The following is a 57671-nucleotide window of genomic DNA, read 5'->3' on the forward strand; positions in this document are numbered from 1 at the left end:
CAATCAACTGGTTGCGTATATCATCCAGCGTCTTGTAAGTCCCGTCCGCCAATATCTTCAATTCCAGATTCCCCGCGCGCTTCTCCCCGGTATTAATCAAAGAATTCTGGGATTTTATCGTCTGTATCAAAGAATTCAAGTCAACCCCGGAATTCGCCAACTTCGACATCGTGATAAACACATTCACCACCTCCGTCTGCTCCCCGTACAAAGCGACTTTCTGAACCCCGTCGACCGACACCAATTGAGTTTTCAACTTCTGTCCCCATTCCCTCAAATCGTGATACGAGAACCCCTCCGCGGCAGTCAAACCGTAATAAATACCGAACACGTCACCGAAGTCGTCCGACACGCTGATCGTCGAAGCCCCTTGCGGCAAGGCAGGTTGAATATTCAGTACCTTCCGGCGCAACTCGTCCCACATCTGCGGCATCTCTTCCGGTGGGGTTGCCGGGCTCAACTCGATTTGGATCTTGGACATCCCGTAATAAGAGTCCGACTTGATCTTCTGTACCCGCCGCATAGACTGTATTTCCCGCTCTATCGGCTCCGTGATTAACTGTTCCACCTCGGCAGGCGTCGCCCCCGGGTACTTCGTGATAAGAACTGCCGTTTTAATCACGAAAGGCGAATCTTCCTTTTTACCCAACAAGTCAAAGGAAAGCACACCCCCGACCAACAAAATAGCCAAAAAGAAATAAATCACTTTCGTGTTATCCAGCGAATATCTTGCTATATTCATAACCTCTCCTTATTTTAACAACTTCACTTTCTGTCCTTCCGTGATATAATTCACCCCGGCAACAACAATAATATCATCATTCGTGAGTCCCTTCTGCACCATAATCTTATCGCTCCCGAACAATTGCCCGATCTCCACGGCTTTACCGTGCACCGTTTCGGTCTTCGGGTTATACACCCACACCGAAGTTTCGTTCGTCGTCGGATTCTTGAACAAAGCACTCATCGGCACGATATAACTATTCTCCTCCGTTGTCTCTATTTTCAAATTCACCTTACAAGAAAAACCGGGATAAATATTATGGACATCACGGGAGAAACGGCTATCGTCAATAACCAGTTTCACGGGTATTCCCGTCCCGTCGGGCGAAGCATCGATAAATTCCTTCACTCTCGCCTTAAACCAGATGCCCTTGTACGTATCAAACTCCACGGTCACCGTCATCGGCGTGCGAGTCAGATCGACACTCGTTTCCGGCAGAGTAAAACCTACCGCCAGTTTATCGGGATTCACCAACTTGATGATAGACTCTCCCGGCATCACCTTCTGGTAATTCTCCACGAACTTCTTCTCCACGAACCCGTCGAAAGGCGCTCTCAGTTTCGTATCCTCCAACGTGTTGGCAGAAGTCTCGTAAGCCGATTTACCTTTTATATAATTTGCCTCCGCAATCTCGTACTCCTGCTTAGAAATAGCCTGCATCGACAACAATCTTTTATTCCTCTCCAACTGGGATTTAGCCGTCAGATAAGCCGCCTTATTCGCCTCGTACTGCAACTTGTAATCCAACGGGTCTACCGCCGCAATCACCTGTCCCTTCTTCACCTTCTGTCCCTCGTCCACGTTCATCGCCACGAGCGGTCCCGACAACTTAAAGGCAAGATTACTATATTCCTCTGCCTCCACTATCCCCGTGTACACCTTATTGATCGCCCCCAACGCCTCCACGTTAACCACTCTCACGGGACGCACGACATCCTGGTACGTTTCCTTTTTTCCTTTACAACCCACCCATAAAAAAGCAGGTATCATGCAAACCATCCATGTAAATCTCATAAATCTATTTTTTTACACGTATACGGGAAAATACAAGTAAGGTTTGCCACATAAAATAAATAAGAAAAAAAACGCACGGATGGAACTCTGCCTATCTCCCGATAAAAATATTTATACCCCTCTTTCTTGGAATATTAGCCCAAAACAAACAGTATTCGAGTTAACACCGAACGCAAAACTCTTTATACCGGTAACGACAATTCTACTCGCAGGATTATATTTTAACCTTAAAACTCACATCATGTATAACTATACATTCCGATTCCTGGACAAAAAAGAGTGCTTCCGAACACCTTTTTCACCCGAAGATAACACACGATACACATATATGTTACATAACAAAACATACTTGTACCGTCTTAGTGAACAATTAATTAGGAGTAACCAACCGGAACATGCCCTCACGGTAAAACGGCATTTGGCTCGTTTAGCACCGACCTCTTCCCTACTATGCGATATCGGCATATTACATCTAGAAAACGGGGAAATCCATGTAGCCGACAGCCTCTTCTCCAAGGCTCATCAAATGACACCCAATCACATCACTCCCGTGTACAACCGTTTTCTTGTTACCAAGCAAACAAACGATACTCTCCACGGGCTTCGTTTAGCTAAAAAAATCCTCCACATGCCTGTCCGTAAGATAAATAATATCGTATTAAGAGCCCGCCATGAAGCAAAGGAATATATTAAAGCACAGTCATAATCAATATACAAACATGAGAACCACTTTCATTTATATCATTTTTACGCTAATCTCTTCTTGTTCAACAGATGAAACAAAATTAGAAAAAGCATTGCGTCTAGCTGGGAACAATCGTCACGAATTAGAAAAAGTCCTTCATCACTATTCCCAAAAACCGGCAGATTCCCTTCAACTCCATGCCGCACGATTCATTATTGAAAACATGCCCGGACACTACACTCTGGCGGGAAAAGAAATTGAACAATTTAAAGAAAAAATACACGCCGATACTTCCGTCTCCTATTTTGCTAAAAAACTTCTTGAAATATCAATAAGCAATATAGAATCAATTCAAAAAAACGCACAAAAAACTGAAGATGTAGAAAACATTAAATCTGAATTTCTTATTCGCCATATAGATCGTTCCATCGAGCGTTTCATCACTTGCCCTTGGCTACGTGATATTCCTATTGATATATTCATGGAATATGTCCTTCCGTATCGCTTTGAGCACGAACAACCCGAACTTTGGATTGATTCTCTACGCATTACCCCGGATGCATGGAAAGAGATAAATGCATCCGGAATAGCAAAATACGCCGCATGGAATAATATTGAAAAACTGGATTTGACCCGATCAGAACCCCTTTTCCACAAAGACCAAATCATCCAGTGGTTACAACAAGATATTTACGATATGTGCCAACATTCTGCTCTCAAGGATTTATTCAAAAGCAGAGCTTCCGCCCTGCCCGCAACCATAGACTTTATTCCCAACTTTGCCAACCGAAACGGTTTCCATTATTGGAATCGAATCATCTCACCCGAAATAAAAAAGATATCCATGCGGGGAACTCTCGAACGTAAAGCCGCAAAAATATACCGAAAAACATATTCTCTTCAAAATGAGATAATTCCTCTTAAAGGAGAATACATCCCTGAATTTTTTCAAAAATCATTTTACAAAGACGTCAGCGATGGATTAGGGAGCCCTTTATTGGTTGCATAATTGGACCTCCGGCATGGAAGAACGCATATTCACAATTAATGAAAATGACGAAATCCAATTCTGGTGACATGTATCCACCATCACAACTTCAAAATAATGTATCATGCAAACCATCCATGTAAATCTCATAAATCTATTTTATAGCCCTTGTGCAAGCCTCGCAAGCTGTTCCTTCAACAATTCGCCATACTTTTCCTTTAATTTTGCACTTAGGAAAGAGTTTTGAATGACAGTCTCAAACTTGGGCAATAGTTTGATATACTTATTTATCAGTCGTTCTACAATCACATTCTCTATACCCAGAGTAGCTGCTGACCTAATAAAATCTTCTCTTTGAAACTTTTTCTTCCGACCATTCAAAGTTAACGCCAACTCTTCATTATCCTTGGGATTGATGATAGCCGCATTTAGCAAATCGTAAGCAGGGGTCAAACGTATCATATCCTCCACCTCATACAAAGAGAAGTTTTTCAAGTGCATATCGTTATTACCTGTCAACCAAGAGAAAAGTACCAGCTCGAAGAAGTTGGTAACATCCATTTTAGGTAAAGACGAGTATTTCAAAATAGCCTTGCCGATACGTTCATAACTACTTTTGTATTTATGCTCTGTTTGCCTTTCTGTCAATTGGCACATATCTTCCATCGCGATCTTCTCTCCGGCTGGAGTCCTGTCAATCCGGCGGGTAAGATAGCATAGCGTATCATCTGCCATCCGCATCAGCGTATGAGGAACTACCTCAATACGTGCCACCTCTGCAAGGTGCATGGTTAAATCCTCGACCTCTGGCATCATTTCATATTGCGAGGTCTGTGGTTTACAAATATAACCGCCCCATAGCCCGACAATAGTCAATCGTTTGCTGCCCTCATGCTCATTCAAATGCAAGGATAATTTCGGCTGAACACCGGTCAAAGAGGTTTGGTCTCGAATGATTTGCAGAGCAAGCTGGTCAAGTTGTTCTATCGTATAATCAAGAACGGGCAATGTTGCTGTTCCGAAGAACTTCTTTATGCAAGCCGTGTGCATATCCTTTTCCCCCTTTAAAAGCGGACGATAACAGTATAAGCAATTACACATGTTTTCCCTCCTTTTCTTCCAAAGGAATGACGCTTACCGCTCCGATACAATCCTTGCAGCATGTCAGCAACAACGACATCCGGTCAAGAATACTGATATCTGTATTCCGCAATGCAACATCCAACAGCCATCCTTCTGGAATCAAACCGTCGAAAAATGGAAACAGCACAGGACTTGTATATGCTTCGTCTTGTAAAGGCAATGTCATGCTAACTGCCTTCGCCTTTTCAAGAGAGAGATATTCCGGTAAATAGCAGAACTCATACCCTGCATCGTTTTCTGTCAGAATACCAGCTAATTGGTCTTTGTAAAATATATGGGCTTGTCTCATTGATTATTCTTTTTTTGAGTGGCAACCATTTCATAATTGAAAAAGTCAAGGAGCTGATTCACTTTATCGAGGCGTAGCGTTTCCTTTCCTTGTTCAAGGTCTCGCACAAAACGCAATCCTACTCCCGACTTCAACGATAGTTCTTCTTGCGTCAGATTATATTGCTTTCGCAACATTTTGACCGTAGTAGAAAGATTATTCATATCATCATACTTTATACCTTTTCGGGTACAAAGCTAACACAAATATTTGATATTATACCATAAGGGGTATAATTTATTATTTCACCACTGCAATTATATCAGACTGGGTATAATATATCCTACAAAAGTTTTCTGGTCTTATGACCAATTTTCTACCATCTAAGACCCTTCAAGAAATAAAAATGCTCAAAGTAATCCTCGTTCAGGAACGTACCGTTCTCCATACGTTTCTTATCAACAATATATCCTCTAATTGCAAACTGACGTAATACAACACTTGTTGCCCATTGGCGAAATTGTGTTGCACGAGTAGAACTATCTTTTTGAACTACCGAGAATTCCTCGGTAGTTGCCTCTTTAGATAATTCTCCATTAGCATATATATTCTTTAAGTGCAATCCTACATTATCCGTGCTGCAATCAAAGAGCACTCCCATAGCCTTTTGAGTCATCCATAAAGTTTCATCTTTATAGTAAACTTCAATTCCTTGTTCCTTATTATCTAACTGAAATATTAGAAATTCAGCCGTACTGTTTCGTATAAACTTACGCTTATTGTTATTTTTATTCTCTTCCATAAACGAGAACTAAGCAGTGTAAATTATTAATTTTCAGTCTATCAAGTATTACTTTAAAACAATATATCTTATGATTTTACTATTTTCAAGAAGAGGGACTAAATGAATAGCCCCTCTTCTCTATAATGTTACAAAATCACTTACTTCACCAACCCCGCCGTCCGCAAACGAATCTCCGTCAATATCTTTTTCGTGTACAGCGGGAATTCCCCATTGAGCATCCAGGCAAAATAACCGGGTTGCTCTTTTAATACTTGTACCACGGGCACGCCCTTGTTCTTCCCGAAATTAAAGACTTCTACCCCGTCCTCGTTATACACGATAAACCCGGCAAAATCCGCCGTGTTATTCTGTGTCGAAAACTTACTCAAGAAAGCGATATTGTTCTCCAGCGTATCGCTATAACGATCCAATTGGGCTTTCAGCACCTCATAGGTAGCCGTCGTGTCGGCAGCGGCAGTATGGGCGTCTTCCAAATTCTTGTTGCAATAGAAACGGTACGCGGCACTCAACGTGCGTTGTTCCATCTTGTGGAAAATCGTCTGCACGTCCACGAACTTCCGTTTCCGCATATCGAAATCCACCTCCGCACGCAGGAACTCCTCCGCCAACAAAGGGATATCGAAACGATTCGAGTTATATCCGCCCAGATCGCATCCTTCGATATAGCGAGCCAGATCTTTGGCTATCTCCTTGAACGTCGGGCAATCCTTCACGTCCTCGTCATATATTCCGTGAATAGCCGACGACTGCTCGGGAATATGCATCCCCGGGTTCACACGGATCGTCTTCTGTTCCTCTTTCCCGTTCGGCATCACTTTCAGAACAGAGATTTCCACGATCTTATCCTTCGCGATATTAATACCCGTCGTTTCCAAATCAAAGAATACAATCGGGTTACTTAACTTTAATTCCAAACTAATTAATTTTATATCTAATTTATCCGGTGATTCTAAGATTGCCGATTCAAAGATTACAAATGATTTCCATACTCGCGCACGGGTAATCACAGAATCGCTCAATCGGCAATCACAGAATTATCAAACCATCATTGGCATCAACAACATCAACAGATCCTCGTTCTCGTTGTCGCTCTCGTAAGGCAAGAACAAACCGGGACGACTCGGGTCTGACAACTCTAATACCAAGGACTCCGTGTTCATATTCGACAGAATTTCCTGCACGAAAGGAGATTTGAAGCCGATAGCCATCTCGTCGCCCTCGTACTGGCAAGTGATCGTCTCGTGTCCGGACATGGCGTAATCCACGTCTTGCGCAGAAATCACGATCGTACCGCTGCTCAAATCAAATTTCACGAGATTGCTCGCTTGATTCGCCATCACGGACACCCGTCTTAATGAATTATACAGTTCCTTTTTCTCGATAATCACCTTCTTCGGGTTACTCTGCGGGATCACGGAATTGTAGTTCGGGAAACGTCCCTCTACCAGCGTGCACACCATCTTGTAATTCCCGAACGTGAAGCAAGCCATTTTCTCGTTGAACTGCAATTGCAACTCGCTCTCGTCCTTCGGCAGAATATTCTTCAACAACAAAGACGGTTTTTTCGGTAAAATCAAAGAGAACTGATCGCCGTCAGTCTTGGCGTCGAAACGTTTGTAACGCACTAATTTATGAGCATCCGATGCCACGAAGGTAAAGTTTTCCCCGTTCATCTCGATCAGAATACAATTCATCACCGGGCGCAGATCATCGTTTGCCGTGGCGAAAACCGTACGGGTAATCCCTTCCAGCAACATACCGCAGTTCGTGTTGATCGTGGTCACACTCTCGCCCATAGCCGATTGCACCGGGTAATCCTCGGCACTCTCGCCCGGAACGGAAAACTCTCCCTTGTCCGAGATGATCTTCACCTCGTTCGTTCCGGTATTAATATCGAACGTCAGAGGTTGCTCCGGGAACTCCTTCAATATATCCAACAACAACTTGGCGGGAATCGTGATGCTCCCGGGGGTTTCCAGGTTCTCCAACTCCACCTTTGCCTCCATCGTGGTTTCCTTGTCGGAAGCTGTTGCGTACAACATATCATCCTTGGCAACCAATAAAATATTATCCAGAATCGGTTGTGCCGGCTTCCCGCTAATCACCTTGCTCACGGCCTGCAACCGCATTAAAAAACTACTACTTGATACAACAAATCTCATATCTTCCTTTTATTTATCATTTACCCATTTATCGTGTTTTCCACTTCTTCTACCGTGATCGGGGCACGACGGTCGCCCATGCACTTGCACCCGTCTTTCGTGATCAATATATCATCTTCCAAGCGAATGCCGCCAAAATCCTTGTATGTCTCGATCTTGTCATACACGAGAAATTCCGTGTGCAAACCCTGTTCCTTCCATTGGTCGATCAAAGCGGGGATAAAATAACAACCCGGCTCGTCCGTTACCACGAATCCCGGCTGCAACTCCCGTCCCATGCGCAAAGAAGAAGTACCGAACTGGTTGATCGGGCGGGTCACGTCGTCATACCCGACGTAAATTTGTCCCAAATCCTCCATATCGTGCACGTCCAATCCCATCATATGTCCCAAACCGTGAGGCATAAACAAAGCGTGAGCCCCCGCGGCGACAGCCGCATTCACGTCACCCTTCATTAAGCCTAAATCCTTCAATCCCTGTGCCAACACCTTGCAAACTTCAAGATGCACGTACTGGTAGGTCACTCCCGGACGGGCGATTTCCATTGCTTTATTATTACAAGCCAATACTATATTATACACGTCTTTCTGCCGTTGGTCGAATCTTCCGCCCACGGGAACCGTACGCGTGAAATCGGAACAATAATTCATCGTGTTCTCCGCCCCGGCGTCCGTCAACATCATGCGTCCCACGGTCAGTGTCTTGCTGTGGTCGTGATTGTGCAACGTTTCGCCATTCTGGGAAAGGATCACAGGGAAAGAAACCATGCTCCCGTAAGAAGCGGCAATTCCCTCGATCAACCCGGCGATATATTGTTCTTTCTGTCCCGGTAAAGCGTGTTTCATGGCAGCCACGTGCATCTCGTAACCGATGTTACAAGCAAGGTTGATCTGCTCGATCTCGCAATCCTCCTTCACGGAACGCAAAGCCACTACCGCCTTGATTAATTCCAACGACGCGTAACTTTTCAACAGAGAATGATGAATGCCAAGCAAATCTTCGAGCAATAACATATTGCGGAAACGATAAGGCGGCAAGAAATGAATCTTGCGTCCCCGGCTGATCGCCTCCTTCAAAACGTCCGCCAACTTGGCAAAAGGAGCCGATTGGGTAACTCCTACCCCGGCAGCCATATCCTTCACGCTCGGCTGCGGTCCCATCCAAATGATGTCGTCCATGTCCACGTCATTCCCGAACAGGCAGGTTTCCCCGGAATCAACATCCATCAATCCGGCAAATCCCGGGTGATTCAGCCCGAAGAAATACAGGAAGGAACTATCCTGACGGAATTTATACGTGTTGTCCGTGTAGTTTGCCGGAGCTTCCCCGTTGCCAAGGATTAACACTAGACCACCGCCCATCTTCTCGACAAGCCTCTTTCTTCTATTGATATACACGTTCTTATCAAACATATTATATATTATTTAATGATTAATTTTATCGTGCAAAATGAGTTGACAAGGTAGAAATTTTTTTTCAATGTCACAACTTACTAATTTTAGATTTTCAAATTTAAAATTTCAGTTTCCAACGACACAGGTATTTAATATTTATCAATTTCCAATTCTCACACTTCCCCTCATCTCGTTTTATCACGAATAAACCTCTCGTATTCTCGGGGTGGACAATAAGTACTCCTATATAATATTGTTATTATACAGGAATATAATAGTAATTTCAAATGTAACAAATTATATTCAAATACTAAAATAATACTATTCTAAATCTATAAAAATAGGAGATGAATAGGAAATGAATAGGAGATGAATGGGAGATGATAGCAATAAAATACCAATCATATAGGTTAAAAATAACTATTTAATACATTATTACACTATTATCTCGACAAAAACAGACCATGTTCAATCCTCTCCACGGGGGGCTACTTTCAAACGCTCGCGCCGATTTTCAACACATGTCACCGGATTTTCAGCAACACGTGTTGAAAATAACATCTAACGAGACACTTTTCTATTCCGGAACAAGAATGCCCCGAACGGCAAACAAATCCCGGCGATAAGCACCTGATACGCCCCGTAAAGCACACGGGTTTGTTGTGCCATCATATTTCCAACAACCGTCATCTGCGCTCCTTCCTTGTTCAAACCGATAGCGATTAATTGCCACATCACCGCGAAAGCGGCAAGCAAAGAAAATATAGAAGCGAGATAAAGCAAGCCCCCGGTCATATCGTTTTTCTGTTTTCCACGCAGCCCAAACAAGAACGTCAAAGCGAACATAATAAACGTAAACCAACCGGATGTCCGGTAGCCCATAACCATACCCAAATTTCCCATTTCATACCAAGGTAAAAAAGTAGCGACCATGCCGATAATCGCGATGATGAAAATAACTAATTTCTGCTTACTCATAACTTTAATATTTTAGATTTATCCTTTATATTCACCCAAAAACACCAAGGTTTACGTAATTCTGCCACATGAGGTTATCCCCTCTTTATTTAAAACAAATATAAACTCCTTTTTTTTGAAAATATTTACCGCTTTTACTTGAAAATCGCAAGAACAATGAGTAGTTTCGCGTTTCAAATATTTAGCGAGGATAATCCTCGTGAAAGTTGCGTCAATTATATGCTAAATGATTAAAATATAATATCTAACTTTAATGTTTTTTTGTTATGAAACCGACACATATTGAACACATCGGCATCGCAGTTGCCAGTTTGGATGAAGCAATCCCGTACTATGAAAACGTTTTAGGATTGAAATGTTACGCTATTGAAGAAGTGAAAGATCAAAAAGTAAAAACCGCTTTCTTCAAAGTAGGGCAAACCAAAATCGAATTACTTGAATCCACAGACCCGGAAGGACCTATTGGAAAATTCGTGGAAAAAAACGGCGGTGGCATGCATCATATTGCATTTGCCGTGGAAGATGTTCAAGCCGCATTAAATGACGCACAGGCTGCAGGCTGTCAATTAATCGACAAAGCCCCTCGTGGTGGTGCTGAAGGATTGAGGATCGGATTCCTTCACCCGAAATCAACGTTCAGAGTATTGACTGAACTTTGTGGAACGAAATAATTTTAATGAACAGCCTCACATAAATCATGACAATATGACAAATCAAGATAAAGTCAAAGAATTAATCGACTTACGAGTTCAGGCAAAACTTGGAGGGGGTGAAAAGCGTATTGAATCCCAACACAAAAAAGGGAAATATACCGCACGGGAAAGAATCGCCATGTTGCTGGATGAAGATAGCTTCGAGGAATTTGACATGTTCGTAACACACCGTTGTTACAATTTCGGCATGGAAAAAACCAAATTCCTAGGTGACGGAGTCGTAACGGGACAAGGTACTATCGACGGACGCCTCGTGTTCGTCTTTGCCCAAGATTTCACGGTTTTCGGTGGTGCCCTTTCCGAAATGTTAGCACAAAAAATTTGCAAGGTCATGGACAAAGCCATGACCGTCGGCGCTCCTATTATCGGTTTGAACGATTCAGGTGGCGCCCGTATTCAAGAAGGTGTTAATTCTTTGGCTGGATACGCTGAAATTTTTGAACGTAATATTTTAGCATCAGGAGTAATTCCACAGATATCCGCAATCTTCGGACCATGTGCCGGAGGCGCCGTATACTCACCTGCATTGACGGACTTCATCCTGATGACCGACCAGTCATCTTACATGTTCGTAACCGGACCTAAAGTGGTAAAAACCGTAACAGGAGAAGACATCAGTACAGAAGAACTCGGGGGTGCTGAAGTTCACTCCACCAAGTCGGGTGTTTCTCACTTCTTGGCAGAAAATGAAGAAGAAGGAATCGCTACTATTCGCGATTTACTATCTTATTTGCCTTCCAACAACTTGGAAGAGGCACCCATGGTGATGTGCAATGATCCTATCGACCGTTTGGAAGACAAGTTAAACAGCTTGATTCCGGACAACCCGAATCACCCGTACAACATGATGGAAGTTATCGAGGCCATCGTGGACAATGGTAAATTCCTTGAAGTTCACAAACGCTATGCACGCAATATCATTGTCGGGTTCTGTCGCATGGGAGGACGTTCCATCGGGGTTATCGCCAACCAACCGGGTTACATTGCCGGTATCTTGGATATCGAGGCATCACGCAAGGCCGCACGTTTCGTGCGTTTCTGCGATTGTTTCAACATTCCTGTATTAACACTGGTTGACGTGCCGGGATTCTTACCGGGTCGCGTTCAAGAATATGGCGGTATTATCACTCACGGGGCAAAATTGATGTTCGCTTACGGGGAAGCTACCGTACCTAAAGTAACCGTAACATTACGTAAATCTTACGGTGGCGCTCACGACGTGATGTCATGCAAGCAATTGCGAGGTGATTTCAATTACGCTTGGCCCACGGCACAAATCGCCGTTATGGGTGCTAAAGGTGCTATCGAGGTGTTGTACGGCAAGGAGTTGGCCGCAATCACGGATGCCGAAGAAAAAGCTAAATTCATCGCTACAAAAGAAGAAGAGTACAACACGGCGTTTGCCAACCCGTACAAGGCTGCTTCTTACGGGTATATTGATGATGTTATCGAACCGCGTAACACGCGCTTCCGCGTGATTAGAGCCTTCCAGTCATTGCAGACCAAACGTGTTACCAACCCGATGAAGAAACATTCTAATATACCTTTATAATTTAAGATATGACCATGTTAGCTATCAATTGGGGCTACGCGCTCCTCGTTACCGGGATAGGGATGGGTACCGTATTTTTGCTGTTGGTTATTTTGATATGGATCATTAATCTACAGACAAAAATCACGGAGCGCTTGGAAGACCAAGTGAAAACCGAACCTAGTGTTGTAGCACCCGCGGTAACAACCGATACTCATCCGACGCCACATGAACAAGCAGCCATTGCCATGGCAATGCACTTGTACTTTGACTCGCATGATGAAGAACCCCATGTTATTACGATACAAGAAGTAGAGAGACGCTACTCCCCGTGGAGTTCAAAAATTTATAGCATGAGAAATCTTACCAAGTAACAATTAAAGATTATGAACAAATTTAAAATCACCATAGACGAGAACAATTTCGATGTCACCGTGAACGTAACGGATCACAACAAGGCTACTGTTGAGGTGAACGGAATTTCATACGATGTCGTTTACGAGAGCAAAAACGCACCGGTAACACCCGTTGTTCGTAAAGCTGCTGCAATTCCCGCCGCAACCTTGCATCACGCTCCCGCTTCTACTGGCGCATCCAACAAGAATTCTATCAAAGCCCCGCTTCCCGGTACAATATCTGCCATTAACGTGAAAGTGGGTGATCGCGTGAAACGCGGTGATACTTTACTCGTGATGGAAGCGATGAAGATGGAAAACAACATCATGGCTAACAGCGATGGACAAGTAAAGGCCATCCACGTGACTGTTGGACAATCTGTTTCCCAAGAAGAAGCGCTTGTTGATATAGCTTAATTCATCGTAAACTTGTTAACAATGAAACAATTAAAGAAATATCTTTTAAGCATAACGGCATTACTTGGGTTATTCATACTTCCATTTAACGCGAGTGCGGAAGAAGTGGACATGGGATCGAAAGTAATGAAGTTTATAAATGACACGGGATTCGCTCAGTTGTCAAATGGTAATTGGCTTTGCATCATTATGATACTGGTGTCATGTCTACTATTTTACCTGGCAATCGTGAAGAAATTCGAACCCCTGTTGTTGTTGCCTATAGCCTTTGGTATGTTGTTGACCAACCTACCCGGAGCCGGATTGTATCACCCGGAACTCTTCGAGGGCGGACACGTACATTGGGCCAATTTCGTGAATGCTAACAACGTCGGGTTATTGGACTACATCTATCTAGGTGTCAAATTGGGTATATATCCTTGTATCATATTTATCGGCGTAGGTGCCATGACTGATTTCGGTCCGCTGTTGGCCAACCCGAAAAGTTTTCTGCTTGGGGCTGCCGCCCAGATCGGTATCTTCGCGACTTTCCTCGGCGCTCTGGCGTTAGGATTTACTTACGCGGAAGCAGGTTCCATCGGTATCATCGGTGGTGCTGACGGACCGACAGCAATTTACCTGACCTCGAAACTGGCACCGGGCTTGCTCGGTCCTATCGCGGTTGCCGCCTACTCGTATATGGCTCTAGTACCCGTGATACAACCTCCCATCATGAAAGTGTTGACCACCCAAAAGGAACGGGAAATCGTGATGCAACAATTGCGTAAAGTTTCCAAAAAAGAGAAAATCGTATTCCCTATCGTGGTGACAGTTTTCGTGTCTTTGTTATTACCATCGGCAGCCCCTTTGATCGGTTGTTTGATGTTGGGGAACTTGATGCGCGAGAGTGGTGTCGTGGATCGTTTGAGCAAAACCGTTCAAAACGAGTTAATGAATATTACTACCATTTTCCTCGGTATTTCCGTGGGAGCCACCACTACTGCGGCTGCATTCCTGAATCTCCAGACGTTGGCAATCTTGGTGATCGGTATTCTGGCATTCAGCATGGGTAGTGCCGGTGGTATATTACTGGCAAAATTCATGAACTTGTTTACCAAAAACAAGATTAACCCGTTGATCGGTTCAGCTGGAGTTTCAGCCGTTCCAATGGCAGCCCGCGTATCGCAAAACGTGGGACAAGAAGCTAATCCGGGTAACTTTCTGTTGATGCACGCCATGGGGCCGAACGTGGCGGGAGTTATCGGTTCTGCAGTGGCAGCCGGAATTCTGTTATCATTTTTAGGATAAGGCAATCAACATCCCAAAATAACACGAGGCTATCTCAAATAAAAACGAGATAGCCTCATTTTATTTCCTGGTAATATAAATAATCACTATTTTTGTACAAACATATTATAAATAAACCAAATCAATTATGGGTATAAGAGGTTTCGGCAGCGACAATTTTTCCGGCGTGCTACCGGAGGTTTTCAAAGCATTGGAAGAGTCAGCCTACGGGCACGCGCATTCCTATGGAGAAGATGCTTACACAAAGAGAGCTATCGAAGATTTCAAACAGATATTCGGGAAAGATATTGACGTGTACTTCGTGTACAATGGCACGGGTGCTAATATTTTAAGCCTATCCGCGTTCACGCATTCATACAATGCTATCATATGTGCCGAAACGGCACATATCAACGTGGACGAATGCGGGGCTATCGAGAAACAGACGGGAAGTAAATTGCTGACCGTCCCCACGTTCGACGGGAAACTGAATGTCGGGTTAATTCAAAACCACATGCATGATTTCGGCGACCAACACCACGTGCAACCCAAAGTGATTTCGCTCACGCAATGCACTGAACTCGGGACGGTTTACACGCACGAAGAATTGAAAGAAATATGCGACTTTGCCCATGCCCACGATATGTACGTCCACATGGACGGGGCACGCATAGCAAATGCCGTGGCATACTTGGGATGTACCCCGGCAAGCATCACGAGGGACGTCGGCATTGATGTCATGAGTTTTGGGGGAACGAAAAACGGCATGATGTTCGGAGAAGCGGTCATTTTTTTCAATACCCGGATGTCGAAGGAAGTGAAGTTTATCCGCAAGCAGTTGATGCAATTGCATTCCAAAACGAGGTTTATCGCCGCACAGTTTTCCACCGTGTTAAAAAACGATCTCTGGCTGAAAGCCGCCGCTCATGCCAACACAATGGCAAAGAACCTGGCTCATGCCGCAGAACAAATACCATCCGTCACGATCACCCAAAAGGTGGAAGCAAACGAAGTTTTCGCCATTATCCCCAGGGACAAAATTCAAAAACTGCAGGAAGAGTGCTTTTTCTACGTGTGGGATGAAGATGCCGCCGAAGTGAGATGGGTTTGCTCGTTCGACACGACGGAGAATGACGTGACCGAGTTTATCAATCTACTCCGTCAGGAGTTGTGCTGAGTATGCAACGGAAGATCATCACAACGGAAGACGGAAGCAGTACTCTATACGTACCGGGACTGAATGAACATTACCATTCAGTCCACGGTGCGATACAAGAATCCCGACACATCTTTATCCAAGCGGGCATTCAATATTACGGGCAAAAACATATTCATATCCTTGAAGCCGGATTCGGCACGGGGTTGAACGCGTTTTTAACCTTACTGGATGCACGGGAAAATGAACGGGAGATCGCATTCCATAGTTTCGAGAAATACCCGCTGACAGCGGAAGAGGTGACGGGACTGAATTACACGACCCTCTTCACGCCGGAAGAGGCCGACCTTTTCCAACAACTCCACTCCGCCCCCTGGGAAGAAAACGTGCCGGTAACCCCTTATTTCACAATTCACAAGCATGAAGCGGATTTCTCGGAAGTCAACTTCACGGAACAATTTGACATCGTGTTTTTCGACGCTTTCGCCCCGGATGTTCAACCCCGGTTATGGGGTGCGGATATTCTGTCCGGATTTTACAACGCCCTGAAACCCGGCGGAATTCTCGTAACATACTGCGTGAAAGGCATCGTGAAACAGGCTCTCCGGGAAGTTGGATTCAGCCTGAAACGTCTTCCCGGTCCTCCCGGAAAGAGAGAAATGTTGAGAGCCACGAAATGATTTCAATTATTATGTCCTCGAAAGAACTGAAACAATTACTTGACGAGAAATACCTGGAATACTGCAAGTCGGAATTTTTTATAGAAACCGACCCGATACAGATTCCCAAATGCTTTGAAGAGAAAGAAGACATTGAAATCTCGGGCTTTCTTGCTGCCTCTCTCGCCTGGGGACAACGCCCCACGATCATCAAGAAATGCAAGGAACTCATGCAACTGATGGATTACGCCCCGTATGATTTCGTGATGCACGCGGAGGAAGCCGATTATGACCGATTCTGCAATTTCAAACACCGCACGTTCAACAGTTACGATTGTGTCTATTTTCTAAAATCCCTCGCCAATATCTACCGTCACCACGGGGGACTGGAAAACGTCTTCACGGAAGCCTACCGGAAACACGGGGATATGTTTAAAGCCCTGCGGGAATGGTATTTGGTTTTCACCTCCTTGCCCGCCGAACCCCGTGTGCTCCGCCACATTGCCAACGTGGAAAAAGGTTCCGCCTGTAAAAGGGTGAATATGTTTCTGCGCTGGATGGTTCGCCACGACGGGGAAGTTGATTTCGGACTCTGGAAAGGAATCCCCACCTCTGCCCTCCTTATTCCGTTGGACTTGCATACCGGTAATGTCAGCCGCCAACTCGGTCTACTCACCCGCAACCAGAATGACCGCAAAGCTGTGGAAGAACTCACCGCCCGCCTCCGGGAATTTGACCCGGTAGACCCGATCCGGTATGACTTTTCCTTGTTCGGGTTGGGGGCTTTTGAAAAACAGAATCGTACTATTCTTTAAACCTTTTCAAATCGAAAGAAGTAAATCCCCATTCCGGGGTGATGACATTCCCTTCGGATTTCAACAGATACCAGGGAGATAAGCTAGAATCCCCCGGATTTTTCAATATCTGAATATCCTGAGCCGGCATATAGCTTTGTGCCAGCAAATATAATTTTTGCCCGGTAGCGGGATTCTCCGCCATATCCACCACGATCACGGCATGACCGGGTGATCCCCCCTGAATAAAAACATCCCCGATCCGCATGGAAGCCATTGGTATGGATTTCAATTCTTTGGAAAGCGATAATGTCCCGGCGTAAGCGAACACGATATCCAAGTATGCTCGGAAAGTTTTGTAAGAGTAATCTTTCTCCTTTGCCTTGTACCACGAAACTTGATTCCCCTTCACACTTATCCGGTAGCCTTCCGCCCACTTGGTATAGTCCGCACGGAAACCGTTCGTGAAATTAAAATGAATCTTATTGTACGCTTTTTGCTTGTATAAATACTCCGCCCGCAGACGGATCACGGCATCCGCGCATTGTTGCAAATCCCGTTTGCCAATCTCCATATCGACCACGGCACAATATACCCTCGTGTCCCGTTTTTCCCGCCCATCGTAATAATGTACCTTGGAACCACGAGGTCGCAAAGGCAGGTTCCTCAAGTATTCCTCAAAAGAACCTTCCTTCACGTTTATTCTCGAGAACCCGGCAGGTAGGGCAATCCGGGTCTGAACCGTAGTTCCCTGTCCCACTCCCTGAAGGGTAAATAAACAGCATATCCCGAAAAGGATAAAACGCTTCATCTAGTCGAGTAACATCCCGGCAGACACATCCTCGGCAACTTTCTTGGAAGTCAACTGTTCGAGGATTGCCAAACCGAATTTAAAGGCATACGCGGGACCTCTACCCGTGATCAGGTTACCGTCCACAACCACGCCATGAGGTTGCATATCTGCCTCCGGCAAATATTCCTCAAATCCCGGGTAGCAAGTCATCTGACGTTTCCGATCCATCTTGATCTTACTCAACACTAAAGCCGGAGCGGCACAGATAGCAGCCACGTATCCCCCTTTATCAAAATGCTTCTGTATCAATCGCACCAAAGCCGGACAATCACCCAAGTTCTTTGCCCCCGGCATCCCTCCCGGACAAATCAAAAATTCAACCTCTTCCTCCTTCACCTCATCAATCAAAAGATCCGCAACTACAGGCACTCCATGCGCTCCCGTTACCTCTCTCTTCCCGGAAATCGAAACTGTCTTTACTTCTACCGTCCCCCGACGCAAAACATCTACCGTTCCCAATGCTTCAACTTCCTCAAACCCATCAGCTAAAAATAAAAATGACTTCTTCATAATTCTTGTAGTTTTTAATTGATTCTCCAAAGTTAAGAAAAAAAATCTACTTTCCGGAGCAAACCGCCTTCATCAAAATCTCGCATAGAACAAGCAAAAAACAAAAAGAGATAAAGCCCCAAAAATGCCTCAACATTTCATCGACAATCAAACAAGAATGCACCCCACGGGTGTTACTCCGGTGTCATGTAATTGTTATACTGGTGTTGTTTCCCGTTCTCTACCTATTCACAGCCTATTCTCTGCTTGTTTTCTTTAAATAGTTATTATACTCCAAAGGAAATCTTACATACTCCTATCAAAAATATAATTTAAAACCAATATCTATCCACAATATTCATTCATCTCTTTTTTTGACAGGTAACTTGTAGATAAAATAATAGCTAAAAATTAATACGAATAGCGACAATAATAAGGGCAAATCATAGACCCAAAATAAAAAAACTGTATCATCATTCTCATCTCTAGTTAGGCAAGTCCAACCTGTAATAAAATACTGCAAAAACAGAGCTATAGAAATAAGTAAATAACAAATATATTTCATTATTTGCCCCATGTAAATACGGAATTTCCACCATGTTGCAATGAACATTAAAATACAAGTAATCACAATAATTACTTGGGTATATGTAACAATATCTATATGCAAGTGTTCATAAATCATATTGATTTGCGCTGAAATCACATACATAAACACAATTGTTAAAACCACTTTCATTAATATTTTAATCGCTTTCATAACTTTTCAAGTATCAACAATATTAAATTCCAAAACTCCTTTTCAGAACTTATAGGACCTTTATGGACATATTCAAATTCCTTATCAGATTTAACTCTAATTGCTATTACACGTTCTATTATTTCTCTAGTCGGATAAAATTAATCATTTCTAATTCTAGCCTTGCGATATATGTCAAAGAACTTTTCAAAGTTATAATAAAATCTAGATACACAGTATTGAGAAAAATGATAAAAGTTCCCTTCAATAATTTTGAAATACTCTATTCTATAATTTTTTTCCACGATAAGACAGTATTCTTCATTTTACCAAAAGCTGCCTCGTATGTACGAGGCAACCTCAATCATCCAAATAACAGAATTTTAACAAAAGTCAAACTCTCTTTAAGCTTCAATATACTACGACTCATGTAAAAATTTCTTCTTCATTATCCAAAAGATATAATATCCTACATAAGCAGAAATAGCAGCATTTACGAGACAAAAAAGAATATTAGAAAACATACTATGAAAATATAGTCTATTAATCACACATATTCCCCAATTCTCATTACTTAAAAGAAAATATAACAACACTGTTATTATTGAAGCAAGAAGGAAAAATACCGCTCTTTTCAACCTGAAATAAAAAGAGTGCCGTTTGGGATATAAATCATAGACATATTTATTTTTCAAAATTCTAAATAAAAGCATTCCACAAAATATGGAGAAATATATATCAAAAAAAATAATAAAATATGCCTCATTAATTATATTCCATAATTCTAACTCCCTGTAAATAAGATAAGGGAATATATTTATCACACCTAATCGTACAATAATAATAAAAAATATTATTGTAAACACTCCAGATATAGCATTAATTTTAATGATCTTCTCTTCTCTAATTTTATCTTCGTTCATATGCTTTATATTTATCATTTGGTACAATATTCCCATGTTCAATCTTATATGCTCCAGTTGGCAAATTCATTATTTGATCCCAAAGGTCAAATAAAAGATGTCCCTACTTTTTATCTTTAGATGTATTGTGATAGTATTCCATACAAAACCTTCATCGTACTCTCCTCTAAGTAGAAGAGAGATTATCCTCGAATACACCACTGGACACCTTGCAAGGTTTTAATTCCTATTACAGTTAAGAACGTTAAAAAAAATCTTGAAACATCAATTGTGTTCAAGAAATAGAAATCATGCCCCAATAATGACATAATTCCATATTTTCTTAACAAGACTTACTATCCTGATACCTTTTTTCAAAGAACGGAACAAAACATTTGCACAACCGACTGATATTAAAATATCAAACATAGTGATTATTAATGTTTCGTCTAAAGATTTGAGACCAAGCATTTGAATAACTACATATAGTATCATATTCAAAATATGCACTTCCCTCAAAAAGAAAAAAACAAAACCGCAAAACATCCACTAATTAAATTCATCAATATAAGTCTTATAATTTCTTTTCTCGTGTTTTTCTCTATAATTATTCTATTTTGATTTTACCACGCCATTCATTATATTATATTCTCCCACAGGCAAATTCATTACTTGTTCCCAAAAGTCCATAATTGAATGTCCTTTTCGCTGATTTTTTGAGGTATAAATCAACATCTTCCCCATAATATCACGTATCCTTTTTTTTGACAGGCAATCTATAAACAAAATAACCAGCAAAAATTAATATGAATAATGATAATAACAATGGCAAATCATAAACCCAAAATATAGAAGACACATGATTATCTTCACTTTTATTGAACCAAGTCCAAATTGCAAGAATAAATTGCATACGTAAAGAAATAAAAATGCACACATAACAAAGTAACTTCATAAATTGCCATATAAAAACATGTCTTCTCGTCCAAATATAAACACCCATTAATATACAAATTATCACGACAAACAAATGAGTATAGAATGCCACATTACTTCCCCAGCCAAACTTTTGACAATGGATACAAATCATGTTTATTTGTGCAGAAATCACATACATAAACACAATTATTAAAACCACTTTCATTAATATTTTGATTGCTTTCATAAATTTCCAAGTATCAACAACATTAAATTCCAAAACTCCTTTCCAGAACTTATAGGACCTTTATGAACATATTTAAAATCCTTATCAGATTTTACTCTAATTGTTATTGCATGTTCTATTATTTCTCTAGTCGAATAAAATAATAGGTCAGTTGTTTTTATAACAGGATCATTCGTGTTTAAAAAATCAATACTTGTCGTTAAATCAGAATCTTTCATTTTTATTCTTCCTCTTTGATAAGTATTAATAAAAATAGCATAATCAACTATATGTCCTTGTTCAAGAAAGTAATCTCTTATCCCTGCAGCAAAAGCACCTCCCATGCTATGAGAAACGAGGCGAATAGCTTCTCCTGGTTTCATATTAGAAGTTATTTCCCCATAATTATCTTTTGCGTACTTGTAACCTGCAATTTGTCTATCCATAGCAGAAGAATATATATCGTGTTCTATATTTGTAAAATATGGTATTGTTCGATCTTTAAAGTAATCTTGAGCCGCACTTACAAAACTCCTATTCCAATATGCCTGCCCACCTTCTGGAGAGCCGGCTGCTAACAAACCATTCACGAAAATAATCTTTCGACCATCTGTATCTAATAAGTTCAAAGAATTATTGGCAACGAATACATAAGGTGCAATATTTGTATAATCTTCCGCACATGGATCAATATTGAACCACCTTCCCAATCCTCTATCATACATCCTCGCCCCGTAATCCAAATAATCTAAATCTCCTGTTACCTGATTCTCTTTCCCGTTATACTTGTAACGATTAGCCGACAATTGCGGGTAATCACCCCTCATGTGCTTAGCACCAAACGGATAATAATCATTCCGTTCTTTAACCACCCCGTTATTATCAACAATTGCCCTCACACTCCCCAAGTGATCTGTCATGAAGTAATTCACTTCAGTTTCGCCACTATTGGAAACATTCGTTCGAATTACACCATCACCGAAATTCGCTGATTCTAACTGCAATTCCGCACTACTATTACTATATGTCAAAGAACCCAGGTAGTCAAAACCATTACCATCCGCATCACGTACTTGCAATTTAGCCCCGTCAGCAAGATAACTGTATCTCGCCTTCGTCGTACTTCCAGTTTTGACTTCACTCAACAAATTTAATACATTGTAAGACAAATTCAAAGCCCGACGACTATCATTTATCATGTTACCGTTCAAATCATAGGCATACCCTCCTGTAGCAACACTTCCCGGTAGGTAGATATCATTCGACGAAGAGGTTCGAACGCTCTCGGTTAAACTCGTCAACTGATTCCCCGTGTACGTGTAAGTAAGATTGTCTACCGTGGTTCCACCAGCAGTACGTTGCAATGTCTTGATATTTCCATTGCGGTCATAAGTTAGCCCCGTTTCCAAGTAATTATTTGGCAATGTGATCCAATTTGCCCCGTTTTTTTGCTTCTGGGTGGTACCCGCTAAACGATTTACCCCATCATATGTAAAACCATACATCAAAGCCGTACTTGTTCCTTGTTGCCACTCCCACTCACTAATATTACCATTCCAATAGACGGCACTCCCCCCTTCCGGATTCTCGTAACGCAATTTCATTTTGAATGGAACACTTTCTTTACTTGTAAGCCATCCTCTCATGTTGTATGTCATTGTTTCTACAATATTCCCGTACTTTTTTGTTATAAGCCGACCTAACCCATCATAGTTATATGAAACGATTGCAGGGGAACCATTATTAAGACGAGAAACAGTAGTAAGTAGTTTCCCCCGATTATCATAAGTGTATTCAGTTTCTAAAACATCCGTTTGATTAGTCGTTATTCCATGACTTTCTCGTTGCCGCACGATATTTCCAGTAAAGTCATATTTCATATTCACTCTACTTTTTTGTCCGTGAAGATTATCACTCACGCGTTGAATTACTCGACATCGATCGTCATAATAGGTTGTCGTGGTTAGCCATTTCTCTGTTCCCATTCCTAGCACTTTACTTTTGATACTAGTCACCAGACCTGCCACGTACAATCGATAACCTGTGTCATATCCCACGGTTGATTGAAATGGTAAAATGGAAATATTTTCTGTAGCTGTGTAGGAATCGTACAAAATGTATTGTAAAGGGAAACGGTTACCCAAAGGAATATAATTATCACTCGAAGAGACTGTTGTTTGTAAAGTAGAATGTGAAGTAGAACCAGATATGATAATTTCTCCATTTTCAATTACCCGATTAAATCTGTCATAAACGGAATAGCTCCATTTATTAGGATTCTCATCCCGTTGTTTACCGTTTTGACTTAGAACGAGACGATCTTTTCTATCATAAACCATATAAACAGGAGCACATCCAGGTAGACGCTTTATAATTAATCTTCCTGCTTTGTCATACTCATAGTAATAGGCAGATTGCTCTAATATTGTTTCATTCGTGGACGATCCCAATCGAAAAGTTGTTTCAGGAGACAAAAGGTAACGCAGCTGTCCATAATCATCATATACTTGATAAGTTTCTAAACGAGTATTTCCTTCTTTTCTAACTTCTAATATTACTTTACCTTCAAGTGTAGTAAATTTTTCTACGATATTACCATTCTCATCAGAGAGTATTTCTTTACTCAGTGTACCAGGAGCATAGTATGCGTTGTTGAATTCTAAATTATTAGTACTAGAAACACGATAGAGACGAACCTCATTAGCTATATTTGTAGCATAAATCTTAGAAATCCCTTTACCGGAATTATGCCAATTCTTTCCACTTCCAATCTGTTTTATAATCCTGTCAAGCGAACTATTATCATATTCTATTTTTTTAAAGGCACAAGCAGCCTCTGTTTCACCATAAATATTCCAGTTTGCCGTATTCATATAATTAGCATCGTAAGCTCCATTATTTCTACTTTTAGCATAAGGAAGATACTCTTTTTCTATTCTACCTTGCGGCCCATAGACATAAGGAATTATGATGTCTGAGTTTGAATTTCCGACTTTTGTTTGTATTGACTGTTTCACACGCTTGAAACCATCTAAATAGTTTATATCTGCCATATATTTAACGGAATCTTCTTTAGTTGTAGGAGTCTGAAATATGAAACGAACTTCATTATTTTCTGATTCTGTTATATTTACACCCCCAATCACGTCTATTAATGCACTTCCGTTCATTTTAGTGTATTCACCCATGAAACAGGCTTTTACAGTATAAATACCAGGATCTCCCACGGTAAATGATAAAGGACTACCCGTACCCGTTTTAGTCTGATAGGTTTCGCCATAACGTAAAAGTTCATATTCAAGACTTCTTTGTGATCCCGAGAGTGTTAGAGTGACGCTTTGTCCTTCTTGAGTGGTTCCACTTCCTGAAAGCGTATATATCTCCATTTGGGGAATTACCTTCACAACACCTAATTCTGCAAATAAAAAATCATATTCCCCATAAATGTAATACCAACCTGGCTGATTTACTGTAAAAACAAGACGTTCACCTGTACCCTTTTTAGCCATTCCTGAACCCATAATATTTAAAAGTTTATAGGTTACAGGCTCTTGTGTAGCTCCTAAAACAATTTCAAAATTCCTACCTTCTTGAAACTTTTCTACTGGGTAAATATGAACGTTGGCAATACTGTCAACTCCCGGTTTTTGTTTTAATACTAATTTCGCATCTCCTAAATATACTGTTGAATTCTTTTCACTGCCGGAAGTATTTATTTCTGTAGATATATGTAACGTAAAACCAATAGGTTCTACTCTGAATGCTGAAGCATCCCATCCTTTTATTAAACCCTCATCACATAATATAAAGAATTCAACGAAATTATTATAATTTATACCTGTTTCAGGTTCAAGAGTTGTTTCTAAAGTTTCTCCATCCTGAGAAAACTCTAATACCGAAGGAACAAAGCGAGTTGCATTATAAAAAAGATCTTTATACGAGATTGTCACGCTACCACTCATTTCTACACGTGAATTTCCTTTACACCCTCTGACCCGAAAACAATTGGGTTTCAACACTTCAGTAAACTTCAAAGGATTTCCGGTTCCTTCCAATGTCATAAGAACTGAGCCGGAAGAATTTATTAAATCATATGTAACTCCGATCTCAGATCCGCTCAGTGTGATTGTTGATATCTCGTTAACATAGACCTCAGATTTCCCACTAACATTAAAGATTTGGATATTTGTTTGCCCATATACACCTTTGGAAATAATGAGTATAAATAGTGATATATAATAAATAGTCTTCATGGTTCAAATCTTTATTGAATATTATTCTTTTTCTCATCTCGTTGATAGTAATTTATAATATTACCTTTACCGTCAAATATCGCACTTACCTGACCATTCTCATCATAGCTATACCGCTCTAATTGCATGAGTTGGTTTAGCTTGCAAAAAGTACGACCCAATCGATCTATTGAAACGGCTTCAAATTCTGCACCCGAAGGAATTAATACTGCAAGTGCCGTAGAGAGAGAGACTTCCTCTGGGATATAGATTTTCAGAGATTCGACAACTTGATTGTCAACAGTTGTACTCAAATCTATATTTCCTGTAAATACTTGCCAATACCCATTTCCTGTACCAATATTTATTGAAATGTCTGTTGTTTGTCCATTCAACAACTTTATTTCTCCATACAAATTAATCTGACAATTTTTGGGGCATATCGCCACAATTGTAATCGTATAGTTTTTACTTTGATTAGTAGGGGTAACAGAAAGAATATTAGACAATGTTTCTCCGGCAATACCTTTTTTCATAGAATACCTTTGTTGGTGTTCTTCTTCATTTCCTCCTTCATAGGTATTGATATATTTGTATCGTATTTCTTTTTCGTAATCTTTCAATCCAAAATTTCTTACATAATCTACGGCATCCACTTCTTCCGGGATAATATTTTTAGTGGATAATATTCGATTACCATTCCCCCGATCATAAACGAAAGTCGTTGATTCATTAATAGCATCCATGTGAATTATTTGGTGATGATGAGCAATTAAACTATAATCAATATCGATTTTTTTATAGTCTGTGTTTAATGACGTAAAAATATTGGAAAGTTTTCCCGTACCAGGAAGTACACATTGTTCTGGTATAGATTTGTTTAATTCATAAGATGAGGATATGAAATACACGGGCTTATTGTCTAAACTCCTACTTGAAAATTCATTAACATTTTCTTTTATCAAGTATGAAATATCATTTTTCAAAAGATAAGTACGTTTTGCTACGATAGGGGTCAAATAGTTACCCGCTTTCATCTCTTGAAAAATTAGTGACGAGTTATTATTGGGCTCTATATCTGCTACACTCCACTCGTATTCATATATAATATCTCCATTACTGCGTTGATAAAATGTTTTTAATGGACGTTCATGTTCATTGCCATATTCATATTCAACAGTACTTGATATAAAATGATTCCCTTGATTAAAAGTGGTAAAATCATCATATCGAGGGGATCTCGGAATTGTTGATAGCGTAGAGACATCAATAGTATAATTTTCTTGTTTATGTAATAACACATTTCCTCCATAGAGTAAATCATAATATATTTCAGGTAATTGAATACCACTCCTTGGTTCTAAATTAGGTTCATAAAATTCTTCATAAGGATTGATTTTATAATCACGATAACCATCTTTAAATAAACGGATATCTTCTTTATTTGAAAAATTTTCTCGCTGTTTATCCGGATCAAACCAAAGACCGGAAGATTTTATTTGCAATTTCCCGTTGTGATAAACGAAGTTATCGGGAGCGGCTATAAAATGATCTGCATATTTGACATTATATGCAAAAATATCCGCACAATATCTATTTTTCTGCACTTGCATAATTTGTCCTTGTTCATTATACTCGATCTTACCTATAGGTAATCCACAGAGATAGTATAAATAACCAAGTTCAAGTACTATTCCTTCTTGTCTGCTATATGGTATATAAAAATAATACCCAGTACTGCCTTTCCCAACCCGCTCCTCTAAAATGTATTCATACATGATACCATTATTACCCGTATTAATTATACCAATACCATCATCAGTCTTTTGATCTCGATAAATAATGTCTTCAAAATCTTCGTATTCTAACCATGTATAGTTTGATTCTAAATCATTCGACAACGGATGACCGGAATCCTTTCCTACTTCTTTTTCGTAATGGTAACGAGTTGTATCTTCCTTTCCGTTTTCATCACGAACGATAATATGTTTTGCTCTTATACCTCCAAAAGGAACCGGATAATAAGAATTCCCTTCATAATCAATCTCGATTTCCCCTCCTGTTGAATATTTAATCTTTTTCAAGGAGAGAGCCTTGGCATACTCCGGATTAGGTTCCCGCGAGCCTTCTTTACTTAAAATTGTACTCAATGACATATCTCGTATAGGTCCCTCTAAAACGATTTGCGACACACGACCAGTTGGAAATCCCCACCAATCTTTTACATCTCCTAATGCTTCTCCTTCCTTATAGTAATCGAATTGTTGTGCAAGTGTATATTCTCCCCTATTTCCTTGGAAATGAATCTTTTTCAATAAATGATTTCCATATTCCAATTTCACTTTTGTGATAGGATCAAGTAAATAAGAATACAGGGTGATATCATAGAGTTCTATCGGACGCCATCCCTCGTAAGAAAATTTAATCTTTTCTTTGCTATTCGTAATTTCTGCTATCCTCTTGCTGTATATTTGAAAACTTTTTTCGGAAATAACTTTCCGAAAATAAATATCTTCTACATTTTCTATTGCTTCTATAAAACAGTTTTTAATCGTTTGAAAATTTCGATAAAGTCTTGAATAATCACTTCCCATACTAGGGTCTATACTCAGCATACACGTATTCATCATGTTTATAACTTCTTGAGAAATAGAGGATACTTTTCCTACATCAGTTAAAAGTCCATAAACATTATCGTAAAATTGGATCATGTCATAATGCTCTTGAAATCTTTCTAAACTAGTCGATCTGAAGTCCTCTATACTTGCCATAGCTAAATCAAAAGATTCCCCAAGTCGTAATTTTGTTATTAGCATTTGTGCATCCTGAACTGCACCATCAATAATGTCTTCATACGGGGATAAATCATAAGTACGTTCACGCATAGGCTCTCCGTACTGATAGATTAATGTTGATTTATAAACGTATTGACTTATCAATTCTTTACGTTTGTCATAACCTGGATCATAACTATCATACTTGAATACTATATCCGGAGAATCTGGAATAATAATTTTTGTCAAATGCCAAGAAGAAATGCAAGTATCTCTTTTTATACTATTATCTGAAACAGCTTCTTCTATACGTATATCAATCATTATCTCTTTTTCGGCAAAAATGTATTGTATTCCATCTTCATCCGTGATTTTCCATGAAGGAATATGACCAATAGGCACATTCTCTATCCGAATATTGGTTTTATTCAAAGGTACGGCTCTCAATTCTTGTTTATCGGGAGTTAATTCAATAAAAAAGTCCACTCTTTTATTATTAAATATTGCGGTAAAAATATCTACCTCTCCATCCCGTTTATGTTGTTCGACTGCTAGCCTTATCGAGTCTACTATTTCTTCAATGGGATGAGTGGCGTATCCGATATTTATATCTTCATCAGGAATCCCTCCTCTCAATGTCCGTGTTACAATTCCTCCACAATTTATTTCCCATCCCCACCCGCATATACCCGGTTTATCCAAATGGTATTTTATCCCATTAGCACGATACTGCAACTGTACAGGAAGTTTATAACTTCCTGAAGTTATTTCAAATAAAGGAATTTTATAGTTAAATATTCCTGTACAATAATCAATGGAAGAATTACTCATTTCAATATACCCTTTTGCTTGACCTTCTGGTTTTATCTCCTGAGACTTTAGCAATACAGGTGATGAAAGAGTAAAATAACATATTATCAATAGAAATAGTTTATTTTTCATAATTATTCATCATTAGTAATTAGACTTCATTTATTTCACCATCATTTTTCCACGGTCAGTCCGACATATTAATTATTCTCCATAGGCATTAATCTTAAATTCAACCTTGTTCAACTCACCCAATGACCCCTCCAAGCCTAAACATCGGCAAGTACATCGATATAAGCACGATTGCGACAAGCCCTCCCACCCCCAATATGAGAACAGGCTCCATCAAGTTTCCCAATTGTTTTAATTTGTGTTCCAACTCCCGGGTTAAATCCTCCCCTTGTTTCAACAGCATATCTTCCAGGCGGTTCGTTTCCTCTCCCACCCGTACCAGCGTGTACAATTTGCGATCGTATATCTCCGGGAATTCGCCCAATTTGTCGGCAAAGAACTCGCCCTTCTTCAATCCTTCACCAATCGTGTCGAATGAACGCTGGTAAGGGTAGAACGTGATAATATCCCGCAACATCCCGATGCCCCTCAACAAAGGGACCTCCGAACTGCAAAGCAAATAAAGCAATTTACAAAAACGAGCCTGATAATTCTTCCGGATCAATTCACCGGCGATCGGGATCTTCAACACGACTTTTGCCATAAACGCACGGGTTCCCTCCGTCTTCCCGTACAGGAGAAAATACACGGCTATCACCGCCACGATAACCAACAAGGCAAGCAGATAGGTTGGAAAACTCTTCGAAACTCCTATAATCCAGCGGGTGATACCTGGCAATTCTCCACCCATACGGGCATATACCTGCTCGAACATGGGAACGATCACCGTGATCATAAACACGAGTACCACCATTGCCGTCACGAGAATAATCAACGGGTAACTGATCGCACCTGTCACCATCCGCCGTTGTTCTATCCGCTTGTGGTAATAATCCGCCAGGAAGTGCAACGATTCATCGATACGTCCCGTTTCCTCCCCGATTCGCAATACACCACAATCCAACGCCGAAAAACGTTTGCTGGCTGAAAAACTCTCCCAAAGTGTTTTTCCCTTTACCACCGAGGCGTAAAGAGATTCCAGCAAACGTTTCAAGTGTTTGTCACCCTCGCCCTCGATCAACAAGCGGAAAGAACGCCCGAAATCCAATCCCGACGAGAGCAGCGAATGGAGTTCCGAGAAAAGCATCTCCTTTTTCCCGTCCTTGATCTCTTGTACATGATTATTCCATGTCATCATCGTATTCTTCTTTAAATTGATTTTCCAAACCTGTTGCCCGCCTTTCCCAATCCTCTTCCGCCTTGTTCTCCCCGGCAAACAAGAAATACAACTCCTTCCCCCGGTAACGAAAACGTATACCCAGACTATCCACCCGGGCAAGATAGCCTGCCGAGGGAATCACCCGGCACTCCTCCACACCCCGGAACAAAGTATCCTGCCCGTTCTCCCGGCTGCAAAGCCACAATGAATCCTGCACCGTACCAAGCGCAAACCTTTCCCCGTCCCGGTAAAAATGAAAGGCGCCCTCCACGGACAACACGCTATCGCTCGTCCGGAACAAGTGATCCATCTGTTGAAAATTATCCAGCAAAACATTTCCCGCCGATAGCCCCCGGTTCAAGCGGTTCGTGTATCGCCGTACCAGATCCACCCCATCAAACAACACGAGAAACAACACCCCCGACACGACAATCACCACCAGCATTTCGACCAGCGTGGAAGCCCGGAATTCATGTATCTTTTTCGTTTTCATAATTCTTCTTTTACCAGATAATCATACCTCATGGCTTTCATCCCGCGGGCAGGTAAAGCCTTGATGCTTATATGCTGTATTCCCTTTCCGTAATCCTGTATCGTAATTTCCACCGTTCCCCAATCGTGTTCCCGGGAGTAATTACCCGGTAGATGACGTCCGTCCCCGTATTCCCGGCGCCACTGCCGCAATGCCAATTCCATAGCCACGCTTTCCGACGGATCGCTCTCTCTCAGCGTTACCCGGGTCAGCATCTCCATGGTAATCGCGAAACTCACCAACAGAATGATAGACGCCACCACACACTCGATCAACGAAGACGCCTTGAATGCTTTATTCATTCCAGCCATTTCACCGTCCTCCTTTCGTAAGGTCCCTCCATCAACAAGGGATAAGCCAACCCCGGATTCCCCGGTAAAACGGCATTATACAATATCCCGGCATAATATCCCTCCGGGGCAAAATAATAACATTCCCGGGCGTATAAACTCCCCGTCACCATCCCGTGCACTTCCGCAATACCGCCCACGAATACCAATCCCCGTACCCGTGAAGATTCCGGCTGCACGTACACCGCTCGTTTCCGCTCCCCGTCATCCGCATCGGCTTTCACGATTACATAACCATTCACCTCACAATGTTCCCCCAAGCGGACAAAACCTCCCTTTTCGCCTTCCCGCCACACGTGCAATCCAGACCCCGCCTTCAGGCAAACCCCGTCACCCAGCAATATCGAATCCCGGGCAAACACTTGAACACACCCCGAGAAACCGTCAGCGAACTCCACCCGTTGCCCCACGAGGATCACGCCATCCAAACGAGCATCCTGCTCCACGAATAGCATCTCGGGAGCGTAAAGCACAACATGCCCCTTCACGCGCACGCCGGAAAGATATTCTCCCACCTCCGCCCGTGTAACCGGAGCATCAAAAGCACATTCCAACACGCCGCCATTGTCCAGCCATTCCCTTTCCCCTGTTCCGGCAAACAAGGACTCCACGACCTCCCGGCTCTCCGCATCCAACGTCGGGAAATCAGAACCACTCTCCTTGATTTGCTCTTTTTCCAACGGTTTACCCTGAAAAAATTCCGACCTTACCTGCGTGTAGGAAACCCCGTTACGAGGCAGATAAACATCTCCCTCCGCAAATGTTTTACCCGTTAACGAAAACGCCTGCCCATTCTCCGGTATATAAAGTGTCGCCCCCCGACCACTTTCTATACTTTTACCCATCAAGCGAATAGATTTCCGCTTGTTGTTCTTCACGCTTACCACCTCGTACATTCCCCACCGCACCCGTTCGTAATACACCCTCGAGCACTCGTCCCCCTCGAACAGCAACACCGAACCGTCCTCCTCCCGGCGGGCATACAGCGTGCTGTCCTCCGCGTAAAGCAGGAATCCCGACTCCACGTTCGCCAGGGTCTGCTCCTCCCGGTGATAAAGATAATACCGGGCAAGGTCGAAATTCCACAACTCGATCACCAGCAACACGCCGAGCAACATGAGGGTACTCACCACCAAAACCGATGCTAACACCGAAGCGCCGAAACCACTCTTCCCGGTTTTCATAAGCCTATCTTAAGCGTGTATATTCTCTTGCCTTTTCGCAACCGGACGGAATCCGCGTACACCTTTTCCACCCGATAATCGTCAATATGCTTTACACTTGCCGCGATCAAACGGGTTTCCCCTCCCGATTCGACCAACCAATAATCCTTTTTTCTTTTCCGTATCTTTCCGGCAAACCGGAAAGCGGGAGGATTTTCCGGTTCTTCCGCAACGACCGCCTGATTATTTTTCGCGACAACTTTTTTCTCCTGGACACGACGCACCGTCCCCAAAAAAGGATCCCGGTAATCCAACCGTAACGTGTCCGGCAATTTATCTGCCACCACCCGCTTTTTACCGACAGCCGCAGTTTGCACCGCCCCCTCCCCGCTAAATGCCACTACCCGGTAAATAATAATACCCCATATGGCCACCACCGCAACAAGTAATATCACGACGATCCTCTTGTCCTTCAACGCTTTCATGGCTCTTCAGTTGGTTCTTCTTCCGTGTCATCCAGCACGGTAAACACCCGCCGGGAATACTCTCCCTCGTAAGCGGAATTCTCCGGTCGTACAGCCCAGGCATACTCTCCCGGTTCCAAAGTACACGTGTAACGATAATCCGCTACCAAAGTATCCAACACGTACAACTCCGTGCGCTCGAAAGAAGGCGACACGATCACCAAACGGTATCCCGTGGCTCCATCCCGTTCTTCCCACACGAAAGTCAACGTCCGATGTATCGTCTCCACGCTATCCGCCGGAGCCAGAAGTCCTACCTCCTTTTCCGAAATATCTTTCTCAAACACATCCCGGCACCCCAACACGATAAACACAATAAATAATATAATCCAAAACTGTTTCATATCTCCACTTTTTATCATTTTCAATTCTCCATTTTCAATTTTTAATTGTCAGTTGTTGTATTACCAGCGTCATCCGTAACTGCCGTTCTTTCTTTGCCCGGTCACGAAACAACCGGAATCCGGTAGAAACGATTCGTCCCAATCCCTCCGCCGATTCCACGTGATGCATCACCTGAAGCAGAGAAACAAAACTACCGGACAACACAAGTTCCCCCGTGTACACCCGCAACCGCCCTTCTTCCCGTGTCAAGTAAGGAGTATACTTCACGATCTTTACCCCGTTATTCTCCACGCTTTCCTCTATGCGTTGCAAAATAACCCCGTTGTTCAATACCTGTTTGCCAGTCACCTCGTTTCCCGGCAAACGGGTCGTACTCCCGGACTCACTTGCAGACAAACGATCGATCGTCGCTTGCCGAGCTCTACACTCCCGCCAAATCCCCACGGTTTGACGGAAACCGAAAAACCAAGCTACCAAGGGAACCATTACAATCATACCGACCAGTTTTAACAAACCTCGATGTTCATTCCACGCTCTCATAGGTCTATCAATATTTTAAAATGAAACAATCCCGTCTCCCGGTCTTTATCCAAAGAAAGCAACTTCACCTCCCGGGCAAAGTCCAACTTTGCCAAAGCCCCCGTGAATACAGTCACCTCCCCGGAGTCGGCAGTCTCTCCCGACAACTCGATATACCCCTCCCGCAACACGAGAGGTTTTCCCTCCTCTATCGTCTTCAACAAAGGATTCACGTTCAAAGTCTCCAAATTCACTTTCGGGGGGACAACCGCGGCAATCCGATCGAGTACGGCACAATAATGTTCCGTACCGTTACCCTTGAATTCCCGAATCACACGCTCCATTTCACGGGATAATTTCTCCCGATCCGACACATCCCGTTCTAAAGCGAACATCTCTGCCTGCTGGCCGGCATATCTCTCCCGAACAGAAGAATTCCACAAATAATTCACCAACAATAACCCCAGCAAGCAACACAGCATCACGAATTTTATCTTACCGGCAACCAATCCCGCCAACAAGTCCCCACGTGTACCCCCGTGTAGCAAATGCCGCCAACCGGCTTTTGTCCCGTAGAAACGTTCCGCTAAAAACAAGGCAACTTCTTCCGGTTTATCCGAACTCTCGCTTTCCACTTGCATTTCCAACACGGGCACCCGGTCACGGCGTAATACTTCCTCCAACGCCTCAATCCGATCCCACCGGGTAAAATTCAACACGACTTCTCCCCCTTCACCCGACGAGGACGAATGTATCAAATCCCCGTTTCCCGTCACCCGCTCCATTCCCTCCGTATCATCCGCCAGAAAAACTTTCCGGATCACCCCGTATCCCGAGATTTCCAACAATGTCGGCTCTTTCAGTTTCATATTCCCCAACTCCTCTATTTCCACATCCGGCACGACTCGTTCCACTTGAATTTTACCCTTCTCCCGGACAATATGCACGATATCAGCCCGTGCCGTCCCATCCTGCTGCAACCGGGCAAGAACCACGACAACTCGCTTAAAAACAAACTCTAGCCACCCCATATTACAATCTTTTTTAATCACAGAATCAATAAATGACTTGCGGTTTTATAAACACGTTCAACTTCTGGTCTACCTTGTTATTTTTGGTTTTCCCAAACAACCATTTCAACACGGGAACCCGGGCTATAAAAGGCAAACCACTGGAAGACTTCTCCCTCGTGTTATTATCAATTCCCCCGAGCAACACCATTTCCCCGTCACGCACCTGTATCTGCGACTCGAAACTACGGGTCACCGATCCGGGAGGAGCCTCTTCATCCACTTTCCCTTCCCGTTCAGTAAACTGGCTCTGCTCGATCTTCACGTTCAACGTGATCTTCCCGTCCTTGCTCACGAAAGGAACAATCTCCAGGCTCAAATTAGCCTCCACCTCTTTCCACGTGTAAGACTCCGAGGGAACGGGTGTCTGCGAACCGTAATAATTCGTCTGCACCTCCTTGTAATATTTCTTCTCCCCGCTTTTCAACTTTGCCTCGTGACCGTTCAAGGTGGACAACTTCGGGGTAGACCTCAACTCTATATTCCCGGCAGCCTCCAAAGCTTGCAAATTCATATAGAAATTGGGCGTTACTTTCCCCAGGTTGATCGAACCGAACCCGTTGAAACTATTAATCAACCGATTAATCGAAGTTGCAGACAGAGACATCTCCATCCCCGGGCTGAACGTTCCCGAGGTCTTTGCCGGGCCATCCTTCCCGATTCCCGCTTCAATCCCGACCTCGTGCAACACGCTCTTTTTGCTATCCACGATCAGTACTTCTATCGTCACGAGCGGAATACTTTGGTCTATCGACTCCAAAAAGGATTCCACCTGTTCCACCTGCCGACTGCTTCCACTCGCTATAATGCTGTTCTGTTCCGCGAAAACCTGCACTTGTGTCCCGGTCTTCAATGCCGCGGGAATCAAATCGACCACCTTATCTACCGTACGGTAACGTAACGGGATAACCCGTGTTGTAAGCAGCGATTTATCTTTCGCCGTGGAACCGAACACGTATATTCCCCCTTCTACCTGATAAGTAAACGGAGTTCCCGCGAACAACACGTTCAGCAACGTACGTGCATCCACATCTTTCACGAATATGGAAGTCTGTTGATCGAGCGACGTCAGGAACAATCGGCTCATTTTCAAAAGCTCACAAACCTCCAGCACGATATCATGAATATTTCCGCTGTTCACCGCCACGGTAATCCTTCCCGTGCTATCCACCCGAATCTGGTCGGGAGCAAAACTCCTTCTCCGAGCGTAAGAAGGAAACGCCGCCGGGGTATTCCCCGCCTGTGGTGGAGGAGCTAACAATGCCCATCCTCCTGATTTCGTTTGCTCGATTTCCAGCCCGTTCACCGATGCCAAAGTGCGTATCGCCTCGTCAACAGGCAATCCGGCTGCAAACCCGGAAAGCCGAGTCGTGTACAACGCACGGGGTACGGTTACATTTATCCCTGTCAATGCGGTAATTCGTTTCACCACCTTCACCAAGTCGTCATCCAGCAAATCATAACACAACTTCGTTCCCGTGCTGTCTATTTCCACTTGCACCTCCCGGGGAGGCGCTACAACCGGGATCGGTTCACTCAACACGACAATATTTCCCACCACGTCCAATTCCAGATTATACTCTTTACACAAAAACTCCAACAAATCGACCAACCTTGAACGGTTAAAATTACAGGTTACCATACGTCCCTCGTCCACCTTCACGCACAGGTTCACCTCGTGTACCCGGGCAATATTACGCAGCAATTCCCCCAGCGACAAGCGTCCTACCGACAAATCGATCTCCGTGAAATAAGCACTGTCCAACGCCGCCGCCCGTTCCAACCTATTCCGTATCGAATCCATACTCACTCCCGGTACACCCGTCTGTCCCCGCACGTTTCCCCATCCCAAGAATAACAGTCCTAACATCAAAATCACATTCCATTTCATAATAGACATCATATTTCGTGATAAATTCTCCATTTTCAATTATATAAACGGCAGTACCTCCTCCAACGACGTTTTCCCCTCCTCCAACAACTCCATCGCCGAATCGCCCAACGTGCGGATATGCCTTTCCTCGAGCAAATGCCCCACGTCACTCCGGGCTTCCCGAATAGCTTTCGCCAACTCCTCATCCACGGGTATCACCTCGTAAATTGCCTTCCGCCCGCTATACCCCGTGTAGTAGCAACTCTCGCAACCTACCGCTTTATGTAAATTTGCACCCTTGAAATTCTTTCCCAATTGTCTCCTCGTCCGCTCGTCCGCCTCCACCTTCTGTTTACACTCGGGACAAAGCAAACGCACCAGACGTTGCGCCATACACAAAACCAACGTATCGGAGATCAAGTAAGGATGTACCCCCATATCGATCAACCGGGAAACACTTCCCCAGGCACTATTCGTGTGTATCGTGGATAGAATCAGATGTCCCGTCAACGAACTGCGGATAGCCATCTGAGCCGTATCCGCATCCCGAATCTCTCCCAGCATAATCACGTCCGGATCCTGCCGTAAAAACGTACGCAAGGCACTCGTGAACGTCAACCCGATTTCCTCTTTCAGTTGCACCTGATTGATTCCCTCCAAAGTATACTCCACGGGATCCTCTATCGTGAGAATATTGCTCGTGATACTATTCAACAGGCGAAGCGTGGCATACAACGTAGTACTTTTCCCCGAACCCGTGGGACCACTGATCAACACCAACCCGTGCGGGTGGCGGATAGCCTCCAGGTATGCCTCCAACTGTTCCCGGCTAAACCCCAGATTTTCCAGTTCAAGCAATTCCACCTGCCGGGTCAACAGGCGCATCACCACCTTCTCCCCGTGTATCGTCGGCAATGAAGAAACCCGCACGTCAAAACGAGCCCCTCCCGAATCATGCAAAATACGCCCGTCCTGAGGTAAGCGCTTCTCCGAAATATCCAAATTCGCCAAAATCTTCACCTGATTCACCAGTGCGGCATAATTTCCCTTCTCCACCACGTGCCGCTCCAACAACTTCCCGTCAATACGAAAACGCACCCGGCACCTTCCCTCGTATGATTCCAAATGAATATCACTCGCGTGCTCCCGGTGTGCCTCCTCGATCAACCCGTGCAAAAAACCTTTTCCCCCGGCAAATGTCGTATTCATTTCCTTGCCCCCACGTTGCCCCTGACGGTAACAACGCCCGAGCAAACGGGCAAATTCCCCCCCGGGCAAAGGGACGACTTTCAAACGCCTCCCCGTCAACACTTCCACCTCCGTAATCGTATGCTCGTAATCCGCTTCCTTCTCCCCATAGACATAGAGTTCATCTCCCTTCACCTCGAAAGGAATCAGGCGATACTCCCGGGCCTCCCTGGAGGTAAACACCTCCAAAGCCTCCGTGGCAACAACAATTTCTTTCATAACTCCATCAATCGATAAATTAAACGATATACCACATAACACGCGTAACACACTCCTACCGTAGACACTAAAGGAATCCCCCGAACAACCTCTTTCCCACACGAACGGATCGCCCACCACAGCAACGTCAACGTGAAAGCAGCTACCAAAAACAACGTGTATTCCCTCCACCCGAAAGAGGGCGTCAGGCAAAGCAAAAACAACACGTCACCCATCCCCAGATACTCCCGGAACAGATTAGCCTTCCTACCATACCTCACGACAAGATACAAACCCACCCCGCACATCAAGAAAAGCAGAACACCCACGCCGCCCATCACCCGTGATAGACATACCTTTCCCCCGTGCATCCAACAACTGCCTGCCACGGTCAAGACCCCGAAAAACAGTAGAGGATACAAGCGAATCACCCGTTCCCTGAAATCCGAACGGATCATCCAGGCTAACGGAATAAATGCCAACAACTCCATCGGGGAATCTAATCTTTGGTTACTTCTTTCAGCTCCTTGTCTTGATTGATCTCCCACACGTTATACTCCCCGTCACCGTCAAAATCGACCACAGCCGTCGCTCTCGCCCGAAATCCCTTCTCGTTCGCTTCAATAATCTCGATCTTGTAATTGGCATTTCCCCCGTCCGTGGACAACTTGGCTTGCTCGAAGCCCAATTCCACCAACGAAGTAGAATAACGGGAATGCGTGTAAAAATTGCTTTTCTGCAACGTGTGTAGAAACACCAGCTGCTGCTGTGCCTCCGTACTTTTTGCCTTCGAGATCAAAGGCATCAGGTTAGGCAACGCTATTAACACTAGGATACCGATAATAACCAGTACCACCAATAATTCCGGCAAAGAAAAAGCCGCAAAAGACTTGTTTCCCAGATCACGCCGTTTTCGTCCCAGTAATTTTTGAATCGTTCTCATATTTGCAATCAGATATTTAATAAAAATACAATTCACAAAAAATACCACACTCTTGGCTGATCTTTATAAAACACCCACCACTTTATCTTTTTCTCGATATAAAGACAGTGGATAAATATATATAATAATTATTCTCCAAATTGTATCACATTTGTACCGATTTGTCTTAATATTTTCTTAAAATTTTAACCCATTTTCCTATAATAGGCTCTCGATTTTAACATTTACATCTAGTAAATTTTATCAATCATCTAGCAATCATTGATTTAATTTGCAAATTTTACATATTAATCAATTTCCGCCACTAGAGACTTTTGGCAACTATCGCAACATCACAAATCGGAATATTTCAAGGGATAAACCATCCCACATATTTGATAAATTCAGAAAAATCATTTTCTTTATACCTGGGAGTCAAAACTAAAATATAACCAGCTATTGCCGCAAATTTCAAATAATGATCACATTTAAACAAATACAACGATCACTTTTCATACTGATTATATGACCTCTAATAATATTTTCTCCATATTGACTTTCAAAATCCCAAGGTTCGATTACCTTTTTAAATATCAATCTTCAATCTCTTTATTCCCTATTAGACACTTTAGCATATACTGACATGCCTGATCTTCATTTGCAAATTTTCTAATAGAATGTTTTTCTCCTCTCTCTTTATAATAAACCTCATAGCTCATTGTATTCTTTTCTTTTTTCACAATTAAAGCAAGTTTATCATCATCATTTACTGATCCATATATACCATGCAAGTAATAATTATCTTCTGGTATATCCAACACCTTAAGCTTAATATATAATTCTTTTAATGTCATATAATCTATTTCAAAGTGATGCAATGATATTTCTCTTAATTAAAACATTAACACTTACGGGTGATTAAAATTGTTTACCACAGACAACAAATTTAAAACATTATACGTCAAGTTCAAATTTTTACGGATGTCATTTACTAGATTCCCGTTTTTATCATACAGGTATGAACCTGTCACGTTACCCCTCGATAAACTTGTCAAACGGTTACCCGTGTAAGCGTACACTTGAGTCGCGGACACTGAACCAGTCCGGGTAAGGGTCAAAATATTGCCGTTCTTGTCATAGGTCAATCCGCTCTCGTNGGGAAGGAGGCGTCCTTCTATAATATGCTCAAGATTAATGAAATAGTGTTTTTTTATGCTGGTGAAATTTTTGTATAAATAAACGATCGTTTATTGCTATCGTCAATAAAAAATGAATATCAAAACAGACAATTTCGCAACTTATTATTTACTAGGAACAAAAAATAAACATTTATTATTGTCGTTTATCGAAATTATTAATATTTTCGCGTATAAATAAACGATGGATTATTCATACGTTCACGTCCGGTTTGGGGAGGTACATCTCTTTCCCTATGTTCGGAGGACGTGGTGGAAGTAATTGAAGAATTAAAACAAAGAAAGAACTAATGATAAGGAAGTGTGTGTTAATGGTAGGAATCTTGGTGTTGCTGGCGGGTATGAAGACAAGTACGGCTGGGGTCGTCGTTCCATTGGCGGATAAAGAGAGAGACGGTTTACTTCCGAGTGCCGGGGAGCATATGTCCGGAGAAGAGAGTTTTCTGATCCCGGACACGGTGTTCCGGCGTTATTGCATCAGCTTTGGGTATGCTGACGAGAAGGGGTACATTATCCCGAAAGAGGTGGCAAAAGTCACGTGGCTTAATGTCGGTAGGATGAATATCAAGTCGTTGGAAGGTATTAAATATTTTACATCGTTGGAAAAATTGATTTGTTACTATACCCCTCTCGTTTCGTTGGATGTTTCGGGGTGCAAGGCATTGAAAGAGTTATACTGCAATCATAATACTTCACTCGTTTCGCTGGATGTATGCGGGTGTACTTCCTTGGAAAGATTGTATTGCTATAATACCTCACTCTCCGAGCTTGACGTCACGGGATGTCGGGCGTTAGAGTGCCTGAGGTGTTATGATAATACTTCTCTCGCGTCGTTGGACGTGAAAGGATGTGCGGCGTTAAAAGAATTGTATTGCCATAACGATCGTCTCATTGGGATGGACTTGTCCGGGTGTGTCTCGTTAATGATTTTGTATTGTTATGGCAATCATGTCGCCGCTCTGGATGCTACCGGCATGGTGTTGGGGAAGGAATTCCGGCTTTTTTGCGGCAACCAGTTCTCGGATGAAGCGGTGGAGCAGACGCTGGAATTGACACTGACCGCCCGGCAGAAAGTTCGGTGGGACGATTACCAGGCGGCTAACGGCAGCAATGCTCGTGTTAATGTCACTGTGAAATGAAACTTGTCTTTCCTTTTTCTCGTTTACATGACAACTTGGCTACTTTTCGGGTAACCGGTGTTGTTAATTAAAATGAAGAAATCATGAAAGAGAAAGAGGAAGAAAGAAAGGAACACGAAGAGAAAGATCGCCGTGCGGAGAAGAATATTCCATCCAAACAGGACAAGAGTTGGGTAGGCGAAAATCAGATGCCGCAACAACAATTTGACAAGACCGAATTCGAGGATGAAAAGGGGGATGGTTTGGACAGAAAGTGCCGAAAATGAAAGTTTTATCACTGTGGAATAATTTTTTCTGCGGTATTTGTTTGTTTGAATTATTGTTATAAATTTGCAGTGATATTTGAGTTTTGATTTGATAACAGAGTGTTTGCCTTTCATCGTGTTTTAAATGTATCGTTAAGCAGACTTTCATTAGGCAATATTCAACCTCAAAGCAGTTATTAATTATTTTAAAGTTTGTATTAATGAACATTTACATTTCAAATCTAAGTTACGACGTGACTGACGCGGACTTAAAAGAATTATTTGAAGAATACGGTGAAGTTTCTTCAGCAAAAGTTATCATGGACAGAGAAACCGGACGTTCAAGAGGTTTTGGTTTCGTGGAAATGCCCGAAAACGAACAAGGACAAAAAGCTATCGACGAGTTGAACCAAGCTGAATATGACGGCAAGGTAATCAGCGTGAACGTGGCTAAACCGAGAACCGATAGACCTGCCGGAAATCGTGGCGGTGGCGGCGGACGCGATCGTCGTAGCGGAAACGGCGGCGGACGTAGTTTTGATAGAGACAGAGAAAGAAGATTTTAAGAAAGTCTTTACAAGGATAAAAAATAAACGGTAGCTTTTGAGCTACCGTTTATTTTTTATCCTTGTAAATTTTAGATTTAATCGACAATCGCTGAATACTTTAACTTTTAGTTTACTTCCCTGTCCGTGAATACCATTGCTGCAGGCGAATGAGCGAGGATGTAGGATGCGGGGTATTCTTTTGCCTTGTGGGCGATTTGCTCCATGATTTCTTGCTTTTCTTTACCGATCACGGGAATCAAGATAGCGGAACTTTTCAGGATAACGGGACCCGTCATGGTGATGCGTTGTTGTCCCGTGATAGGATGTTGTGACACGGCATATATGCGACGGTCAGTAAGTAGGTTTATGTCATTGGGGAATATGGATGCCACGTGCCCGTCTGTTCCCACGCCGAGGATAACGCAATCGAAGCGGGGAGTGCTGGAATAGCCGGGAAGTTCCCATTTCACCATCTCGGAATAGCGTTCTGCCTCTACTTTGGGTTCCTGTTCTCCCCAGATCCGGTGGATATGGTTGGAGGAGATTGCCAACGGGGTGAATAACAACAGGTCGGCGTGCTTGTAATTACTTTCGTCGTCATCCGGTGACACGCAACGTTCGTCAACCCAGTAGAATCGGAGATTGTTCCACGGGATAAGTTCCTTGTATTCTTCCGCCCACAATTTGAACAACGCTTGTGCGGTTGTTCCCCCGGACAATGCCAAGTGGAACGGCTTCGACTTGCTCTTTTTTATCACCGAGGCGAGTGCTTCGCTGGTTGCGCGCAACGCTTCTTCCGGTGTTTTATAAGTCTCTATCTTCATGATGTATAGTATATAAGTCTTAGTATTATTTATGTAATTTATACGATGCAAGTTACATTTTATTCGTCATTTAAACAATAATGTTGCCTTGAAAGTATAAAAAAATCTTAACGGGACATCATTTGACGGCAACTCTTGTTGAAGCGGCGGATAAAGAGCGTGGCGGCGAACATTAATCCGCCACAGAATCCGGAAAGTAACCCGGAAGCCCCGAAGCCGAGCAGGATGCCGGTGACGTAACCGAGGGGTACGGCGACAAAGACGTAAGAAATGAAGGCATACACCATCGGGCGCTTCACGTCGGTGATTCCCCGCAAGGCGCCGAGGGCGGTGACTTGTAGCCCATCGAATATTTCGAACACGGCAACGACGAAGAACAGTTGGCGGGCAACCTCGACCACCTCCCGGTCGGGCGTGAAGATGGAAGCGATTTGTGCGCCGAAAAGGGCGTAGACGGCGGCGGCTCCCGCCATGAAGACCATGGCAAGACGCAGGGCGGCATGGGCATAACGACGCATTCGGGCGAAGTTATGACGCCCGTACTCGTGGCTGACGAGTATCGTGGAAGCCCCGGCGATACCGCTGGATATCATGAACGTGAGGCTGATCATGGATTGCACGATCTGGTTGGCGGCAAGTGCCACTGTACCCAACCAACCCATCATGACGGTGATGAGGCTGAGGGAAAGGTACTCGACCACCATTTGCCCGGCGATGGGATAACCCACTTGCAGGAGTTGCCGGGTCTTACGACCGCTGGTGTTCGTCCGCCGGAAAAACCGGAACACGGTGGAGTACACCCCAGAACGGCGGATGTAAAGAAAGAACGCGACGGGCATCATGAGCCTCGATATAAGGGTTGCCAATCCCGCGCCAGCCACGCCAAGGACGGGAGCCCCGAATTTACCGTATATAAATATGTAGTTCAGGATAATATTCATGACGTTGCACGAGATCGTGATGACCATGGCTGCTTTCGTGTTGCCGATGCCTTCCATGTATTGCTTGAAAGTCATGAAAAGAATAAAAGGGATAAGAGAGAGGGAGGTCAGCACGTAGTATCCCTTGCTTAACGCCACCACTTCCTCGGGTTGTCCCATCATCGACAGGTAAGGCATGAGTATAAAAAGAAAAGACGTGAGCAGGAGGGCAACCGCGTAGTTCAGCAAGAGGGAGTTCTGGAAAAATCCCGCCACCCGCTCGTGGTCGTCCTGCGCGTGGGCTTGTCCCACGAGGGGAGTCAGTCCCGTGGCAATTCCCATGCCGACCACCATCGTGTTCATGATGATCGCCCCGGCAAGCGACACCGCTGCCAGCTCGGGAGCCCCGAGTTGCCCGACCATGATGTTGTCTGCCATCTGCACCACCGCCTGTCCCGCCAGCGAAAGCATAATCGGGAAAGCGATCCGGACGTTGTCCCTATAATACAATGAACTTATTCTCATGCCTTTGTTTTTAAACGGGTGCAAAGATATGAATTTAGTTTATAAATCGGAGTCGTTCGTGAAGATTGTAAGATGGTGTGGCATAAACCGGAAAGGAAAATTTGTAAGATGAAAAGTTGGAAAGTGTGAAACAAACATAACAGGCTTTCTCGTATAAGAAATCAAAAGGCTGAATTTTAAGTAATTTAACCTTAATATTAAGCTAAAAAAATTTGCAGAGATAAAATAAGTAGTTATCTTTGGGATACTAAAAGAGAGAAATGAAAAGAACAGTATTTCGATATTTTTCACTGTTACTCTTGCTTTTAACAATCGGGGTAAACGCCTTTGGAGACACAGATTCCAAGGGAACTAAACCCGAATCCCCGGCTCAAAACACGGAACAATCCGGCACTTCCCAAGTGGCAACTTCTACTACCGATAAGCATTGGGCGGTGGAACGGTCACGGGTTCTTTCCAGCCAAGAAATTTCCACTGCGAAAAGTCGGGAGCAACAAATCACTTTTTCTCTCTATCGTAAAATGCAACTCGCGAATCACAAGTCGGAGTACAGTATTCGGGAAGAACATTCCATCGAGAGTTTTTCCGAGTTATTGGGTATTCGTCATATCCAGGGGTTCTACTTGTTCGACTTGTGTAAAATAGTCATTTAGCCATACATAGGTTTAGTCTGTCCGTGCCATGTCATTATGGTACAGGTGTTTCGTATGCCTGTATAAAATGATAAAGGGGATGCTACACTCTGTTTTACAGGTGCTTATCATGAAATCGGTATTCGTGTCGGGATACGGACAGGTATTTTGCATCCTTATTTTTAATACAACAATTTAAAAGAAATAGACCTATGGAAACTACAAATACAAAAATGAGTAAAGTGACAAAATCAGCATTGTTTCAGACAGTATACCCGATAGCTATCATGCTTGTTGTCTTCGGGTTAGTATTCTTGGCTTTATATTCTGCGTTATAAAAATTCAAAATAAATTTGTTATGAAAAAGACTGCAACATCTACAAAAGGAACAAAGAGAAATTTTGGTATTTCTGCATTTCCGATCATCATCTTGTGTTTTATCCTGGCGATGATTATTTATCATTTCGTGTACGGCAACCCGGCTAACTTCATTAATAATGATCCGAACAATCACCCGCTACCGGGAAACCTGTTGGGTACGATATATAAAGGTGGTGTGATCGTACCTATTATACAAACGTTATTGTTTACCGTGTTGACCCTGAGCGTGGAACGTTTGATCGCCCTGCGTAAGGCAAAGGGGAAGAAGAACCTGCAACAATTCGTGACCACGGTCAAAGATCAGTTGGAGCACGGGGACATCGAGGCTGCCCGCCAATCATGTGACGAGCAGAAAGGAACCGTGGCAAACGTTATTAAGGCGTCGCTCTCGACTTATACTCAGGTAGATACTTGTGATACCTTGACAAAAGAAGAAAAGCAGCTGGCTGTACGGAAAGACCTCGAGGAGGCGACCATGTTGGAATTGCCTACTATGGAACAGAACCTAGGCGTGATCGCGACGATCACCACGCTCGGGACGTTGATGGGATTGCTCGGGACGGTGATCGGTATGATCAAATCGTTCGCGGCACTTTCTTCCGCCGGGGGGACGGACTCTATCGCCTTGTCTACCGGTATTTCGGAGGCGCTGGTGAACACGGCGTTCGGTATCGCCACCGGAGCCTGTGCCGTTATCGCTTACAATTTCTTCACGAGCAAGATTGACGGCATCACGCACAGTATCGACGAAATCGGTGCTTACATCGTGCAAACATTCTCTGTGAAAAAGTAGCTTGAAACCGTAAATACTCGAGTCATGAGCCAGAAAATAAAGAAGAAATCGACATTTATCGACATGACTGCCATGAGCGACGTGACGGTGCTGTTGTTGACGTTCTTCATGCTGACCTCGACGTTTATCCAGAAGGAGCCGGTGAAGGTGAACCCGCCGCAGTCGGTTTCGGATATCAAGATTCCCGACAACAATATCGTGTCGATATTGGTCGAACCGTCCGGGAAAGTGTTTATGAGCTTGGATAAGCCGCAGGACAGAATGGAAGTATTGAAAAAGATGGGCGAGAACTACCAGATTGAATTTACCAACGAGGAGTTGAAAAAGTTCAGCCTGTGCAATTCTTTCGGGGTACCGATTCAAGGGATGAAACAATTCCTTGCGTTGTCCCCCGAAGATCAGGACAAGGTAGTGATGAATTACGGGATTCCTTGCGATAGCACGAACAACCAGTTCCGGTCGTGGATGCAGTTTGCCCGCGAGGTGAACAAAGAGCTGGTGATCGCGATCAAGGCAGACCAGAACACGCCCTACCCGTTGATTAAAGATATCATGGCAACATTGCAGGATTTACGGGAGAACAGGTACAACCTGATTACCTCCCTGCGCAATATGCCCCAAGTGTGACGAAAGTTACAGGTTAAAACTTGAAACGAATATTATGGCAGAGATAGAACAAAACGGAAGCGGGGAACGCAAGAAAGGAAAGCAGAAAAAATTCAGTATCCGGGTGGACTTCACGCCGATGGTGGATATGAATATGTTGCTGATTACTTTCTTCATGCTCTGTACTTCCATGAGCAAGCCCCAGACGATGGAAATCAGTATGCCGAGGAAGGATTTGCTGAACGAGCAGGAGCAGAACAAGGTGAAGGCTTCCAAGGCGATGACGATCTTGCTGGGAAAAGAGGGAAAAGTGTATTACTACATGGGTGAGCCGGATTACGAGAACCCCGATATGATACAGGAAACGGACTTTTCCCCGAACGGTCTGCGTGCGATATTATTGGGACGCAACCAGATAGTGATGCAGAAAATCCGGGAACTGAAACAGAAGAAAGCGAACCTGGAGATCACGAACGACGAGTACATGACGGAGGCGGCGGAAGTCCGGAAGGGCAAGGATTCGCCCGTGGTATTGATCAAGGCAACGGATTTCTCTAATTACAAGAACCTGATAGACGTGCTCGACGAGATGCAGATATGCAATATCGGACGTTACGCCATCATGGACATCACGCCGGGCGACTTGCGCCTGTTACAGGATAAAACACACGCCGGGTACGCCGACGACCTGAAAGAAGTCATCGAGTACCGGGAGTTAAAACAGTAGGTTATGGCAAAAGATATTCATATAAATTCGATGGAGTGGTGCGAACTGGTGTTTGCCGGGAAGAACAAGGACTATGGCGCTTACGAACTCCGTAAGCAGTCCTCTCGGCGCCACCTGGTAGCCTATATCGTGATTATAGGCTGTATCGTGCTGGCGATGGTGCTTCCTGCCTTTATCCGATTCCTGACCCCGGTGAAGGCACAGGAGAAAATGGTAACGGTGACCGAGCTTTCCAATATAAAAATGGAATTGCCGGAGGTGAAGGAAGAGAACAAGATCGTGGCGGTGAACGTGCCGCCTCCCCCTACCTTGAAGACGACGATCAAATTTACAGCCCCTGTAATTAAAAAGGACGAGGAGGTGAACGAGGCGGACGAGATGAAGACGCAGGAGGAAGTGAACCAAGCGAAAGCGGCTATTTCCGTGGCTGACGTGAAAGGAAACGACGAGGATAACGGGCAGGACATTGCCGACTTGGAAGATCACAAGTTGATCGTGGCGAGCGACGACGAGGTATTTCAGGTCGTGGAACAAGCCCCGGAATATCCCGGTGGTATGGCAGCCCTGATGAAATGGATAGGTAAAGAGATACACTACCCGTCTATCGCACAGGAAATGAATGTAGAGGGAAAGGTCATCGTGCAATTTGTCATCGGGCGTGACGGTGCGGTACGCGACGTGCTGGTACTTCGTTCCGTGGACCCGTCTTTAGACAAGGAGGCGATCCGGGTTGTCAAAGCGATGAAGAAATGGATACCCGGAAGACAGCGGGGCGAGGCGGTATCCGTTCGGTTCACGTTACCTATTTCCTTTAAATTACAAAAGTAGGAATGTTGCAGTCGGGAGAGCCTTCGGCAGGGTGAGGTGAAGGGATGTTATCATCCGGAATCGGCATCTGCCGAAGGCATATTTGAAGACTGGTAACTTAAATAATAACGATCATGAATATTCGAATCGGTTTTTGGCTGTTGTGCCTGATGTCCCTTGTGGCTTGTAAAGGGAAAACATCGGGAGTCCAGGATACCCTGTTTAGCGGGGTTATCCGGGTTGCTGTCGACGAAACGTTGTCCCCGCTGGCGGAGGAAAGCATCAACGTTTTCGAGGCACAATACAACCTGGCAGGTGTCATTCCGCTCTACATGAGCGAGGTGGAGGCGATTAACCTATTGTTGCGCGACAGCGTGCGGTGGGTGTTGGCAACACGACCTTTGACGGAAAACGAATTAGAGTCATTCCATAGTAGAAAGTTTTTTCCGGAGTCAGTGAAAGTAGCCACGGACGGGATTGCCTTGATTGTCAACAGGCAAAATGCCGATTCGATATTTAACGTGAGTACCTTGCGGAAAGTGTTTTCCGGGAAGATCACCCGCTGGGATGAACTTACCCCGGCTTCCCGCGCGGGAGAGATACAGGTCGTGTTCGACCATCCTAATTCGAGTACCGTGCGTTACGTGATCGACTCGATCTGCGGGCAAGAGAACTTGTCTGACCGTTGCCACGCCGCCGGGACTAACCGGAAGGTGATCGACTACGTGGCACACACGCCGGGAGCCTTGGGGGTAATCGGGGTAAATTGGATCAGCGACGAGAGGGACTCGCTTTGCCGGGATTTTCTCCGGGAGGTACAGGTAGCCCGTGTCAGCCGTGCCGACCGCCCGACCTACGGGAACAGCTACCAACCTTACCAGTATTACCTTTACACGGGACAATATCCCTTGCGCCGGGATATTTATATTCTCTTGAACGATCCCCGGAGCGTGTTGCCCTCGGGGTTGACGTCCTTTTTTGCCGGTTCGCGGGGACAACGTATTATCTTGAAAGCGGGATTGTTGCCCGCCACGATGCCCGTGAATATCGTGAACGTGAGAGACCAAATCTAACTTAAAACTTGAAAATGATGAAAACGAAATGGATATTATACGGATTCTTCTTCTCGCTCCTTTCCGTGAGCGCAAAAGCGGCGGACAACCGGGTCGGGATAGATTTCTACGAGTCGGGAATGATGGGTTCTGCGAAGATATTTTTCCTGAATAATTTGCCGGCACTGACCGACCCGTCGGCACGGGCGGAGGCGTATTATTACCTGGGTGAATGTTACCTGACACTGGGACAAAGAGATTCTGCCCGTTTCTATTATGACAAAGGCGTGGCGGTACAACCGGATTATCCTTACAACCGAATAGGGCAGGGGGGATTGAAACTGAAAAACGATCCCTCGGGTGCGGAATCCTTGTTTAAAGAGGCGCTCGGGACGAAAGGATACAAGAAAGATGCCACTTTGCAAGTCGCTATAGCCCGGGCTTACCTGCACGAGGGGGATGTCGCGAAAACGATGGAGTATCTGAACCGGGCGAAGGAATTGGACGACAAGAGCGGTTTGCCTTATCTCGTGGAGGGGGATGTGTTGGAAATGCAGGGGCGCACGGGTGATGCTTGTGCCAAATACGAGATGGCGGTTTATTTTTCCCCGAATTGTTTGGGCGCATACTTGAAGCAGGCACGGCTCTATATGTCTACCAATCGTTCACTTTCCCTCGAAAAGTTGAACAAGGTGTGCGAAATATCGCCTGATTTCTGTGGTGTTTACAGTTCGTTGGGGGAATTGCACGAGATGTCGGGAAATAGTAAAGCCGCGGCAGAGAATTACACGAAGTTTATTCGTTCCGGTTATTACGATACCGAGAATTTGTTGCGGTATGCCGGAATCCTGTATTTTGACAAACAATACTCGGAGATGCTGCCGGTGTTGGAGCAAGTGTTGAAAGAACGACCGGACAATCTGGTCGCCAAACGTCTGTATGCTTATTGTCTGGCAAAACGGGAGGACGGGGAGAAGTGCTTGGAGGCTATCCGCCATTTTATCGAATCGACTCCGGAAGATCACCAGATTTACCAGGATTTTTTATGTTATGCCGAACAACTTGCTGCGAACAAGAATTATGAAGATGCACAAGTGTATTACGCGAAGGCTTTACTGGCTGATGACAAACATCAGGAGTTAAACAAGGAGATTGCTGATATTTTCGTGAAGACCAACCAGTTGGATTCGGCTGTCGTGTACTACAACCGGTATATCGATTTCGTGAAAGAAGCCTCGGCGGAGGATTTGTTGAAACTGGGGAGATGTTATTACAACATGGCTTGCCGGGACACGGTAGCCGTCGAACAACAGGCGGAGTTGGTGAAAGCCGATAGCCTGTTTGCCTCGTTGAGCGAAAAAGTACCGGGCAGCTACGTGGGATACTTATGGCGTGCCCGTGTGAATTCAATGCTCGACCCGGAAACCGTGGAGGGTTTGGCGAAACCTTATTACGAGAAAGTGGTGGAGATCGCTTTGAACAACCCGGAACGTTACAAAAGGGAATTGATAGAAAGTTATAAATACCTGGGTTACTACCATTACGTCATTGCCGATGGCATCACCACGAAGAATAACGGCAATCCGGATCCGGCAAAGGCTGAATACGGTGAAGCAAAGGAGTTCTTCTCCAAAGTGTTAACATTGGACGCCAAAGACGAGATTGCCTTGAAGGCGCTGGAAAGCATCAAACTTTAAGCAATTTTCAACTTTCAATTGTTCAGAAATAGTTCTTCAAATGAAATGTTTTGGTATGGAAATTGCACTATTGCTCACGAAACAATAAGAGAAACGGAAAATGAAGTTGTGGCTAAAAATATTGTCGGTTGTTGTTATAACGTTTTGCTTCGGGAGTCGGGTGATGTCCGGAGAAGTGACGTTGGCACAGGACGTGGATGCCACGGCGGAATGTCCGGTTCCTGTCCGTTTGAACGGGAGATTTACCCTCGGCGATCTGACCAAGGCTTACGATTTCATTGGTAGTTCGTTCATCCTTCCCGGTCAAATAGATCTGTCGGGTGACACGAGTACGGATAAGGAGAAAAAAGTTGGTTTCTTGAAGTCATTCTCATATCAGGATTCGGTATTGAAATCTCTCCACGTGATCCGGTTGGAGAAATTCCGAGACTATTTATTTAAGAAACACGTCCAGGGTTCTTACATCCATTGGATTGATCGTCTAGTGATTTAACAGTATTGCCGGGATATAATTATCGTGCACGTGATAAAAAAAACGTGTAAAAAAGAGCAGAAAGTTCGATGGAAGGAAAACCATTCCCGGTGAAGATACGTTAAAGTTAAAAGCAAGCATTTAAAGAACGTTTTAAAATCTATATTATGACACAGAATGTCGGGTACGTGACGCAAGTGATTGGTCCTGTTGTGGACGTAATCTTCGAAAATGACGGGGGAGATTTGCCGCCAATTTACGAGGCTTTGGAAATCGAGAGGGATAACGGGACGAAATTGATCGTCGAGGTGGAGCAGCACGTGGGGGAAGACACCGTGCGCTGCGTGGCAATGGATACAACCGACGGGTTGTACCGCGGGATGAAGGTAATTGACCTGGGACGAACGTTAACCATGCCGACGGGCGACCAGATCAAGGGACGCCTGTTGAACGTGACGGGTAGTGCCATCGATTATCTGGCGCCGCTGGAATACAAGGATACGCTTTCCATTCACCGGGAAGCCCCGAAGTTCGAGGATTTGTCTATTCAGGAGGAATTGTTGCTCACGGGTATCAAGGTGATCGACCTGTTGGAGCCTTATTCCAAAGGAGGAAAGATCGGTTTGTTCGGTGGTGCTGGAGTAGGTAAAACCGTGCTAATCATGGAGATGATTAATAATATCGCCAAGGGACATAACGGGTATTCCGTTTTTGCCGGAGTCGGTGAACGTACCCGTGAAGGAAACGACCTTTTGCGGGAGATGATTGAGTCGGGGGTAATCAACTACGGCGATAAATTCCGGGAGAAAATGGCGAATGGGGAATGGGATCTGGAAAGCGTGGACATGGAAAAAGTTAGCCAATCGCAGGCTACGCTCGTGTTCGGGCAGATGAACGAACCTCCCGGTGCACGTCTGCGGGTTGCCTTGTCGGGATTGACCGTGGCGGAAATGTTCCGCGACTCCAACGAGGGGGGAAAGGAGATTTTGTTCTTTATTGACAATATATTCCGTTTCACACAAGCGGGTTCGGAAGTATCGGCTTTGTTGGGACGTATGCCTTCGGCGGTAGGGTATCAGCCCACGCTTGCCTCGGAGATGGGTAAATTGCAGGAACGTATCACCTCCACCAAGAACGGGTCAATCACGTCTATTCAGGCAATATACGTGCCGGCGGACGACTTGACCGACCCGGCGCCAGCCACGACGTTCAGTTTCTTGGATGCCACGACAGTGTTGAGCCGTAAGATCACGGAATTGGGTATTTACCCGGCGGTAGACCCGTTGGAATCGAGTTCCCGTATCCTCGACCCGGCGATTGTCGGCGAGGAACATTACCAGACGGCACAGCGGGTGATCGAGTTGTTGCAACATTACAACGAGTTGCAGGATATTATCGCTATTTTGGGAGTGGACGAGTTGTCGGATTCGGATAAGATCGTCGTGGCTCGTGCGAGAAGGGCACAGCGTTTCTTGTCGCAACCTTTCCACGTGGCGGAACAGTTCACGGGTATCCCGGGAGTCATGGTGCCGCTGGAAGAAACAATACGCGGTTTCAAGATGATTCTGGATGGCGATATGGACGAGTATCCCGAGCAAGCCTTCATGAACGCCGGAACAATCGACGACGTGATCAAGAAAGGCAAGGAGATGATGGAGAAAGCGAAAACAATTTAGTGATTGCCGATTAATGGATTAGGTGATTTATAATCACAGAATCGGAAATCATTGAATCACAAAATAAGCGTTGGCTAGTGCGGTTGGAATCATTTAAAATCTAAAATTGTAAAGATGGTTTTAAGAATAGTATCTCCGGAAAAAGTGCTTTATAAAGGTGAGGTGCAAATGGTGAAATTGCCCGGTACGGTGGGACAGTTCACGATACTGGATCATCATGCTCCGCTGGTATCCACGTTGACGGTAGGGAAATTGATTTACCGGGGAACGAACGGGGAGAAAAGCATCGATATAAAAGGGGGAGTCGTGGAGGTTCGGGACAACAACGTGGTGGTATGTATAAATTGATACACGAATGAAAAGTTATGCAAGACATATATTGACGATATTCTTTCTGCTGGCAGGGGCATCGATGCTTTTGGCACAGGATAATATTGTTATGCGGGTAGATTCGCTGGGACAGGAGGTGGAGGAATCGGCACAGGCGTTTAACCCGAAAGAAACCATTTTCGAGCATCTGGGTGACGAGTACGGTTGGAAGATCGTGGGACGGGTAACCCTTCCACTGCCCGTGATCGTGGGGGGAGAGGACGGAAGTTGGCACGTGTTCAGTTCCCGCCGCCTGAAGGACGGGAAGGTCTACGAGGGGTTCTATATTGCTCGTGGCGGGAATCACGAGGGGAAAGTGGTCGGCACGGATGCCGCGGGGAACGAGTATCGCCCGTATGACTTCTCGATCACGAAGAACGTGTTCTCGATCATGATTAGTGCCTTGATCACGTTGTTGATCGTTTTTTCTCTGGTGCGTTTTTACCGGAAGAACAAGTATAAAGCCCCGAGAAAAGGCGTCGGAAGCGTGGAAATGGTCGTGGAAATGTTGTACAAGGAAGTCATCGTGAGCGTGTTGGGAAAAGAAGCGAGGAAATACGCACCCTACTTGCTGACGTTGTTTTTCTTCATTTTCATTTCCAACTTGATGGGCTTGGTCGCTTTCTTCCCGGGAGGAGCGAACGTGATGGGAAATATGTCTATCACGCTTGTGCTGGCAGTTTGTACTTTTGTTGTGGTCAATGTCTCGGGGACGAAGGAATACTGGAAAGAGATATTCTGGCCGGATGTACCGATCGCGTTGAAATGCCCTGTGCCCCTGTTGCCGATTATCGAGATCTTCGGGGTGTTCACGAAACCCGTTGCCCTAATGGTTCGTCTTTTCGCGAATATGCTGGGAGGGCACTTGATAGTCCTGGTACTGATCTCGCTGATCTTCATGTTTAGTGCGATGGGACAGGTCGTGGTGGGAGTGACGACGATATTTTCGATACTGTTCGCCGTGTTCATGAACTTGATTCACGTGCTGATCGGTTTTATTCAGGCATACGTGTTTATGTTGCTCTCCACGATATTTATCGGGTTGGCAAGAGTGAAACGATTGAGTGATTCTCAATCACAGAATTAATAAAATCAATAAATCTAAAATAAGTAAGGTTATGGAAAGTTTAATTTTATTGGAAGTTGCGGCAGCCGGGATGAGTCTGGCAAAGATAGGTGCTTGTGTCGGAGCAGGTTTAGCAGCCATTGGTGCTGGTATCGGTATCGGTAAGATCGGTTCCTCTGCCATGGATTCCATTGCCCGTCAGCCGGAGGAAACGAATAATATCAGAACGAATATGATCGTGATTGCCGCATTGATAGAGGGTGTTGCCCTTTTCGCGATAATCGTTTGTTTGTTAGCATTGTTTGTATAAAAAGAAGCTATGTCATTGTTTACACCGGAACTCGGATTAGTGTTTTGGATGCTGGTCGTCTTTTTGATTCTTTTCGGCATCCTGGCAAAATACGCCTGGCCTGCCATCGTCCGTATGCTGGACGAGAGGGCGGACTTTATTGATAAAGGCGTGGTTTATGCCCAGGAAGCGAAGAAAGACCGGGAAAAGGCGCAAATGGATGCCAAGGCGTTGCTGGCGGAAGCCCACGAGCAACAGCTGGACGTGTTGCAGCAGACCGAACGACTGAAACGGGAGATGATAGCGGATGCACGCAAGTCAGCGGAGAACGAGGCGCAACGGGTGAGAGTGGCTGCCAATTTATCGATAGAGCAAGCAAAACGGGAAGCAGAACGGCAATTGCGGGTACAAGTGGCATCATTGTCTTTGCAGATAGCGGAGAAGGTGATGCGGAAAGACTTGACTTCGGATAAATCTCAGGAAGAGATGATCAGCAAATTGTTGAACGAGCTTGAAAATAAAGAGTAAAGGAGGAAGATATGGACGAAGGATTGATTGCTCGTAGATACGCGAAGGCTGTGCTTCGATACTCGCGGGAATTGGGTGCTGCCGATTTGGTTTACGAGAAGATGAAATTATTCGAGGCAAACTATATCGCGCATCCCGACTTGCAAAAAGCTTTGTTGAATCCGTTATTATCACCTGCGGACAAGGAAATGCTTCTTTCCACGGCTATCGGTATCGAGCCGGGAGAAGCCTATATCAAAGGGATTCGTTTAGTGATAAGGAATCACCGGGAGATGTACGTGAGGCAGATTTGTTTGATGTTCCAGAAACTTTACCGGGAAGTCTACGGCATTATTCGGGTAAAGATTACCACGGCGGCAGAGTTGCCGAAAGGGACGATGGAACGGATAGAGGACTTCGTGAGGCACCGTTACGCTTCCATGAAGATCGAATTTGCCTACAAGATCGATTCGACAATTATCGGCGGTTTCGTGTTGCAGATAGGTACGAAGCAATTGGATGCCTCGTTAATGAAGGAACTCAAAGAGATAGGTGACGGGCTTGGCTTGGGAGAAGTTTATTAATTTTCAATTGTAAAAATTTATGTTGAAAGCGAATGAAATATCGGACATATTAGAGATGCAGCTCAAGGAGGTGGATACTCGAATGGCTTTTGAAGAAGTGGGGCGCGTGATGGAAGTAGGTGACGGCGTTGCTCATGTCTTCGGGTTGGATAACGTTCAGGCGAACGAGTTGCTCGAATTCGAGAATGGAGTTCGGGGTGTCGCGATGAACTTGGAAGAGGATAACGTGGGGGTAATCCTGATGAATGCCGGTGACCGCGTGAAGGAGAATTACACGGTGAAACGAACCGGGAACATCGCTTCCATTAAAGTGGGTGAAGGACTGCTCGGGCGTGTAATCAACACGCTGGGTGACCCCATCGACGGTGCCGGGGCTATCCCGGGCGAGTTGATGCAGTTACCGCTGGAACGTAAGGCTCCGGGGGTGATCTACCGTCAGCCGGTGAAAGAACCTTTGCAGACGGGTATCAAGGCGATCGACTCGATGGTGCCTATCGGGCGGGGGCAGCGGGAGTTGATTATCGGTGACCGCCAGACGGGAAAGACCTCTATTGCTGTGGACACGATATTGAACCAGAAAAGGAATTTCGATAAGGGTGACCCCGTTTATTGTATTTACGTGGCTATCGGGCAGAAAGCATCCTCGGTGGCAATGCTCGTGAATACCTTGCAGGAGTGGGGAGCCATGGAGTACACCGTGGTGGTAGCCGCCAACGCTTCCGATTCGGCAGCCATGCGTTATTACGCCCCGTTTGCCGGAGCCACGATTGGCGAGTATTTCCGGGATAGCGGGCGCAATGCGCTCGTGGTGTATGACGACCTTTCAAAGCAGGCGGTGGCTTACCGGGAGATTTCCTTGATTCTGCGCCGTCCGTCCGGTCGTGAGGCTTACCCGGGTGATATTTTCTACCTGCACTCCCGCTTGCTGGAAAGAGCGGCACGTATTATTTCCAGCGATGAGATGGCACAGGCAATGAATGACCTGCCGGAAAACCTGAAACCGATGGTGAAGGGTGGAGGTTCCCTGACCGCTTTGCCGATTATCGAGACGCAGGCGGGCGATGTGTCGGCATATATTCCCACGAACGTGATTTCTATCACGGACGGGCAGATTTTCCTCGAATCGGGATTGTTTAACGAAGGAGTACGCCCGGCAATCAACGTGGGGATTTCCGTGTCCCGTGTCGGTGGTAATGCACAGGTAAAGGCTATGAAGAAGATTGCCGGGACGCTGAAGATCGATCAGGCACAATACCGCGAATTGGAATCGTTCTCCAAGTTCGGTGGCGACATGGATGCCGTGACGGAAATGGTGATCGACAAGGGACGGAAAAACGCCCAGCTGTTGATTCAGCCGCAGCACGCCCCGATGTCCGTGGAGGAAGAAATTGCCGTTATTTATTGCGGCACACAGGGATTGTTGCGCAACGTGTCGTTAAAGCACGTC

At 44.3% G+C, this 57671-nt stretch carries 60 protein-coding genes and 1 pseudogene (2 of these 61 cut by a window edge); 28 read left to right on the forward strand and 33 right to left on the reverse strand.

All coding sequences use genetic code 11. The annotated features are described in order from the left end of the window. Both A3CY_RS0100210 and A3CY_RS0100215 read right to left on the reverse strand, forming a co-directional pair. Positions 1-742, reverse strand: the 5' portion of a protein-coding gene (locus A3CY_RS0100210) for an efflux RND transporter permease subunit (protein WP_018335859.1). Its footprint begins 2294 nt before the window's first position; 742 of the gene's 3036 nt are visible here — the first part of the coding sequence; the start codon lies at positions 740-742; its stop codon lies beyond the left edge, outside the window. 9 nt (positions 743-751) lie between these two features. After that, entirely contained in the window at positions 752-1798 is a 1047-nt protein-coding gene (locus tag A3CY_RS0100215; RefSeq protein WP_040371202.1) for an efflux RND transporter periplasmic adaptor subunit, read from the reverse strand. Positions 1799-2126: 328 nt separating this feature from the next. Between A3CY_RS0100215 and A3CY_RS22785 the strand changes: the two genes are divergently transcribed. Together A3CY_RS22785 and A3CY_RS0100225 are read left to right on the forward strand one after the other, a co-directional pair. Beyond that, positions 2127-2504, forward strand: a complete 378-nt coding sequence (locus A3CY_RS22785; RefSeq protein WP_155828139.1) for a hypothetical protein — start codon at positions 2127-2129, stop codon at positions 2502-2504. 13 nt (positions 2505-2517) lie between these two features. Further along, positions 2518-3492, forward strand: a complete 975-nt coding sequence (locus tag A3CY_RS0100225; RefSeq protein WP_018335862.1) for a hypothetical protein — start codon at positions 2518-2520, stop codon at positions 3490-3492. 138 nt (positions 3493-3630) lie between these two features. On the opposite strand, the gene A3CY_RS0100230 is transcribed toward A3CY_RS0100225, so the two are convergent. From A3CY_RS0100230 to A3CY_RS0100265, 8 genes and pseudogenes are all read right to left on the reverse strand, one after another. Continuing rightward, positions 3631-4572 (reverse strand): HipA domain-containing protein, encoded by a 942-nt coding sequence (locus A3CY_RS0100230; protein WP_018335863.1) that lies wholly within the window; start codon positions 4570-4572, stop codon positions 3631-3633. Then, the gene (locus tag A3CY_RS0100235; RefSeq protein ID WP_018335864.1) at positions 4565-4903 is read right to left on the reverse strand and encodes a HipA N-terminal domain-containing protein; all 339 of its coding nucleotides are present in this window, start codon (positions 4901-4903) and stop codon (positions 4565-4567) included. Before A3CY_RS0100235 ends, A3CY_RS0100230 begins: the two co-directional genes overlap by 8 nt. Next, positions 4900-5106, reverse strand: a complete 207-nt coding sequence (locus tag A3CY_RS0100240) for a helix-turn-helix transcriptional regulator (RefSeq protein ID WP_026207141.1) — start codon at positions 5104-5106, stop codon at positions 4900-4902. The genes A3CY_RS0100235 and A3CY_RS0100240 overlap by 4 nt, the downstream gene beginning before the upstream one ends. Positions 5107-5288: 182 nt before the next feature. Further along, positions 5289-5684: pseudogene (gene rhuM, locus A3CY_RS19895) on the reverse strand (RhuM family protein); the annotation flags it as partial. 140 nt (positions 5685-5824) lie between these two features. Next, the gene (locus A3CY_RS0100250; protein WP_018335867.1) at positions 5825-6601 is read right to left on the reverse strand and encodes a 3'-5' exonuclease; all 777 of its coding nucleotides are present in this window, start codon (positions 6599-6601) and stop codon (positions 5825-5827) included. A gap of 123 nt (positions 6602-6724) precedes the next feature. Beyond that, positions 6725-7849 (reverse strand): DNA polymerase III subunit beta, encoded by a 1125-nt coding sequence (dnaN, locus tag A3CY_RS0100255; RefSeq protein ID WP_026207142.1) that lies wholly within the window; start codon positions 7847-7849, stop codon positions 6725-6727. A gap of 20 nt (positions 7850-7869) precedes the next feature. Next, entirely contained in the window at positions 7870-9261 is a 1392-nt protein-coding gene (locus tag A3CY_RS0100260) for an aminopeptidase P family protein (RefSeq protein ID WP_018335869.1), read from the reverse strand. Positions 9262-9804: 543 nt separating this feature from the next. Then, positions 9805-10221: a hypothetical protein gene (locus A3CY_RS0100265; protein ID WP_018335870.1), complete on the reverse strand. Its 417-nt coding sequence runs from the start codon at positions 10219-10221 to the stop codon at positions 9805-9807. A gap of 266 nt (positions 10222-10487) precedes the next feature. Here A3CY_RS0100265 and mce point away from each other — a divergent pair, with 266 nt between their 5' ends. From mce to A3CY_RS0100305, 8 genes are all read left to right on the forward strand, one after another. Then, on the forward strand, positions 10488-10892 hold the full coding sequence (gene mce / locus A3CY_RS0100270) for a methylmalonyl-CoA epimerase (RefSeq protein WP_018335871.1): 405 nt from the start codon (positions 10488-10490) through the stop codon (positions 10890-10892). Between the two features lie 34 nt (positions 10893-10926). Continuing rightward, positions 10927-12486, forward strand: a complete 1560-nt coding sequence (locus A3CY_RS0100275; protein ID WP_018335872.1) for an acyl-CoA carboxylase subunit beta — start codon at positions 10927-10929, stop codon at positions 12484-12486. 8 nt (positions 12487-12494) lie between these two features. Continuing rightward, on the forward strand, positions 12495-12839 hold the full coding sequence (locus tag A3CY_RS19900) for an OadG family transporter subunit (RefSeq protein ID WP_018335873.1): 345 nt from the start codon (positions 12495-12497) through the stop codon (positions 12837-12839). Between the two features lie 12 nt (positions 12840-12851). Next, a complete protein-coding gene (locus tag A3CY_RS0100285; RefSeq protein ID WP_018335874.1) occupies positions 12852-13277 on the forward strand; it encodes a biotin/lipoyl-containing protein in 426 nt (141 codons plus the stop codon). Positions 13278-13298: 21 nt separating this feature from the next. After that, positions 13299-14564, forward strand: coding sequence for a sodium ion-translocating decarboxylase subunit beta (locus A3CY_RS0100290; RefSeq protein ID WP_018335875.1), 1266 nt, complete (start codon positions 13299-13301; stop codon positions 14562-14564). 133 nt (positions 14565-14697) lie between these two features. Next, positions 14698-15720 (forward strand): threonine aldolase family protein, encoded by a 1023-nt coding sequence (locus A3CY_RS0100295; protein WP_026207144.1) that lies wholly within the window; start codon positions 14698-14700, stop codon positions 15718-15720. A 2-nt stretch (positions 15721-15722) separates the two neighbouring features. Continuing rightward, positions 15723-16379: a tRNA (5-methylaminomethyl-2-thiouridine)(34)-methyltransferase MnmD gene (gene mnmD, locus A3CY_RS0100300; protein WP_018335877.1), complete on the forward strand. Its 657-nt coding sequence runs from the start codon at positions 15723-15725 to the stop codon at positions 16377-16379. Between the two features lie 11 nt (positions 16380-16390). Continuing rightward, a complete protein-coding gene (locus tag A3CY_RS0100305; protein WP_040371346.1) occupies positions 16391-17173 on the forward strand; it encodes a TIGR02757 family protein in 783 nt (260 codons plus the stop codon). On the opposite strand, the gene A3CY_RS0100310 is transcribed toward A3CY_RS0100305, so the two are convergent. The 21 genes from A3CY_RS0100310 to A3CY_RS19910 form a co-directional block, all read right to left on the reverse strand. Next, positions 17163-17963, reverse strand: a complete 801-nt coding sequence (locus A3CY_RS0100310; protein ID WP_018335879.1) for a DUF4846 domain-containing protein — start codon at positions 17961-17963, stop codon at positions 17163-17165. The two genes, A3CY_RS0100305 and A3CY_RS0100310, sit on opposite strands and share 11 nt — an antisense overlap. After that, entirely contained in the window at positions 17964-18515 is a 552-nt protein-coding gene (locus A3CY_RS0100315) for a DJ-1 family glyoxalase III (RefSeq protein WP_018335880.1), read from the reverse strand. 337 nt (positions 18516-18852) lie between these two features. Further along, positions 18853-19254 (reverse strand): hypothetical protein, encoded by a 402-nt coding sequence (locus tag A3CY_RS0100320; RefSeq protein ID WP_018335881.1) that lies wholly within the window; start codon positions 19252-19254, stop codon positions 18853-18855. A 398-nt stretch (positions 19255-19652) separates the two neighbouring features. After that, positions 19653-20156 (reverse strand): hypothetical protein, encoded by a 504-nt coding sequence (locus A3CY_RS0100325; protein WP_155828140.1) that lies wholly within the window; start codon positions 20154-20156, stop codon positions 19653-19655. Between the two features lie 727 nt (positions 20157-20883). Beyond that, positions 20884-21300: a hypothetical protein gene (locus A3CY_RS0100340; protein ID WP_018335885.1), complete on the reverse strand. Its 417-nt coding sequence runs from the start codon at positions 21298-21300 to the stop codon at positions 20884-20886. Continuing rightward, a complete protein-coding gene (locus A3CY_RS21760; protein ID WP_018335886.1) occupies positions 21297-25532 on the reverse strand; it encodes an RHS repeat domain-containing protein in 4236 nt (1411 codons plus the stop codon). The genes A3CY_RS0100340 and A3CY_RS21760 overlap by 4 nt, the downstream gene beginning before the upstream one ends. An 11-nt stretch (positions 25533-25543) precedes the next feature. After that, a complete protein-coding gene (locus tag A3CY_RS0100350) occupies positions 25544-29227 on the reverse strand; it encodes a hypothetical protein (RefSeq protein ID WP_018335887.1) in 3684 nt (1227 codons plus the stop codon). Positions 29228-29342: 115 nt separating this feature from the next. Beyond that, positions 29343-30404 (reverse strand): type II secretion system F family protein, encoded by a 1062-nt coding sequence (locus tag A3CY_RS0100355; protein ID WP_240388105.1) that lies wholly within the window; start codon positions 30402-30404, stop codon positions 29343-29345. Next, complete coding sequence (locus tag A3CY_RS0100360; protein ID WP_018335889.1) at positions 30388-30918, reverse strand: PulJ/GspJ family protein; 531 nt, start codon at positions 30916-30918, stop codon at positions 30388-30390. The genes A3CY_RS0100355 and A3CY_RS0100360 overlap by 17 nt, the downstream gene beginning before the upstream one ends. Further along, positions 30915-31259 carry a hypothetical protein gene (locus tag A3CY_RS0100365; protein WP_018335890.1) on the reverse strand — a complete coding sequence of 115 codons (345 nt, stop codon included), beginning with the start codon at positions 31257-31259 and terminating at the stop codon, positions 30915-30917. Before A3CY_RS0100365 ends, A3CY_RS0100360 begins: the two co-directional genes overlap by 4 nt. Then, complete coding sequence (locus tag A3CY_RS0100370; protein WP_018335891.1) at positions 31256-32491, reverse strand: hypothetical protein; 1236 nt, start codon at positions 32489-32491, stop codon at positions 31256-31258. The genes A3CY_RS0100365 and A3CY_RS0100370 overlap by 4 nt, the downstream gene beginning before the upstream one ends. Continuing rightward, entirely contained in the window at positions 32488-32955 is a 468-nt protein-coding gene (locus tag A3CY_RS0100375; protein ID WP_018335892.1) for a hypothetical protein, read from the reverse strand. Before A3CY_RS0100375 ends, A3CY_RS0100370 begins: the two co-directional genes overlap by 4 nt. After that, a complete protein-coding gene (locus A3CY_RS0100380; protein ID WP_155828141.1) occupies positions 32952-33338 on the reverse strand; it encodes a hypothetical protein in 387 nt (128 codons plus the stop codon). Before A3CY_RS0100380 ends, A3CY_RS0100375 begins: the two co-directional genes overlap by 4 nt. 34 nt (positions 33339-33372) lie before the next feature. Next, complete coding sequence (locus A3CY_RS0100385; protein ID WP_018335894.1) at positions 33373-33879, reverse strand: hypothetical protein; 507 nt, start codon at positions 33877-33879, stop codon at positions 33373-33375. Beyond that, positions 33876-34889, reverse strand: a complete 1014-nt coding sequence (locus A3CY_RS0100390) for a hypothetical protein (RefSeq protein WP_018335895.1) — start codon at positions 34887-34889, stop codon at positions 33876-33878. Before A3CY_RS0100390 ends, A3CY_RS0100385 begins: the two co-directional genes overlap by 4 nt. Positions 34890-34914: 25 nt before the next feature. Further along, complete coding sequence (locus tag A3CY_RS0100395; RefSeq protein ID WP_018335896.1) at positions 34915-36819, reverse strand: type II secretion system protein GspD; 1905 nt, start codon at positions 36817-36819, stop codon at positions 34915-34917. Positions 36820-36858: 39 nt separating this feature from the next. After that, the gene (locus A3CY_RS0100400; protein ID WP_018335897.1) at positions 36859-38268 is read right to left on the reverse strand and encodes a GspE/PulE family protein; all 1410 of its coding nucleotides are present in this window, start codon (positions 38266-38268) and stop codon (positions 36859-36861) included. Next, entirely contained in the window at positions 38265-38738 is a 474-nt protein-coding gene (locus A3CY_RS0100405; RefSeq protein WP_018335898.1) for a hypothetical protein, read from the reverse strand. The genes A3CY_RS0100400 and A3CY_RS0100405 overlap by 4 nt, the downstream gene beginning before the upstream one ends. 8 nt (positions 38739-38746) lie before the next feature. Then, complete coding sequence (locus A3CY_RS0100410; RefSeq protein ID WP_018335899.1) at positions 38747-39190, reverse strand: type IV pilin protein; 444 nt, start codon at positions 39188-39190, stop codon at positions 38747-38749. Positions 39191-39762: 572 nt separating this feature from the next. Next, positions 39763-40023: a hypothetical protein gene (locus A3CY_RS0100415; protein ID WP_018335901.1), complete on the reverse strand. Its 261-nt coding sequence runs from the start codon at positions 40021-40023 to the stop codon at positions 39763-39765. A gap of 54 nt (positions 40024-40077) precedes the next feature. Continuing rightward, on the reverse strand, positions 40078-40314 hold the full coding sequence (locus A3CY_RS19910; RefSeq protein ID WP_018335902.1) for a hypothetical protein: 237 nt from the start codon (positions 40312-40314) through the stop codon (positions 40078-40080). A 341-nt stretch (positions 40315-40655) separates the two neighbouring features. Here A3CY_RS19910 and A3CY_RS21765 point away from each other — a divergent pair, with 341 nt between their 5' ends. The 3 genes from A3CY_RS21765 (at position 40656) to A3CY_RS0100440 (ending at position 42315) form a co-directional block, all read left to right on the forward strand. Then, positions 40656-41504 carry a leucine-rich repeat domain-containing protein gene (locus A3CY_RS21765; protein WP_155828143.1) on the forward strand — a complete coding sequence of 283 codons (849 nt, stop codon included), beginning with the start codon at positions 40656-40658 and terminating at the stop codon, positions 41502-41504. An 83-nt stretch (positions 41505-41587) separates the two neighbouring features. Then, complete coding sequence (locus A3CY_RS0100435; protein ID WP_018335905.1) at positions 41588-41770, forward strand: hypothetical protein; 183 nt, start codon at positions 41588-41590, stop codon at positions 41768-41770. A gap of 200 nt (positions 41771-41970) precedes the next feature. After that, entirely contained in the window at positions 41971-42315 is a 345-nt protein-coding gene (locus tag A3CY_RS0100440; RefSeq protein WP_018335906.1) for an RNA recognition motif domain-containing protein, read from the forward strand. 107 nt (positions 42316-42422) lie between these two features. On the opposite strand, the gene pgl is transcribed toward A3CY_RS0100440, so the two are convergent. After that, entirely contained in the window at positions 42423-43121 is a 699-nt protein-coding gene (gene pgl / locus A3CY_RS0100445) for a 6-phosphogluconolactonase (RefSeq protein ID WP_018335907.1), read from the reverse strand. Between the two features lie 107 nt (positions 43122-43228). Next, the gene (locus A3CY_RS0100450) at positions 43229-44566 is read right to left on the reverse strand and encodes an MATE family efflux transporter (protein WP_018335908.1); all 1338 of its coding nucleotides are present in this window, start codon (positions 44564-44566) and stop codon (positions 43229-43231) included. 260 nt (positions 44567-44826) lie between these two features. Here A3CY_RS0100450 and A3CY_RS0100455 point away from each other — a divergent pair, with 260 nt between their 5' ends. From A3CY_RS0100455 to atpA, 15 genes are all read left to right on the forward strand, one after another. Next, complete coding sequence (locus A3CY_RS0100455; RefSeq protein WP_040371206.1) at positions 44827-45219, forward strand: hypothetical protein; 393 nt, start codon at positions 44827-44829, stop codon at positions 45217-45219. Between the two features lie 337 nt (positions 45220-45556). Further along, positions 45557-46372 (forward strand): MotA/TolQ/ExbB proton channel family protein, encoded by an 816-nt coding sequence (locus A3CY_RS0100460; protein WP_018335910.1) that lies wholly within the window; start codon positions 45557-45559, stop codon positions 46370-46372. Between the two features lie 24 nt (positions 46373-46396). Continuing rightward, the gene (locus A3CY_RS0100465; protein ID WP_018335911.1) at positions 46397-46999 is read left to right on the forward strand and encodes an ExbD/TolR family protein; all 603 of its coding nucleotides are present in this window, start codon (positions 46397-46399) and stop codon (positions 46997-46999) included. A gap of 34 nt (positions 47000-47033) precedes the next feature. Continuing rightward, on the forward strand, positions 47034-47705 hold the full coding sequence (locus tag A3CY_RS19920) for an ExbD/TolR family protein (protein WP_018335912.1): 672 nt from the start codon (positions 47034-47036) through the stop codon (positions 47703-47705). Between the two features lie 3 nt (positions 47706-47708). Further along, positions 47709-48533, forward strand: a complete 825-nt coding sequence (locus A3CY_RS0100475; RefSeq protein ID WP_018335913.1) for an energy transducer TonB — start codon at positions 47709-47711, stop codon at positions 48531-48533. Positions 48534-48646: 113 nt separating this feature from the next. Next, a complete protein-coding gene (locus tag A3CY_RS0100480) occupies positions 48647-49585 on the forward strand; it encodes a PstS family phosphate ABC transporter substrate-binding protein (RefSeq protein WP_040371209.1) in 939 nt (312 codons plus the stop codon). A gap of 14 nt (positions 49586-49599) precedes the next feature. Next, entirely contained in the window at positions 49600-51261 is a 1662-nt protein-coding gene (locus tag A3CY_RS0100485; RefSeq protein WP_026207149.1) for a tetratricopeptide repeat protein, read from the forward strand. A 100-nt stretch (positions 51262-51361) separates the two neighbouring features. Next, positions 51362-51754, forward strand: a complete 393-nt coding sequence (locus tag A3CY_RS0100490; RefSeq protein WP_018335916.1) for a hypothetical protein — start codon at positions 51362-51364, stop codon at positions 51752-51754. A gap of 146 nt (positions 51755-51900) precedes the next feature. Further along, positions 51901-53409 (forward strand): F0F1 ATP synthase subunit beta, encoded by a 1509-nt coding sequence (atpD, locus tag A3CY_RS0100495; protein WP_018335917.1) that lies wholly within the window; start codon positions 51901-51903, stop codon positions 53407-53409. Between the two features lie 114 nt (positions 53410-53523). Continuing rightward, positions 53524-53757, forward strand: coding sequence for an ATP synthase F1 subunit epsilon (atpC, locus tag A3CY_RS0100500; RefSeq protein ID WP_018335918.1), 234 nt, complete (start codon positions 53524-53526; stop codon positions 53755-53757). Positions 53758-53764: 7 nt separating this feature from the next. Then, a complete protein-coding gene (atpB, locus tag A3CY_RS0100505) occupies positions 53765-54865 on the forward strand; it encodes a F0F1 ATP synthase subunit A (RefSeq protein ID WP_018335919.1) in 1101 nt (366 codons plus the stop codon). Between the two features lie 31 nt (positions 54866-54896). Further along, the gene (gene atpE, locus A3CY_RS0100510; RefSeq protein ID WP_018335920.1) at positions 54897-55154 is read left to right on the forward strand and encodes an ATP synthase F0 subunit C; all 258 of its coding nucleotides are present in this window, start codon (positions 54897-54899) and stop codon (positions 55152-55154) included. Positions 55155-55163: 9 nt separating this feature from the next. Then, entirely contained in the window at positions 55164-55661 is a 498-nt protein-coding gene (gene atpF, locus A3CY_RS0100515; RefSeq protein WP_018335921.1) for a F0F1 ATP synthase subunit B, read from the forward strand. Positions 55662-55672: 11 nt separating this feature from the next. Then, entirely contained in the window at positions 55673-56224 is a 552-nt protein-coding gene (gene atpH, locus A3CY_RS0100520; protein ID WP_018335922.1) for an ATP synthase F1 subunit delta, read from the forward strand. Between the two features lie 19 nt (positions 56225-56243). Further along, positions 56244-57671, forward strand: partial view of a F0F1 ATP synthase subunit alpha gene (gene atpA, locus A3CY_RS0100525; RefSeq protein WP_018335923.1) — the 5' portion only. It continues 147 nt past the right edge of the window; the window shows 1428 of its 1575 coding nt (coding positions 1-1428); the start codon lies at positions 56244-56246; its stop codon lies off the right edge, out of view.

The organism is Butyricimonas synergistica DSM 23225 (assembly GCF_000379665.1).
Taxonomy (GTDB): Bacteria; Bacteroidota; Bacteroidia; order Bacteroidales; family Marinifilaceae; genus Butyricimonas; species Butyricimonas synergistica.

Coding starts and splice junctions, on each gene's coding strand:
- atpB (WP_018335919.1), top strand. CDS start 53,765: ATGAAAAGTTATGCAAGACATATATTGACGATATTCTTTCTGCTGGCA.
- A3CY_RS0100355 (WP_240388105.1), bottom strand. CDS start 30,404: ATGATGACATGGAATAATCATGTACAAGAGATCAAGGACGGGAAAAAG.
- A3CY_RS19920 (WP_018335912.1), top strand. CDS start 47,034: ATGGCAGAGATAGAACAAAACGGAAGCGGGGAACGCAAGAAAGGAAAG.
- A3CY_RS0100310 (WP_018335879.1), bottom strand. CDS start 17,963: ATGAAGCGTTTTATCCTTTTCGGGATATGCTGTTTATTTACCCTTCAG.
- A3CY_RS0100305 (WP_040371346.1), top strand. CDS start 16,391: ATGTCCTCGAAAGAACTGAAACAATTACTTGACGAGAAATACCTGGAA.
- A3CY_RS0100490 (WP_018335916.1), top strand. CDS start 51,362: ATGAAGTTGTGGCTAAAAATATTGTCGGTTGTTGTTATAACGTTTTGC.
- A3CY_RS0100350 (WP_018335887.1), bottom strand. CDS start 29,227: ATGAAAAATAAACTATTTCTATTGATAATATGTTATTTTACTCTTTCA.
- A3CY_RS0100485 (WP_026207149.1), top strand. CDS start 49,600: ATGATGAAAACGAAATGGATATTATACGGATTCTTCTTCTCGCTCCTT.
- A3CY_RS0100285 (WP_018335874.1), top strand. CDS start 12,852: ATGAACAAATTTAAAATCACCATAGACGAGAACAATTTCGATGTCACC.
- A3CY_RS0100385 (WP_018335894.1), bottom strand. CDS start 33,879: ATGAGAGCGTGGAATGAACATCGAGGTTTGTTAAAACTGGTCGGTATG.
- A3CY_RS0100240 (WP_026207141.1), bottom strand. CDS start 5,106: ATGAATAATCTTTCTACTACGGTCAAAATGTTGCGAAAGCAATATAAT.
- A3CY_RS0100340 (WP_018335885.1), bottom strand. CDS start 21,300: ATGAAAGCAATCAAAATATTAATGAAAGTGGTTTTAATAATTGTGTTT.
- A3CY_RS0100235 (WP_018335864.1), bottom strand. CDS start 4,903: ATGAGACAAGCCCATATATTTTACAAAGACCAATTAGCTGGTATTCTG.
- A3CY_RS22785 (WP_155828139.1), top strand. CDS start 2,127: ATGTTACATAACAAAACATACTTGTACCGTCTTAGTGAACAATTAATT.
- mnmD (WP_018335877.1), top strand. CDS start 15,723: ATGCAACGGAAGATCATCACAACGGAAGACGGAAGCAGTACTCTATAC.
- A3CY_RS0100435 (WP_018335905.1), top strand. CDS start 41,588: ATGAAAGAGAAAGAGGAAGAAAGAAAGGAACACGAAGAGAAAGATCGC.
- A3CY_RS0100225 (WP_018335862.1), top strand. CDS start 2,518: ATGAGAACCACTTTCATTTATATCATTTTTACGCTAATCTCTTCTTGT.
- atpE (WP_018335920.1), top strand. CDS start 54,897: ATGGAAAGTTTAATTTTATTGGAAGTTGCGGCAGCCGGGATGAGTCTG.
- A3CY_RS0100405 (WP_018335898.1), bottom strand. CDS start 38,738: ATGGAGTTGTTGGCATTTATTCCGTTAGCCTGGATGATCCGTTCGGAT.
- A3CY_RS0100265 (WP_018335870.1), bottom strand. CDS start 10,221: ATGAGTAAGCAGAAATTAGTTATTTTCATCATCGCGATTATCGGCATG.
- mce (WP_018335871.1), top strand. CDS start 10,488: ATGAAACCGACACATATTGAACACATCGGCATCGCAGTTGCCAGTTTG.
- A3CY_RS0100315 (WP_018335880.1), bottom strand. CDS start 18,515: ATGAAGAAGTCATTTTTATTTTTAGCTGATGGGTTTGAGGAAGTTGAA.
- A3CY_RS0100455 (WP_040371206.1), top strand. CDS start 44,827: ATGAAAAGAACAGTATTTCGATATTTTTCACTGTTACTCTTGCTTTTA.
- atpH (WP_018335922.1), top strand. CDS start 55,673: ATGGACGAAGGATTGATTGCTCGTAGATACGCGAAGGCTGTGCTTCGA.
- A3CY_RS0100450 (WP_018335908.1), bottom strand. CDS start 44,566: ATGAGAATAAGTTCATTGTATTATAGGGACAACGTCCGGATCGCTTTC.
- pgl (WP_018335907.1), bottom strand. CDS start 43,121: ATGAAGATAGAGACTTATAAAACACCGGAAGAAGCGTTGCGCGCAACC.
- A3CY_RS0100480 (WP_040371209.1), top strand. CDS start 48,647: ATGAATATTCGAATCGGTTTTTGGCTGTTGTGCCTGATGTCCCTTGTG.
- atpC (WP_018335918.1), top strand. CDS start 53,524: ATGGTTTTAAGAATAGTATCTCCGGAAAAAGTGCTTTATAAAGGTGAG.
- A3CY_RS0100465 (WP_018335911.1), top strand. CDS start 46,397: ATGAGCCAGAAAATAAAGAAGAAATCGACATTTATCGACATGACTGCC.
- A3CY_RS19900 (WP_018335873.1), top strand. CDS start 12,495: ATGACCATGTTAGCTATCAATTGGGGCTACGCGCTCCTCGTTACCGGG.
- A3CY_RS0100375 (WP_018335892.1), bottom strand. CDS start 32,955: ATGAAAGCGTTGAAGGACAAGAGGATCGTCGTGATATTACTTGTTGCG.
- A3CY_RS0100440 (WP_018335906.1), top strand. CDS start 41,971: ATGAACATTTACATTTCAAATCTAAGTTACGACGTGACTGACGCGGAC.
- A3CY_RS0100410 (WP_018335899.1), bottom strand. CDS start 39,190: ATGAGAACGATTCAAAAATTACTGGGACGAAAACGGCGTGATCTGGGA.
- A3CY_RS0100260 (WP_018335869.1), bottom strand. CDS start 9,261: ATGTTTGATAAGAACGTGTATATCAATAGAAGAAAGAGGCTTGTCGAG.
- A3CY_RS0100320 (WP_018335881.1), bottom strand. CDS start 19,254: ATGAAAGCGATTAAAATATTAATGAAAGTGGTTTTAACAATTGTGTTT.
- A3CY_RS21760 (WP_018335886.1), bottom strand. CDS start 25,532: ATGAAGACTATTTATTATATATCACTATTTATACTCATTATTTCCAAA.
- A3CY_RS0100325 (WP_155828140.1), bottom strand. CDS start 20,156: ATGAACGAAGATAAAATTAGAGAAGAGAAGATCATTAAAATTAATGCT.
- A3CY_RS0100360 (WP_018335889.1), bottom strand. CDS start 30,918: ATGAAAACGAAAAAGATACATGAATTCCGGGCTTCCACGCTGGTCGAA.
- A3CY_RS0100275 (WP_018335872.1), top strand. CDS start 10,927: ATGACAAATCAAGATAAAGTCAAAGAATTAATCGACTTACGAGTTCAG.
- atpF (WP_018335921.1), top strand. CDS start 55,164: ATGTCATTGTTTACACCGGAACTCGGATTAGTGTTTTGGATGCTGGTC.
- A3CY_RS21765 (WP_155828143.1), top strand. CDS start 40,656: ATGATAAGGAAGTGTGTGTTAATGGTAGGAATCTTGGTGTTGCTGGCG.
- atpD (WP_018335917.1), top strand. CDS start 51,901: ATGACACAGAATGTCGGGTACGTGACGCAAGTGATTGGTCCTGTTGTG.
- A3CY_RS0100380 (WP_155828141.1), bottom strand. CDS start 33,338: ATGAAACAGTTTTGGATTATATTATTTATTGTGTTTATCGTGTTGGGG.
- A3CY_RS0100475 (WP_018335913.1), top strand. CDS start 47,709: ATGGCAAAAGATATTCATATAAATTCGATGGAGTGGTGCGAACTGGTG.
- A3CY_RS0100415 (WP_018335901.1), bottom strand. CDS start 40,023: ATGACATTAAAAGAATTATATATTAAGCTTAAGGTGTTGGATATACCA.
- A3CY_RS0100460 (WP_018335910.1), top strand. CDS start 45,557: ATGAAAAAGACTGCAACATCTACAAAAGGAACAAAGAGAAATTTTGGT.
- A3CY_RS0100230 (WP_018335863.1), bottom strand. CDS start 4,572: ATGTGTAATTGCTTATACTGTTATCGTCCGCTTTTAAAGGGGGAAAAG.
- A3CY_RS0100390 (WP_018335895.1), bottom strand. CDS start 34,889: ATGGGGTGGCTAGAGTTTGTTTTTAAGCGAGTTGTCGTGGTTCTTGCC.
- A3CY_RS0100395 (WP_018335896.1), bottom strand. CDS start 36,819: ATGAAATGGAATGTGATTTTGATGTTAGGACTGTTATTCTTGGGATGG.
- dnaN (WP_026207142.1), bottom strand. CDS start 7,849: ATGAGATTTGTTGTATCAAGTAGTAGTTTTTTAATGCGGTTGCAGGCC.
- A3CY_RS0100215 (WP_040371202.1), bottom strand. CDS start 1,798: ATGAGATTTACATGGATGGTTTGCATGATACCTGCTTTTTTATGGGTG.
- A3CY_RS0100290 (WP_018335875.1), top strand. CDS start 13,299: ATGAAACAATTAAAGAAATATCTTTTAAGCATAACGGCATTACTTGGG.
- A3CY_RS0100370 (WP_018335891.1), bottom strand. CDS start 32,491: ATGAAAACCGGGAAGAGTGGTTTCGGCGCTTCGGTGTTAGCATCGGTT.
- A3CY_RS0100400 (WP_018335897.1), bottom strand. CDS start 38,268: ATGAAAGAAATTGTTGTTGCCACGGAGGCTTTGGAGGTGTTTACCTCC.
- A3CY_RS0100365 (WP_018335890.1), bottom strand. CDS start 31,259: ATGAATAAAGCATTCAAGGCGTCTTCGTTGATCGAGTGTGTGGTGGCG.